Here is a 54,967-nt window from a genome sequence, read left to right as displayed (position 1 = left end):
TAGGTCTATGCCCCGTATTTTGGTATGACCATTAGCTGCAGCCGCAGTCGCTGGCCGGCCCCTTCAGCTCCACCCCGTTGCCGTCCGGGTCGTACAGGTACACCGACAAGCCATCGCCCTCGGCGCCGAAGTTGTTCTCCGGTTTGCCGCGCAGTTCCACCGCGTGCATCTGCAGGTGCGCCCGCAGCTGTTCAACATCGAACGGCTCCACCCGCAGGCACAGGTGCTCCAGGTTTCGCCCCTGCGCGCCCGCCGCCGGGCCGCCGGGCGTGCCCAGCTTTCCGTCCACGGCGACCAGGTCGATCATCGAGGTCCCGGCGTGCAGGTGCACCATGCCCAGCGACGGCCTTTCGCGGGCCACCGTGCAGCCGAGCACATCACGATAAAACGCCACGGCGCGCGGCAGGTCCTGCACGCGCAGGACGACATGGTCGATGTGCTGGATCTCGAAGGGTCGCATGCCGTCACTCCTCGGTCGGATGGCAGCGGGAAGCATGCCGCGTGCCCTGTGAGGGCCATCTGATTATCGGCGACGTCGTATGCCGGCCGGCGCGATAGCACACCGGTATCGAGCAGCGCTTGCATCGCGCCACGCACTGACGCGAATGATCCGCGTACACAAAACATTGACGCAGTTGTTTGAACGACGCGTCGGGCCTGCCCATGGTGCGTCGCCTGGATGGTCGGTGTGGATGATGTGCAAGCAATGAATTGGGTGGATCGCGGTCAGAAGTTGAATATCGAGCCGAACGAACAGCATGCTGGCAGCTGTATCGGGGTGTCGCGAATGTCGTCGGTGCAGCTCACCGGCGGCGCGTTTACGCTCTGGATACAGCTGCGGGGTAGCGCCTGGCTGCACGCACGCGAAGGGCGCTTCCGCCTTCACCGGGGTAACTGGATCGTGCTTGACCGTGACTCGCGGCCGAGCCTGCAGGCCGACCGTCATGGGGTCTGCATCGGCGTGGCCCTGTGTGGAGCGGACCTGGACGTCCTCAAGGAAGACGCCTGCCGGCTCTATCCCGGCCTGGGCCGGATGCGGCGTTGTGATCTACAGATCGCGCTGCGCCTGTGGCGGCAACTGGGCATGAACCTGCAGAACCCCGCCACCGCGCGCCCTGCGGCGCTACAGCCACTGCTGCGCCACATCGCGCACCTGCAACAGGCGCTCGGTGTGCAGGAAGCGCGCTGCCCGGGACGGTCACTGCATCGCAAACGCCATGTGCTCGGCCGTCTGTGTCGGGCCCATCTGCTGTTGCAAGGCAACGTCGACCGCGTGGTCCGGGTGTCCGAGCTGGCCGAGCTGTCCAATCTGTCTTACTGGTATTTCTCCAAGGCATTCCTCGGCCTGTTCGGTGAGAACCCCCAAGCCACCGGCGCGCGCCTGCGCCTGCAGCATGCGGGCGAACTGCTGGCCAACAGTGACCTGATCATCGGCGAAGTCGGTGCGGCATGTGGTTTCGAAAGCGGGTGCAGCTTCGCGCGCGCCTTCCGTGCGCATTTCGGCGTGAGCGCGTCGGTCTACCGCGCGCATGCACTGCGCACTAAAGCTAATTCGGCACATGCCCAACGCGTATCGCGTACAGGCTGAGTGACAACGAAACAGTAACGTTTGCGTCGCGTACTTCGCACAACCAATCAATTGGAGAGATTGATGCAGAACCAGACGTTGCCGGGCCGATTGCCGGTGAAGATGTTGTCCGTCGCCATCGGCCTGGCCCTGGCACCTGTTGCCGCCTTCGCCGACACGCCTACCACCCTGGACAAGATCGAAGTTACCGGGTCACGCATCCGCGCCGCCGACGCCGAAACCCGTCAACCCGTGCTGGTGGTTACCCGCGCCGACATCACCCGCCAGGGCTTCACCAGCATCGCCGACATCCTGCAGAACCTGAGTTCGGCAGGGTCACCGCCGGCCGCACGGTCCGATGCGCTGGCTTCCGGCGAAAGCGTGGGTGGCTATTACGTCGACATCCGCAACCTCGGGGCCTCACGCACCCTGGTGCTGCTCAATGGTCGGCGCCTGGGTGCCACCACCAGCGGCCGGCAGGACCTGGGGCAAGTGCCGATGAGCGCGGTCCAGCGCATTGAAGTGTTGAAGGATGGTGCATCGGCCATCTATGGCTCCGATGCCATTGCCGCGGTGGTCAACATCATCACCGACAACACCTTCGACGGTGCCGAGCTGAATGCCTCGCTGGGCCAGTTCAGCCAGGGAGATGGCCGCAACCAGCAGCTGTCGCTGCGGGTCGGCACGCAGGGCGATCGGGGCGGCATGACCGCCGCACTGGACTACAGCAAGGAAGACCCGGTCTGGGCCAAGGACCGTTGGTTCAGCCGGCATGGCGATGCCGGCCCGGACTACCCGGGCTCGGGCTGGAGTGGCGTGGGCCGGAACGGTTCGCATTGCAATCCCTGCGCCAACGGCGAAGACATCAAGGCGGCCGATGCGCGCTGGTGGACATTGAAAGACGGCGGCGATCCCGCCAACCCCACTGACTACCGCCCCACCGATGCACGCGACAGGGTCAATGCCAACGAGCAGATGATGCTGCAGACCGGTATCGAGCGCCGCTCGCTGTTTGCCACCGCCTGGTACGACCTCACCGACAACGTGCGCCTGGAGGGTGAAGCGCTGTACAACCAGCGCATCACCGACCAGCAGGTGGCCGGCTATCCGCTGTCCTATGACGTGCCGGCCAACAGCCCCTTCAATCCGCATGGGGTGGACACCGAGATCGTCCGCCGCCTGTGGGAAGTGCCCCGCACTACCCGCAGCGACCTGCAGACTTTCCGTGTCAGCGGTGCGCTGAAGGGGGCGTTCCAGTTCGGCGGGCGCGACTTCGATTGGGACATCGGCGGCCTGTACAACCGCAACAATCTGAGCAAGACCGGCCATGGCGATGCAAGCAAGCTGGCCCTGAACCGTGCACTGAGCCCGGACTGCGGCACCGCCAAGGACGCCAACTGCAGGCCGTGGAACCCGTTCCTGCCCAATGGCGTGGGCGGCCCGGGAGCGTTGTCCGACCCGGATCTGCAGACGTTCCTGTTCCCCTACTTCACCGACACCGGCACCACCAGCACCACGGTCTACAGCGCCAACCTGGCCGGTGCGCTGTTCGATGTCCCGGCCGGCGAAGTGGGTATCGCGGTGGGCTATGAGCACCGTCGGGAAGAGGGTCGTTTCGTCCCCGACGCCTTCAAGCAGTCCAACGAAAGCACCGGCCTGGCGGCCACCACCACCGAGGGCGGCTATGCACTGGATGAGTTCTATGCCGAACTGAGCGTGCCCATCCTGCGCGACCTGCCGTTTGCGCGCGAGCTCACCCTCAGCACGGCCGGTCGCCATTCCAGGTACAGCAACTTCGGCAACACCCTCAACAGCAAGTTCGGCCTGACCTGGCGCCCGCTGGATGAGCTGCTGGTGCGGGGCACGGTGGCTACCGGCTTCCGCGCACCGACCATTTCCAACCTGTACGGTGGCGCCGGTTCAAGCTTCGAGCGCTACACCGACCCGTGTGGTGTCGGCGCGACCAACAGCGTCAACGGCAACGCGGCCTGCAACGCCGCAGGCGTGCCGCTGGGTTACGTACAGCTGGGTCAGAACGGCGTGCCCTGCACCGGCTACCCGTGCCAGACACCGGACGAGTTCATCAACCAGTCCAACCTGGGCCTCAAGCCGGAGACGTCCACCAGTCGCACCGTTGGGGCCGTGTGGAGCCCGAGATGGGTGGACGGGCTGGACATTTCGCTCGACTGGTACCAATACTCGGTCAAGGACATGATCATCGCCGACAGCGTCGGCCGCATCCTGCGCGACTGTTATGTACTGGGCGATGCAGCTCGATGCGGGGGCATCGTGCGTGCACCCGACGGTCATATCAGCGGCCTGACCTACGGCGTGGCCAACCTCGGCAGGATGGAAACCCAGGGCTACGACCTGGGCATCCGCTACCGTTTGCCGGAACTGGCCATCGGCCAGATCAAGCTGGATTGGCAGACCAGCTATGTCAGTCAGTACGACGAGGAAGGCAACAACGCCAAGGGCGACAAGATCATGATTGGCCGCGTCGGCCAGGTCGGCGACTCCAGCGTGTTCCGTGTGCGCTCCACCCTCGGTGCGGATTGGGAGAAGGGCGACTGGGGCGTCCGCTATGGGCTGCGCTACTACTCCGCAATGAAGGAGTCCTGCGTGCCCAACCGCCCCTGCACGCACCCCGACCGTTTCGCCAACGGTGAGCCCGATGCCATCCGCCGGGTAGGCAGCAATACCTTCCACGACGTGCAGGTCCGTTGGCAGGCACCGTGGGATGCCACCGTGTCGGTGGGCGCCAACAATGTGTTCAATCACCAGGGTCCGATCATGTTCACCTCACCGGGTGGCGCCTTCCCCTACTACGCCGGCTTCGACTTCGGCCGTACGGTGTACATGAAGTACCAGCAACGATTCTGATCGCCCCGAAACGGGAAACGCGCGTGGCCGGCACCTGCCTGCCACGCGTCGTCCTGCCTGCGCCCAGGACGCGTCATCGACCTGCATCAGTCGTGCGGTTCGATCTTCTTGGCGATCCGGCTGAACACCGCCAGCACGATCAGACACAGAATGCTGACCCCGATGGCGATGACGTACTCGCCGATGCCCACCGCGATGCCGATCGATGCCGACATGATCAGTGAGCTGGCCGTGGTCAGGCCGCTGACCTGGTCATCGCGCGACCCGCGCAGGATGGTGCCAGCGGCAACAAAGCCAACGCAGGCCACCACCGCTTCAATCAGACGCACCGGATCGACCTGCAGCAGGTCGCGATAGCGCTCCTGCTGGAAGTGCTCGGCGATGCTGTCGCCCAGGCCCACGATCAAGGCGGCCGCGCCGGCAATGAGCATGTGCGTGCGCAGCCCGGCGGCATGCTTGCCCATCTCGCGTTCGATGCCGATCAGCCCGCCAAACACCATCGCCGCGGCGATCCGCAGCAGAATTGACAGATCTTGTTCCAGTCCCATCCGCATGTCCTCACCTGTTCGCCACAGCCTTGCGTGGCGGACGTGGGAACGCCGTGAAGAGGTGCGTGAGGCCCACGTGCACGGTCATGCGGCAGCGACACTCGCATGACCGCGCTGCGCCTCGGTCAGTGTGCGAGGTAGCCGCCATCAATGGCGTAGTAGGTGCCGGTTGCGAACGAGGCATCGTCGCTGGCCAGCCACGCCACCAGTGCGGCAACTTCGTCCGGCTGACCCAGGCGGCCCAGTGCGTGCTTGCTTTCCAGCGCTTTCTTGACCGTCGGGTCCATCTTCTGCAGCAGTGGGGTGGCGATGAAGCCGGGGCCGACCGCATTGACCCGGATCCTGTCGCCTGCATGTTCCCATGCCGCCGTCTGGGTGAGTCCAACCACACCATGCTTGGCCGCCACGTAAGCAGCCGAGTTGTCGAAACCGACCTGACCAAGGATGGAGGCCATGTTGATGATGCTGCCCCCCTTGCCGCTGCTGCGCATCGCCTGGATCTGCGCGCGTTGGCAGAGGAAAACGCTGGTCAGGTTGATATCGATCACCCGCTTCCAACCGTCCACCGGATAGTCGCCACTGGCGGCCGACGGCCCGCCGATACCGGCGTTGTTGACCGCAATGTCCAGCCCGCCCAGTTCCTGCACGGTGCGCTGCACGGCCGCTTCCACCGCGGCCTCGTCGGTGACGTCCAGCGCGATGCCGATCGCCTTCACACCTTTGCCGCGCAGCGCCTCGGCCGTCTTCTGCACCGCTTCTTCCTTCAGGTCCCACACTGCCACCGCCGCACCGGATGCGGCGAGCAGTTCGGCGGCGGCCAGGCCGATGCCGGACACGCCACCGGTCACGATCGCCACCTTGCCCTTGAGCTGATAATCAATCATCGCGTTGTACCTCTGCTTGGAATGTATCGCAGACAGCGCCTGCATCTGCCCTCACGGTACGCCTGCAACGCGTTACAGAACGTGCACATGGGCGACCGCAACAATGCTTCCCATCGGTGCAACGCACGCCCCCCTATGCTGGCGGTCGTACGTCCACATCTGGTCATTACGCGCTGCGTGATGCGGCCCCCTCCTTCCTAGGTATGCACATGACTTCTTCCAGTGACGGCCCCCTGTTCACCCCCACCCGGTTCGGTGCGATCGCGGTCGCCAACCGCATCGCGATGGCCCCGCTTACCCGCAACCGTGCCATCGAAGGGCGCGTGCCCAATCCCCTGGCGATCCAGTACTACGAACAGCGCGCCAGCGCGGGCCTGATCATTGCCGAGGCCACCCAGATCAGCCCGCTGGGCCAGGGCTATCTGGACACGCCCGGCATCTACAGCCAGGGCCAGATCGACGCCTGGAAGAAGGTCACCGACGCCGTGCATGCACGCGGCGGCAAGATCGTGCTGCAGTTGTGGCACGTGGGCCGCATCTCGCACACCAGCCTGCTGCCCGACGGCGAGGTCCCGGTAGCCCCGAGTGCGTTGCCGGCCAAGGCCAAGACCTTCACCAGCAAGGGCTTCGAGGATGTCTCGGCGCCGCGCGCACTGGAGCTGTCCGAAATCCCCGCGTTGATCCAGGACTACCGCCAGGCCGCCCGCAACGCGATCACCGCCGGCTTCGACGGCGTCGAAGTGCACGCCGCCAACGGCTACCTGATCGACCAGTTCCTGCGCGACGGCAGCAACCAGCGCACCGACGAATATGGTGGCAGCATCGAGAACCGCACCCGTCTGCTCGACGAGGTGGTCCGTGCGATCGCCTCGGAGATCGGTCCCGAGCGCACCGGCGTGCGCCTGTCCCCGGTGACCCCGGCCAACGACGCCCACGATTCGCAGCCGCAGCCGTTGTTCGAACGCGCCGTGGAGCGCCTGGATGCGATTGGCCCGCTGGCCTTCATCCACGTCATCGAAGGCGCCACCGGCGGCCCGCGCGACAATATCGCGTTCGACTACCAGGCACTGCGGGCGAAGTTCAAGGGCGCGTGGATCGCCAACAACGGCTACACCAAGGACACCGCCGAGGCCGCCATCGCGTCCGGCTACGCCGACGTGATCGCCTTCGGCCGTCCGTTCATCGCCAACCCCGACCTGGTTGAACGCCTGCGCCTGGGCGTTGCGCTGTCCGACCTGGACCCGGACACGCTGTACGGCGGCGGCTCGCGCGGTTACACCGATTACCCGAGCGTCTCCGGCGCATGACCCGGTAGAGCCGACCGTTGGTCGGCTGCCTTGGCAATGCCGATGGTTGGTCGGCTGCCTTTGCAATGCCGTCCATTGGTCGGCTGTCGTTGGTAATGCCGGCCACTGGCCGGCATTACCGCATCGCGGGCGCTACGTCGCCGCCCTGCAACACCGGCATCAACGCATCCGGCAACCGACAGGGCTGCTGCGGCGCGCTGTCCTGCCGCCATCCCATGCCCAGCATCACGCCTGCTCCCCGTGCGAGCACATCATCGCCGGGTGCCGGGCAGCTGACGTCACTGACCAGCACCTGCCCGTTGCGATCCAGCCACTGCTGGACGAAGTACGGGCCATCGGGCAGCTGCATCGTGCCCAGGTTGAGCCGGGCCACCGCGTGACCCTGCACGTCTCCTTCCCAGGTCGTTTCCAGCGCCACGCCGGTGAAGGCCAAGCGTCGCCGCATCAATACCGTGTAATCGGCATCCAGCAGGGTCAGCTCCTCATCGCCGTCCTCCAGGTAACGCCGCGCCAACGTGCGGTCTTCGCCCCACGGCAGGATCTCCAGGTACCGGGGCGGCAGCGGCTCGCTGCCATCGGCCAGCATCAGGCCCTGCCGCCCCTCGCGGCGGAACACCACGCGCCGTGCGTCCATGTGCTCAACCCCATCGACGCTGCGCCCGATCACCTTGCCCAGTGCGATGTTGTACAGCTGGTTCTGGCCCGTGGCCTGGTTCCACAGCAACAGCAGCGGTGGCACCACATGATCGTCGTCGATCGCCAGGCCTTCGGGCACCGTGTGTGCGGTGGCGCCCTCCCACCACAACCGGGGCGAGGACTCGCCCACAAACGTGCCCAGCAGGCCCGCGCCCACCGCGTCCAGCTGGTCGACGTTGGGCGGGGCGAACATCAGCTGGCCGTTGCAGTCGCGTACCGCGGCGGGGTGGTCGTCGGTGGCAGGGTGAACGCGCCACGGGGGTGCCTGCCGCTGCTCGGCATCGGGCTCGCCCAGCACGGCAGCCAGTGCGGCCGGCACCTCGGTGGGTGGCGAAGCATCGTCGTCATGCACCACCTGCCAACGACCATCGCAGTAGTCCATCCGAACCCGGTCGCGCGTAGTGGGCTGCGCGGCAAAGCGTCCGTCGGCCATCAGCCAGCCGGGCTCGGGGGTGTCTTTCTCGCGGCCGGTGGCATGGCGGCTGACCTGCTCGGGCCAGTCGCGCCGGCCTGCGCTGCCGCCGTACTGGCGATAGCGTGGGTACAGGCCTTGTTGGCGGTAGCGCGCCGCATCTGTCGCCCTGCCCTGCGCATCCACCCGCCGCCACAGCTCGCCCTGGCGCAACCACCAGCCGCCGCCGCTGACCGGCAGCAGTGCGTCAATGTCGTCGGCGAACAGCGTCTTGCCGGCTTCGTTCTGCACGCTGCACTGCGCGGGCAACTCGACACTACATGACACATACACGTGACGGCCGACGAAGGGCCCGGCCACCCACTGCGCCTTGCGTTCGTCCAGTTCCATCACCGGTTGCCCATGCAGGTCGTGGAAACGCAGCGCACCACTGTTGGCATGCCACAGCACGCGATCGGGCACCGCCAAGGGCAGCCACTCGCCATCGTTCAACGCCGGCAGGCGCACCTGCCCCAGTGCATCCACCACGCCCCAACCGCCCGTCGGCTCGCCGTCTGCGCGGATGAACGCCTTCCATAAGGGGTCGCCGGGTGCGGCCTGCGGCAGCACGAAGGGCGTGTGGTACTCGGTGTAACCGTGGTCTTCGCGCAGCAGTCGTCCTGCATCGTCGTACCACTGCTGGGGCGTGGCGTCGCCCTGTGCGCGCATCCAGCGATCGGCAGCCAGCCGAACAATGCGCTCGCCGTTGGGTGCCACCAGCAGGCGGCCATCGGCGGCTACCAGCGCATCGGCGCCGAAACGGTGGCCCAGCACGGTGAACGACTGCGCCTGCACCGGCGTGGCAAGCGCGGCCAGCGCCGTCAGCACGAACATCCTTTTCATCGGTCACATCAGGAAAAACGGAGTTGCACGCTAGCGCCTGTGCACGGGCGACGCAATGCGGGTAGAGCCGACCGTTGGTCGGCTGCACCCGGATCCGCGCGAAGGCAGCCGACCAACGGTCGGCTCTACCGGTGTGTGGACGATCTGGGTGTAGCCGACCAACGGTCGGCTCTACCCGGGCGTTAAGGTTATCCGTGCGTTCTTGGTCAATACACCGGCAGCGAGATAAAGCTCGCCTGTTGCGGTGCGTGCCACACCTGCTGCGTCGCCTTCTGGTAATCGCCCGGCTTGGCCAGATAGATGTTCGGCACGAAGGTCTGCGGGTTGCGGTCGTACAGCGGGAACAGGCTGGACTGCACCTGCACCATCACCCGGTGGCCCGGCTGGAACACGTGGTTGGCCGTGGGCAGGCCGAATGTGTAATCGAGCACCTGGTTGGCCGCGATCGCCTTGGGCGCACTGAAACTCTCGCGGTAGCGCCCGCGGAAGATCGCCATCGACACCGCCAGCTCATAGCCGCCCATCTCCGGCGTGGACGGGGTCTGGTCGGGGTACACGTCGATCAGCTTCACCACCCAGTCGGCATCGCTGCCGGTGGTGGCCGCGGCAAGGTTCACCTGCGGCGCGCCGCCGATGCGCAGCGGTTCGGTCAGCGGTTCGCTGACGAAGGTCAGCACGTCGGGCCGCCCGTCCACGAAACGCTGGTCCTTCACCAACCAGCTGGTCCACATGTCGCGGTCGGCGAAGCGCACCGGGCGCGGCACGAACGGCACCGGCTTGGCCGGGTCCGCCACGTAGGCCTCGTAGGTGGCTTCGCCCGGCTGCGGCGCCTCGAACGACAGCTTGCCGCCCGCACGCAGATACAGCGGCTTGCTCTGTGCCACCGTCCGCGGCCACTGCTGCAGCTTGTCCCAGTGGTTCTCGCCGGTGTTGTAGATCAGCACCGGCGGCGTATCGGCCTTGGCCGCGTCGTCCACCAGGTACTGGTCGAAGAACGGCTTGAGCACGTCGCGGCGGAACTGCAGTGCGGTATCGCCGTCGAACTTCAGCGCGCCCAGATTGCTGCCGTCGTAGTTCACCTGGCTGTGCCGCCACGGGCCCATCACCAGGTAGTTGAGCGTGTTGCTGCTGTCACGCGGCTCCATCGCCGCATAGCTGTGCACCGCGCCCCACATGTCCTCTTGGTCCCACAGTCCCTGCAGCCACATGGTGGGCACCTTCAGCGGGGTCTTGGCCATCTGCGCGTCCAGCGCCTGCTCCTGCCAGAAAGCGTCGTAGGCCGGATGCTCGATCAGCTTGTGCCACCACGGCAGCTGGTCCAGCCCGTTGGCGCGTGCGTAGTCGCCCGCCGAGCCGGCACGCAGGAAGGTGGTGTAGTCGTCGTAGCCGACGCTGGGAATCGACGGCCCCTTGCCGCGCTTGGCCAGCTGGCCGGTGAAGTAGCCGAAGTTGACCTGGCGGAAGGCGCCGTAGTTCAGCCAGTCATCGCCCATCCAGCCGTCGATCATCGGACTCTGCGGTGCGGCCACCTTCAGCGCCGGGTGCGGGTTGGTCAGCGCCATCACCACGGTGAAGCCTTCATACGAAGAGCCCAGCATGCCGACCTTGCCGTTGCTTTCGGGCACGTGCTTGACCAGCCAGTCGATGGTGTCCCAGGCGTCGGTGGCATGGTCCACCTTGGTGCTGTTGAGCGGCCCGCGCAGCGGCCGGGTCATCACGTAATCGCCTTCGGAACCGTACTTGCCGCGAATGTCCTGGAACACCCGGATGTAGCCACCGTCGACGAACACCTCGTCGCCCTGGGGCAGGATGTCGCGCATGTGCGGCGAGTCGATGCGCTTGGCGCGGTTGGCCGCGTCATACGGCGTGCGGGTCAGCAGGATCGGGGCGTGCTTCGCGCCCTTGGGCACCACGATCACCGTGTAGAGCTTTGTGCCGTCGCGCATCGGCACCATCACCACGCGCTTGTCGTAGTCATTGCTGGCCGTGGGCGTGACGAACCCCTTGGCCGGAATATCCGGGGTCATCGGCGAGGTCTGCGCCGACACACTGGCGGCAACCATGAGGCTCAACAGCACGACAGGCACGACACGGACACGCATGGGCTCTCTCCCGGCAGGGGTGGCAATCACCGCAGCCTAGCGCCGCCCGCGCCGCGCCGGTAGATGCCGATGGTCCCGACGGACCGCCCTCGCCCGCATTCAGCCATCAACCACCGTATCGTGCAAAGCCACGCGCGCCACCGCAGAATGGGCCCCGGGATCCACGGCGGCACTCGCCACCGGACCAGACAGCCGATGATGAAGAACCACTACACACTGCAGGCACTGGTGCGCGCCGAGCTGGCGTCACGCGAGGAAGAACAGCGCATCTATTTCCAGATGCGCGATGCCGTTGCCGCGGGCGCGCCATTCCAGCCCATCGCCGACATGGAGGCGATGGCGGGCGTCCTGCAGGACGACAACTGCTACGTGGCACACAACGTGGTGACCTGGAAGGGGCGCACCGCCGTGTTCGGCGGGCGCACCTTCCGGGCCACGGCGGCCGATGTGGTCGCCTTCCTGCGTGGCGCAATGCAGGCCGGCGATGTGCGACCGCTGCTCATCGCGCCCTGCTTCAGCGCGCGACCCGACCGCGTGGTGTTGGTCGACGAGGACCAGCTCGGCGTTTACCGCGTGCGCTGATTCAGGCGCTGGCTGTTTCATGCAGCGCCAGCCAGCGCCATTGCCCGTGGTCCTGGCAAAGCACGGCCAGCGATTCCCGCCAGCGCATCGCGCCCTCCTCCACGCCCTGGCCTTCGCGATAGCGCAGCATGGCCAGCGGCGACGGCAGGGTCGTGGCCTGCACCGACTCGATGGCGATCACCAGCCCGGGGCGCGCGCCGTGGCTGCCGGCAAACAACGCCTGCACGGCGTCCCGATCCAGGCGTTGGCCGGCTACCCCGACCATGCTGAAGTCATCGGTGAAACGCGCCATCAGCGTGTCCAGCGCGGATACCGGGATACGTGCATTGAACCAGTCTTCGATCAGCACATGCAGCGCGTGAATTTCATGCAGGGCGGAGGTGTCAGTCATGCGGAGGTCCTCAAGGTCAGGGTGGACGCCGGCAGGCGCCAGAGCAGAAGCAGCGGCAGCAGGCTCATGCCGGCCGCCAGCAGCAGGGTGAGCGCGAAAGCGCGGTCGGGCATCCGCGACGACAGCACCGCCAGCACGCAGGCCAGCAGCGCGGCGGCCAGGCAGAAACTGAGTTGGCGGTTGAGATTCCAGAGCGCGCTGGCCGGCAGCATGTCCTGGTCCTGCATGCCCTGGAACGCGAGCGTCTGCGCGCTGCTGCTGCACAGGCTTCCGCCAAGCCCCATCAGCGCGAATGCCAGCACTGGCATCCCCGGCTGGCCAGGCTGGATGCCGATCAACAGCACGATGCCCACGGCCTGACACAGCATGCCCGCGCTCAACAGCGGCCGCGCACCGATGCGCGGCAGCCAGTGCCGCGTAGTGGCGATCGCGCAGGCCGAGGCCATCGCCCAAGGCAGCATGAAGCCGCCGATGGCGGCTGCGGTGTAGCCCTGCCGATGCAGCAGCAGCGTCGCCACCAGCTGGGTGCCGATGAAGGTGCCCGGCACCAGCAGATACACCACCATGGCCAGGCGCAGTGCCGGGTGTCGCAGTAACGCCCAGTGCAGTACCGGCTGCGCGGTGCGTGCAGCGGTGCGCGCATAGACCACCAGCACACCGGCGGCGACCACCAGCAGCGCGATCCCCAGCGTGCGCTGGTGCGCCTCGGCGATCTGGCTCAGGGCCACCAGCAGCAGGCTCAGGCCCAGCGAGCCCAGCACCAGGCCGCGCCGGTCCAGGCGCGGCAGCGGCAGCGGCGCCTCGGTGCGGATCCACGCGGCAGCCAGCAGCAGCGTGAGCGCGGCCAATGGCACGCTGGCCAGCAACACCCAGCGCCATGACCCCAGCCCGACCAGCCAGCCGCCCAGGGTCGGCGACAGTGCCGGCACCAGCAGGGCCACGGCCATGATGCGCGCGGTGAGGCGGGCACGCTCGGCCGGCGGGCAATGCCGGTAGGCCATCGCCTGCCCGACCGGAATCAGCAATCCGCCGCCCAGTCCCTGCAGCAGCCGCCAGCCGATCAGCGCTTCAATGCTGGGCGCCGTGCCGGCCAGGATCGCGCCCAGCGCGAACACCGCCAGCGACAGGCACAGCAGCCGGCGCTCGCCCAGCCGCGCGGCCAGCCAGCTGCCCAGCGGGATCACCAGGGTCAGGCCCAGCATGTAGGCATTGCCGATCCACGCCAGCTGCGGCACCGAGGCGTGCAGGTCGGCCGCCACGGCCGGATAGGCCACCGTGCCGATGAACATGTTGACCAGGTCCAGCGAGAACCCGAGCAGGTACAGCAGCTCCACTTTGGCGCGATAGGTCATGCGGCACTCCAGTTGCGAGGCGGCAGCATGCGCGCTGGGCGACGCTGGATAAACCGAACATCCAATGCAAGACTGTCAACTCATTTTTGACAGAAGAGGCGTGCGCGATGGTCAGCCTGGACCGCTTCGAGACCTTCAAGGCCGTGGTCGATGCCGGCAGCCTCACCGCAGCCGCGCAGCGCCTGGGCCAGAGCAAGGCGGTGGTGAGCTTCAATCTGAAGCGGCTGGAGCAGGAACTGGGCGTGACCCTGCTGGTGCGCAATACCCGCAGCTTGGCGCTGACCGAGGCCGGCGAGCGCTTCCACCAGCACTGCGTGGCAATGCTGGCCACCGCCGAACGGGCCATCGAAGAGGCCCGCAGCGAGCAGCTGCAGCTGCGTGGCACGCTGCGCCTGACCACCACGCCCGAATATGCGGCCGCCAAGGTAGTGCCGCTGCTGGAAGGGTTCCGTGCCCTGCACCCGCAGCTGCGGCTGCACCTGTCGACAACGCCGGCGCATGCCGACCTGATTCCCGAGCGGTTCGACCTGGCCATCCGGTTGGGGCGCATGGCCGATTCCGAGCTGCGCGCCACCCTGCTCGATGAGCACGCGTTGTGCGCGGTGGCCGCGCCGTCGGTGGTGTCGGGCTTGCCCGATGATGCCGCGCGTGACGACCCGGACTGGGTGCGTACGCTGCCACGGCTGGGCTATCCGCGTCTGGCGGACCTGCCGTTGATCGCCCCCGATGGCAGCGACCAGATGTTTGCCAGCAACCCCGCCGATGCGGTGGTCACGGTGGACAACGCGTCCACGTTGCGCGCCTTCGCGCTGGCCGGGGCCGGCGCCACGGTGCTGCCACAGTGGCTGATTGCCGAGGACCTGGCGGCAGGTCGGCTGCTGCCGATCCTGCGCGGGCACCGCTTTCCGCGCCAGGGGGTGTATGCGGTGTTTCCCAACACCGCACATCCTTCGCGTCGGGTGCAGCTGCTGCTGGCGCACCTGCGCCAGCATCTGCCCGGTTGAGCTGCGGCAGGCACGACCAACGGTCGTGCCCTACCGGGTTGCGTGCGGGGGGTGGCCATCATGATGGCCAATCCCTGTCCGTGCCGGGTTTGGCCGTCATGGTGGCCAATCCCTGTCCGTACGGGGGTTGGCCGTGATGGTGGCACCCCCCTGCGGGTAGGTACCGACCGTTGGTCGGTACCCGCCGTCGCTTAACGCACTACTTCATCACCGAGCACGAACGCGATGGTTTCCACCGGCTCGTTGGCCGAGCGCGACAGCTGCAGTTCGTAGCGGCCCTCGGCGATCTTCCACTGCTTGTCGGCGGTGTCGAAGCTGGCCAGCGTCTTCGGTTCGGCCTCGATGCGGATCCGGCGCGATTCGCCCGGCTGCAGCGTGACCTTCTGGAAGCCGATCAGGCGGATCGGGGTGGCGCTGCCTTCGGGCATCTTCAGGTACAGCTGGGCCACGTCCGCGCCGGCCACCTTGCCGGTGTTGCGGATGTCCACGGTGGCCACCAGACGCTGGCCCATCGCGGTGGCGCTCAGGTTTTCATAGGTGAAGCTGGTGTAGGACAGGCCATGGCCGAACGCGAACTGCGGGGTCAGGCCCTTGGCGGCGAACCACTTGTAGCCGACGTTGGCGCCTTCGATGTCGTAATCGATGGTGTCATCCGGCTTGTGCTTCGGATTGAAGCCCAGCCCGTTCACTTCCGGGCGCGGCAGCTGGCTGGCATCCACCGGCCAGGTCACCGGCAGGCGGCCGGACGGATTGACCTTGCCGGTCAGCAGCGCGGCAATGCCTTCGCCGCCACGGATGCCCGGGTACCACGCCTGCAGCACCGCCGGCACCTGCTGCAGCCACGGCAGCTCGACCGGGCCGTTGGTTTCCAGCACCACCACGGTCTTCGGGTTGGCCTTGGCCACCCCGGCGATCAGCGCGTCCTGGTTGTCGGGCAGCTTCATGTGCGGCAGGTCGACCGATTCGGCCGACCACTGCGTGGCAAACACGATCGCCACGTCGGCCGCGGCGGCAGCGCGCGCGGCGGCGGCCACGTTGCGGCCATCCACGTACTCGATGGTGGCGTCCGGACGCTCGGCGCGCAGGGCCTCCAGCGGCGAGGACGGATGGAAGATCACCGGACCCGGCCAAGTGGTCGGCAGCACGCCCGGTACCGCGTTGGTGCCCTTGGCGGTCCAGCCGACCATCGACGAACCACCGCCACCGATCACGCCCTTGTCGGCGTGGCCACCGATGATCACGATGCGCTTGACCTCCGGGCCCAGCGGCAACACGTTGTTGGCATTGCGCAGCAGCACACTGCCTTCTTCCACGGTGCGCTGCGCGGCAGCGAAACCGGCGGCGTCATCGATCGGCTGGTGCTGCGGCGGCAGGTCGAAATTGCCGTTGGCGAACATCGCGCGCAGGATCCGCGACACCATGTCGTCCAGGCGCGCACGCGGCACCACGCCGCCATTGACGGCCAGACGCAGCGGTGCGTCGAAGTACACGGCCTTGTCGAACACTTCACCGGCCGACTGCTGGTCCAGACCGGCCAGCGCCGCCTTGGAGCCGCTGTGCACGCCGCCCCAGTCGGACATCACGAAACCGGGGAACTTCCATTCCTGCTTGAGCACCTGGTTCATCAGGTAATCGTGCTCGCAGCCGTAGATGCCGTTGATGCGGTTGTAGGAGCACATCACCGAACCGGGCTTGCCGATATCCAGGGCGATTTCGAACGCCAGCAGGTCCGACTCGCGCATGGCCTGCTCGCCAATCTCGGCGCTGTGGAAATTGCGCGAGGTTTCCATGTCGTTGAGCGCGAAGTGCTTCATCGTCGACACCACGTGCTGGCTCTGCACGCCGCGGATCGACTCGCCAACCAGGCGACCGGCCAGCAACGGGTCTTCACCGGCGTACTCGAAGTTGCGGCCGTTGCGCGGATCGCGCTGCAGGTTGACGCTGCCGGCCAGCAGGATGTTGAAGCGCTGCTGCCAGGCCTCGCGGCCCATGGTGGCGCCACCGGCGAAGGCGACTTCCGGGTTCCAGCTGGACGCGGTGGACGGACCGGACGGCATCGCCGTGGCATGGTCGCCCTTGCGGATGCCGCCCGGGTTGGTCACGCCCACGCCGGCATCGGCCGACTGCTGCGACGGAATGCCCAGCCGCGCCACGCCCGGCACGAAACCGGCCGAACCGACCGCGCCTTCCGGCAGCGGGCCGCCATCCTTGCCCAGCCCGAAGTAGCTGTGCAGCATCTGGAACTTCTCGTCGTCGGTCATCTTCGCCACGATCAGCCGGGCGCGTGCATCGGCGTTGAGCGAGGTGTCCATCCACGGCGTGTCGCCGCCGACCGGCGCGGCGTAGCCCAGGGTCAGCAGCTTGCCGGCGATGGCCGGGCTGTCGGCATCGATGCGCAGTTTGACCGGGGTGCTGGTGGCCGACTGGAACCCGTTGGAACGGGCCACGTCACCCTGCGCGTCGAAACCGGCCACGGCCGCATCGTTCGCACCCAGCAGCACGGCCGGCGCGCCCACGCGCGAGGCCTCGATGAGCTGCTTGAAGCGCGCGCCATCGGCCGCGGCGGTCTGCGTGTACAGCGCCACCACGTGGCGGCCGTCATTCAAACGCAGGTAGTTCATGCCCGGCGCTTCAATGCCCGACTCGGCTTCCACCGGCAGGCGCGAGATCACGATGCTGCCACGGCGCTCGGCCGAGGCCGGGTCGGCACTGACAAAGCGGTAGGTGTAACCCAGCTGGTCGGCCAGCGCTTCCAGCGGGTCCGGCACGTGGCTGGTGCCGCTGGTGTCTGCTTCACGGTGCACGTTGCCGATGGTCAGCGCGTCCACGTTCATGGCCTGCAGCTGGGCGGCAACGTCCTGTGCATTGAGCCAGTTCGGCGCCTGTTCCAGGCTGAGCACGGTGAAGGCGTCGGTACCGCCGGTAGCGGCAGTGGGCGCTGCCCAGGCCGAGGCGGCCAGCGAAAGCGTGATGGCGGCCGTCAGGGCCAGTGGCTTTGTAATCGTTTTCATAAGCGGGCGAAACACCTTTGCTTGCGCAAAAAATCCAGGGAGTCGTGCCGCAGAAGGGTGCAGCGCCAAGATGGCGGATACCGGCACCTTGCAGGCCGGTATCGGGTACTAGCAGGCAATGCAGCTACGACCAGGCCCCTCCGCCCGTCGATACAGCCGCCCTGCCCGGTGGGCGCCGCAGGCGGCACCCATCCGGTGAAGAGTCGTTCACCCCGTTCACCTCTGTCAACAGCGTGTTCAGATTCAGCGGCGCGGGCCAGTCACGCCGATCACGCCGTGGGCTTGACCACGCAGGTCGCCGCAGCGTCCAGCACCTGCCCGTCCCGGTTGCGCGGCAGCAGCGGCGCCAGCGGCTGTCCATCGGCCAGGGCCACCAGCTGCGAACGGGGTTCATCTTCGGCGAACAGGAACGCCTCGCCCCATTGGCGCAGCGCCACCACCAGCGGAAACAGGGCCTGGCCCTGGGCGGTCAGCACGTAGTCCTGGTAACGGCCGCCATCGGCCGCCGGCTGCTGCACCAGCACCCCGGAGGCCTGCAATGCCTGCAGGCGCTGGCTGAGCATGCTGCGCGACATGCCCAGGCTGCGTTGGAAATCACTGAACCGATGTACCCCATCGAAGGCGTCGCGCACGATCAGCAACGACCAGCGGTCGCCGATCAGGTCCAGCGCACGGGCTACCGGACAGGTGGCGTTGGGATCGTCGTGCATGGGGCACCTCCATAGGTGGTTTTATTTTAGAACCAGATCATCCAGAATCAACTGGTTCTATTTTGAGACCATCAGATGTCCATCGCCGCACCGCTGCCCCGTACCGCCACGCCCCTGCTGTTGTTGTTCGCCTGCGCCGCCGGGCTCAGCGTGGCCAACGTCTACTACGCCCAACCGCTGCTGGATGCGCTGGCCGCCGACCTGCACATCGGCACCGCCCGGATCGGCGCGGTCATTGCCGCTACTCAGCTGGGCTCGGTGATCGCGCTGCTGTGGCTGGTGCCGCTGGGCGACCGGTTGGAACGCAGGCGCCTGATGGCGGCGCAGAGCGTGGCGCTGGTCGTGGCCCTGTTGGGCGTTGCCCTGGCCGGCAACGCCACCGCGCTGCTGCTGGGCATGCTGGCGGTGGGCCTGCTCGGCACCGCGATGACCCAGGGGCTGATTGCCTATGCCGCCGCTGCGGCGGGCCCGCATGAGCGTGGCCGCGTGGTCGGTGCCGCGCAGGCCGGCGTGGTGATCGGCCTGCTGCTGGCCCGGGTGGTGGCCGGTGGCGTGGCCGACCTGGGGGGCTGGCGTGCGGTGTATGTGCTGTCGGCGGTGCTGATGGTGGTCAGCGGCGCGGTGCTGTGGCTGCGCCTGCCACGGCTGCCGGTGGCCGATACCGCGCCCCGGATCGGGTTGATCACTCTGCTGCGTCAGCAACCTGTGCTGCGCCAACGCGGCGTGCTCGGACTGCTGCTGTTCACCGCGTTCGGGCTGTTCTGGAGCAGCATGGCGCTGCCCTTGAGCGCGCCGCCGCATGCGCTCAGCCATACCGCCATCGGTGCGTTCGCACTGGTCGGCCTGCTCGGCGCGTTGGCCGCCGCGCGCAGCGGGCACTGGAGCGATCGCGGCCATGCCGACCGTGTTTCCTTTGCTGCGCTGCTGCTGTTGCTGTTGAGCTGGGCCCCGCTGGCTGCGCTGCCGCTGCACATGGGCTGGCTGGTACTGGGCGTGCTGTTGCTGGATCTGGCGGTACAGGCACTGCACGTGACCAACCAGAGCCTGATCCTGGCCGCCGCGCCCAACGCGCAGGCGCAGGTGATCGCCGCTTACATGCTGTTCTATGCGGCCGGCAGCGGGATCGGCGCGCTGCTGGGCAGCAGCCTGTATGCCGCGTATGGCTGGAACGGCGTCTGCAGTGCCGGCGCCCTGGTTTCATTGCTTGCGCTGGGCGCGTGGTGGACGGTTTCCGCTACCCTGCGCAGCAGGTGCAAGGGGTGAACGATGCGGAGCGTGCGATGAATGCGTCCACGGCAGTGAACGGGCAGTGGTCTGGCGCACTGCTGCTGGGCCCGCATTTCGCCGTGCTGCAGGGCCATGCCGGTGCCACCGGTGCGCATGCCCACTACGCCCACCAGGTGCTGCTGGCCGATGCCGGCCACTGGACCGTGCAGAACGACGACGGGCTGCAGTGCGGCACGCGCCTGTTGCTCCCCTCGTTCCAGTCGCATGCGGTGCGCGGCGTGCCGCTGCGCGGCTGCACGGTATGGATTGAACCCAGCCATGTCGACCTGCAGACGCTGCAGGCACAGCTGCCCTTGCTTCCGTGCGATCCGCAGGCGGTGCTGCCCTGCCTGTCGGCCCTGGTCGCGCGGGCGCCGCTGGACCGCCGGCTGCAGGCCGCACTGTCCGCACTGGACGCGCGGTTGCCCGAGCGCATTGCGGCCCCGGCCATCGCAGCGGCCGCGCACCTGTCCGAAAGCCAGCTGCACCGCCGCTTCCAGCAGGACCTGGCCGTGTCACTGCGTGGCCTGGTGCTGTGGCGCCGGTTGCGCCAGGCACTGGTCCAGGTGATCGAGGGACACAGCCTGACCACCAGCGCACATGCCGCCGGCTTCGCCGACCTGGCGCACTTCTCGCGCAGCCTGCGGCGCATGTTCGGCGTGCAGGCCGGGCACCTGGCCGGCCTGCACCTGCAGCATTATCGCGGCGACTGATCCAGCCCCGGGGGCGGCGGCGGTTCCGGCACGTGCGGCAGTGCGCGGAACGGCGCCAGCAGTTGCCCCAGGTAGTCCCGTGGATAGGCCGGCTGGCTGCCAATCCCCAGGTCGTCCACGCGCATCCGGTAGTCGGCATCGAAGGCCGTCCCCAGCAGATGGTCCCAGACGGTCAGGAACAACCCGAAGTTGACGTCGCCGGCCTTGCCATAACGCATGTGGTGGAACCGATGCAGCGGGGCCCATGCCATCACCTTGCCCAGCCAGCCCGGTCGCATGTCCACGTTGGAGTGCTGCAGCAGCAGCTGGATGGCAATGGCAAAGGCCAGCACCGCCGCCACCGGGTATGGCATGCCCAGCAACAGCAGCGGCAACACCCCGCCCAAGGCTTCGGCCGTCTGGTGCAGCGGGTGCTTCATCAATCCGTTGAACCCATACATGCGGGTCACGCTGTGGTGGACGGCATGCAACCGCCACAGCCAGGCCCAGCGATGGCTCGCGTAATGCACCAGGGTGATGCCCAGGTCCGCGGCGACGATCGCCAGCACCACCTGCGCCACCACACTCCAGTGCGTCGGCCACAGCTGCCACGGCACCCACGCGGCCACCAGCGGAATCGCACCGATCGCCAGCAGGTTCAATCCTTCATTCACCAGCGCGTGGACGGCATCGCGGCCCGCATCGCCCTGGCGTGCGTTGAAGGCCGGGTCATACGGCCAGCAGCGCTCGGCCAGCCACGACACGGCGATGGCCAGCACCAACCCCGGCAGCAGCCACAGGGGCGACCCCGCTGCATACCCCACCCACCACGTGGCCATCCCCACGCATCCAAGCAGCATTCCCGGCGCATACAACGCCAACCACCATCGCTTCATCGACCTGCTCCATACAAAGGAGCGGCCATGCTCGCGACAACCGCGCTGGCGGGCTTGAACAAACCGCGCATCCCGCCGCGACCGCCGGTGCGGCTTTCAACGCCATCCACATCGACCCCACCCCCACGGCCGCTGCAGCGGCGGCAGGCAACTGGCTGAAGCATTCATCACCCCGGCTGCGTTCAAACTGCCGGTGCGCGAACCGTTAGCATTTTTACTAATTGCCGGTAGGATTGTCGGTCTCAGCCCCTGACACCGCACCTGCCGATACTGCCCGCCATGCCCCGCCTTGCCGCCCCTGCCTGCCTGCGCCAGCCCCTTCGGGAGGTGCGCTGATGGGCGCGGTTCTGGCCCTGGACCAGTTGCTGGAAAGCCGGCAGGTCTGGCGCGGCAGGCCGCAGGCCACGCCGCCGGCCACGGCCCCGCACCCTACCGGCCACCCGGCGCTGGACGCCCGCCTGCCCGGCGGCGGCTGGCCGCCGGCGGCATTGTCGGAGGTGCTGCTGGCCGCGCCGGGGCACGGCGAGCTGGCGCTGGTCTGGCCCACCCTGGCGCGGCTGAGCCAGCAACAGCAGACCATCGTGCTGATAGCCCCGCCCTACCTGCCGCATGCGCCCGGCTGGGCCGGTGCCGGGCTGGCCTTGAACCAGGTGCAGGTGGTGCGGGCAGCCCCGCGCGATGCCCTGTGGGCCGCCGAACAGTGCCTGCGCTCTGCGGCCTGCGCCGCCGTGCTGTGCTGGCCGCAGCAGGCCGACGACCGGGCCCTGCGCCGGCTGCAGGTGGCCGCCGAAACCGGCCAGTGCCTGGGGTTTGCCTTCCGCGACCTGCGCCAGGCGCGCAACGCCTCGCCGGCACCGCTGCGGTTGCAGCTTGAGCACGGCCAGGTGCGTGTACTCAAGTGCCGCGGCGGCATGGCCCCGGCGCAGCCGTTGCCGCTGGCCCTGGCGCATTGAGCGGCCGCCGTGCACTGGGCCTGCCTGTTGCTGCCACAGCTGGCGCTGGATGCCGCCCTGCGCCAGCACCCCGATCCGTCGGTGCCGCTGGTGCTGCTCAGCGGCCCGGCGCAGCGCCGCGTGCTGCATGCGGTGAGCCCGGCGGCGCGCCAACGGGGGCTGCGCCGCGGCATGCTGCTGTCGGCCGCCCAGGTGCTTACCCGCGACATACTCACCGTCGAACATGACCCGCGCGCCGAACAGGCCACCCGGCAGCTGCTGGCCAGTTGGCTGTACGGCATCAGCTCGCAGGTCAGCCTGGCCTTCCCGCATGCGCTGGCGCTGGAAATCGGCGCCAGCCGCGCGCTGTTCGGTGACTGGCCCACGATTGAAAAACGCCTGTGCGACGGCCTCAAGGAGCTCGGCTTCCGCCATCGCCTGGTGGCCGCGCCCAATCCGCATGCGGCCTGGGTGCTGACCCGCGTGCATGCGCGGTTGGGGGTGGAGGCCCAGCAGCTGGACGCCACCCTGGCCCAGGTGCCGATCGAACACAGCGGGCTGCCGGCCGAGGCGGCCACGGTGCTGGCGCGCTCGGGCCTGCGCACGCTGGGCGCGGCCTTCCAGCTACCGCGCGACAGCCTGGCGCGACGCTTCGCGCCGGCCGTGCTGGCCCACCTGGATGCGCTGCGCGGGATCAGCACGCCGCCGCTGCGCTACTACCAGCCGCCGGACCGCTTCGACGCACGCATCGAGTTCGAGTACGAAATCGAGTCCACCCAGGCCCTGCTGTTCCCGCTGCGCCGGCTCACCGGTGACCTGGCGGCCTTCCTGTGTTCGCGCGATGGCGGCGTACAACGCTTCACGTTGTGGTTCGAACACGACCAGCACCCGGACACCGGCCTGGACATCGGCCTGCTCGCGCCCGAACGCGATGCAGCCATGCTGTTCGAACTGGCGCGCAACCGCGTCGACCACCTGCACCTGCCCGCCGGCAGCCGTGGCCTGCGCCTGCAGGCCGAGCACCTGCCGCCGTTCGTACCGGCCGCACGCGACCTGTTCGATCCCCGCCCGCAACAGGCGATGCCCTGGGAACAGGTGCGCGAGCGGCTGCGTGCCCGGCTGGGCGATGACGCCGTGCAGGGCCTGGGGCTGCGTGCCGAACACCGCCCCGAACGTGCCAGCGGCGATGCCCACGGTGCGCCCAAAGGCCCACCGCCCGTCCTGCCCGTGCGACCGGGCTGGTTGCTGCCACGCCCGCAGCCGCTGCTCGACCCGCACCTGCGCATCGTGTCCGGGCCGGAGCGGATCGAATCGGGCTGGTGGGATGAAGGCGATATCCGCCGCGACTACTACGTCATCGAAACCGGCCAGGGCCAGCGCGGCTGGGCCTATACCAGCGCCGATGGGCGCGGCGGGCCATGGATGCTGCACGGCTGGTTTTCATGAGCGCCGCCCTGCCCGACTACGCCGAACTGCATTGCCTGTCGGCCTTCAGCTTCCAGCGCGGCGCGTCGATCGCCGAGGAACTGTTCGCACGCGCCAAGGGCCAGGGCTACCGCGCACTGGCGATCACCGACGAATGCTCGCTGGCCGGCATCGTGCGGGCCTGGCAGGCAGCGAAAAAGCATGACCTGGCGTTGATCACCGGCGCGGAGTTCCAGCTGGAAGACGGCCCCAGGCTGGTGCTGCTGTGCACCGACCTGGCCGCTTATGCCGGCCTGTGCCAGCTGATCACCACCTGCCGCCGGCGCGCACCCAAGGGCGAGTACCGCTGCCTGCGCGAGGATCTGGATACGCTGCCTGACAGCCTGCTGTGCCTGTGGCTGGACCGCGCACCCAACGCCGATGACGCCGCCTGGCTGCAGGCGCGCTTCGCGCAGCGGCTGTGGCTGGCGGTGGAACTGCACCGGGAGGCCGATGACAGGCAGCGCCTGGCCGCGCTGCACCACTTCGGCCGCGAACACGCCATCCCCTTGGTGGCCAGCGGCGATGTGCACATGCACGTGCGCCGCCGCCGCGCCCTGCAGGACACCCTCACCGCGATCCGCCACCACTGCACCATCGCCGACGCCGGCTGGCGGCTGTTTGCCAACGGCGAGCGGCATATCCGCACCCGCCAGGCGCTGGCCGCGCTGTACCCGCCCGCGCTGCTGGCCGAAACCGTGCGCATCGCCGAACGCTGCCACTTCGACCTCAAACAACTGCAGTACACCTACCCGCGCGAACTGATCCCGGCCGGACACGACCCGGCCAGCTGGCTGCGCACGCTGGTGGAGGACGGCATGCAATGGCGGTGGAAAGAAGGCGCTACGGCAAAACAACGCACGCAGATCGAACACGAACTCGACCTGATCCACACGAAACAGTACGAGTCCTACTTCCTGACCGTGCACGACATCGTGCGCTTCGCGCGCAGCCAGCAGATCCTGTGCCAGGGGCGCGGCTCGGCCGCCAATTCGTCGGTGTGCTACGTGCTGGGCGTGACCGAGATCGACCCCAGCGAAATGGAACTGCTGTTCGAGCGTTTCATCTCCGCCGAACGCGACGAACCACCGGACATCGACATCGATTTCGAACACGAGCGCCGCGAGGAAGTACTGCAATACGTCTTCAACCGCTACGGCCGCGAACGCGCCGCGCTCACCGCCGTGGCGATCAGCTACCGCGGCCGCAGTGCGGTGCGCGACGTGGCCCGCGTGCTCGGCCTGCCACCGGACCAGGTCAACGAACTGGCCGCCTGCCTGGACCGCTGGAGCAGCCACGAACCGCTGCCCGAGGCGCTGCGCGAGCGCGGTTTCGACCCGGACACGCCGCTGATGCGGCGGGTAGTGGCGCTCACCAGCGAACTGGTCGACTTCCCGCGCCACCTGTCCCAGCACCCGGGCGGTTTCGTGATCTCCGAACACCCCCTGTCCACGATGGTGCCGGTGGAGAACGCGGCCATGGCCGACCGCACTGTCATTCAGTGGGACAAGGACGACCTGGACGCCACCGGGCTGATGAAGGTCGACTGCCTGGCGCTGGGCATGCTCACCGCCGTGCGCAAATGCCTGGCGATGCTGGAAGCGCATGGCGGACCGACGATGACCATGGCGAAGATTCCGCAGGGCGATGAGCCCACCTACGACATGATCTGCCGCGCCGACACCCTGGGCGTGTTCCAGATCGAGTCCCGCGCGCAGATGGCGATGCTGCCGCGCATGCAGCCCCGCTGCTTCTACGACCTGGTGATCGAAGTGGCGATCGTGCGCCCCGGTCCCATCCAGGGCGACATGGTGCATCCGTATCTCAACCGCCGCAGGAAGCTCAAGGAAGAAGGCATCGAGGAAATCGACTACCCGCCGGCGCTGGAGAAGGTCTTCAAGCGCACCCTGGGCGTGCCGCTGTTCCAGGAACAGGTGATGCAGCTGGCGGTGGCCGCGGCCGGCTTTACCGCAGGCGAGGCCGACGCGCTGCGCCGCTCGATGGCGGCCTGGAAACGGCATGGCGGGCTGGAGCCCCACCGCGACCGCCTGCTCACCGGCATGGCCGCCCGCGGCCACAGCCGCGAATACGGCGAACGCCTGTTCGAGCAGATCAAGGGCTTCGGCAGTTATGGCTTCCCGGAAAGCCACGCGGCCAGTTTCGCGCTGATCACCTATGTCAGCTGCTGGCTCAAGTGCCACCACCCGTCGGCGTTCGCCGCCAGCCTGATCAACAGCCAGCCGCTGGGGTTCTACACCCCCGACCAGATCCTGCAGGACGCGCGCCGCCATGGCGTGCCGGTACTGCCGGTGGATGTGCGCCACAGCGACTGGGACTGCACGCTGCTGCCGCCCACCGCGCCCGACCGTCCTTTCGGCATCCGCCTGGGCCTGCGCCTGATCGACGGCTTCAGCGAAGATGTCGCCACCGCGCTGGTACAGGCACGCGCGCGGCAGCCATTCGACAGCGTGGCCGACCTCAGCCAGCGCGCGCGGCTGGATCGCCGCCACCAGGGCCTGCTCGCCGATGCGGGGGCGTTGAAGGGGTTGAGCGGCCATCGCCATCGTGCGCGCTGGGAAGTGTCGGGCGTGGAAAAGCCGTTGCCGCTGTTCGACACCGCGCGGGCCACCGTGGAAGCCAGCGTGCCGTTGCCGCCGCCCAGTGCGTTGGAGGACATGCAGGCCGACTACAACAGCACCGGCACCACCCTGGGCCGGCACATGGTGGCCTTCATCCGCGCGCAGCTGCGCCAGCGCCGCTGCCAGCGCTCGGACGAACTGGCCGCCCTGCCGCATGGGCGCACCGTGCGGTTTGCCGGGCTGGTGCGCATGCGCCAACGCCCGCAGACCGCCAGCGGAGTCACCTTCCTGACCCTGGAAGACGAATGCGGCATGGTCAACGCGGTGGTCTGGCGCAAGACCGCCGACCGCCAGCACCGGGTGTTGGTGGAAGCACGGATGATGCAGATCGACGGCCGCCTGGAGCGCGTGGACGGCGTGCAGCACCTGATCGTGCGGCAGATGTACAACATCGATTCCCTGATCGAAGGCGTGCGCACGCACAGTCGGGATTTCCATTGATGCCGCGCGGCAACACGTGACCAGCTTCACGATCGCTGCAAATACAGACTTTCCCGACTGGTGTCGCAATCAACCATTGCGGTATGGTCGCGAGCTTCCAAGGATCTGGAGCCGCCATTGTCCCGCGCACTCACCGTCACCACGCTGGTTGTCTCCAGCCTCGCCCTTGTCGTCTCCGCCTGGACCGGCCTGCGCCTGCACCAGAGCCAATCGCACGACCGGGTGATCACCGCACGCGGGCTGGTCATCCAGGACAGCAATGGCCAGGCCCGGGTGATCCTGGGCGCACCGGTGCCGGACCCGCTCAGCAAGGGCATCTCGCAGGGGCCGCGCGCATCACCGCTGTCCGGGCTGATCCTGCTCGGCGCCGACGGTTCCGAACGGGGCGGCTACGGCACGGCCGATGTCGGTGATGAAGCCATGCTCACCCTGGACGATGCCAGTGGCACCACCGAAGTGTTCAAGGTCACCGCCAACCCGGATCGCGGCGCCACCCTGGTGATCAAGCACCAGAACAGCACCGGTGCGATGCTCACCTCTTGGCAGGGCAAACCGGAATTGATCTTCGTCGGCGACAACGGCCAGTCGCACTACGTGCGCCCGAGTACCCCCAGCGCGCCCTGATCCTCCAGCGCCTGGCGCAGGTCAAGTGCAACGCGCCGCGCATCGCCGGCCGTCAGCATGGCCGTGGTGATGCGCAGGCCGTGCACGCCGGGCTGCACGGCAAACACCTCGCCGCCGCGCAGTTGCCACCCGCGCTGCGCCATCGCCAGCACCAGCGGCTGGCTGTCGGCGGCCAGCGGCACCCACAGGTTCAGCCCATCCATCACCGCCGGGGTGTGGATGCCCTGCTCGCCCAGCGCCTGCTGCAACACCTGGCACCGCTGCGCGTAGTCGCGCCCGGCTTTGGCAACACGCGCCATCACCCGCGCCGAGCCCAGCGCCGCGGCCGCCGCATCCTGCAGCAGGTGGCTGACCCAGCCGGTGCCGGGGGCCATACGCAGGCGCAGGCGGGCGGCGGTGTCGGCATCGCAGCCCAGCACCGCCAGGCGCAGGTCCGGCCCGAGCGCCTTGGACAACGAGCGCACCAGCACCCAGCGCCGCGTGCGCGGGGCGATCACCGAGTGGTACGGCTGCTGCGACAACACTGCGAAATGATCGTCCACCAGCACCAGCACCTGCGGATGCCGGTCCAGCACCTGGCGCAGTTCGCGCGCGCGGCGCTGGCTGAGGCTGGCACCGGTCGGGTTGTGCGCACGCGGGGTCAGCAGCACCGCGCGTGCGCCGGCCTCCAGCGCTGCCGCCAGCGCCGCCGGCACCATGCCGTGTTCATCGATGGCCACCGCCAGCGTGGCGTGCCCGCCCGCGCGCAGGGTGTTGAGGCTGCCGAGAAAACACGGATTCTCCACCGCCACGCGGTCGCCGGGCACCAGCCAGCTGCCCAGCACCCGCTCGATCGCATCGACCGCGCCATGGCTGAGTTCCAGTGCGTACCCGGGCGGGCAATCCGGGTCCAGCTGCGCTCGTGCCAACCGCTCCAGCTGCGGGTCGATGGTGGGGGTGCCGTACAGTCGCGGCGCCCGTTCCGGCAGCAGCCCGCGCAGGTCCGGCAGCCACTGCGGGTCCGGGTTGCCGCTGGACAGGTCGTGCAGGGCCGAGCCCGCCGCACTGCCCTCCTGGGCGCCCACGGCCGGGGGCGCGGTCACCACCGTGCCACGCCGGCCCTGCGTCTGCGCCAGCCCGGCCGCATCCAGCCGCTTGTAGGCGGCCGCAACGGTATTGCGGTTGATCTGCAGCTGCAGGGCCAGGTCGCGGACCGGTGGCAGCAGCTGCCCCGGTTCCAAAGCGCCACTGAGGATCTGCTGGCGGATGCTGTCGAACACGGCGCTGGCGGTCTGGCCGGTGATTTTCATTTTGTCCTATGCCAATATGTGAATCGTCCCGGGACAGTGTTGCACGTGCCGGACCGCCCGTGCAGCCGCCCTCGCTTCAGGAGCTCCCCCATGCCCATCGCACGCCCCGACTGGCCACAGGCCACCACCGTCGACGCCATCGCCCACAACCTGGCGGTGGTGCGCCAGCGCATCGCGCGCGCCTGCGAACGTGCCGGCCGCGATCCGGCCAGCGTGCGCCTGCTGCCGGTCAGCAAGACCGTCGACCAGGCGCGGCTGCGCCTGGCCTGGGCGGCGGGCTGCCACGAACTGGGGGAAAACAAGGTGCAGGAGGCGCAGGCCAAGGCCGACGGCATGGCCGACCTGCCCATCCGCTGGTCGGTGATCGGCCACCTGCAGACCAACAAGGCCCGCGACGTGGCGCGCTTCGCCAGTGAGTTCCAGGCGCTGGACAGCCTCCGCGTGGCCGAAGCGCTGGACCGACGCTTGGCGCTGGAGCAGCGCACGCTGGACGTGTTCGTGCAGGTCAACACGTCCGGTGAGGCCAGCAAGTACGGCCTGGACCCGATCGCGGTTGCCGACTTCGTGCAGCAGTTGCCGGCGTTTCCCCAGCTGCGCGTGCGCGGACTGATGACGCTGGCGGTGTTCTCGCCCGATCCCGACCAGGTCCGCCCGTGCTTCGTGCGCCTGCGCGAACTGCGCGACCGCCTGCAGCCCGGCCTGCCGGCGGGGATCGTCCTGGACGACCTGTCGATGGGCATGTCCGGCGACTTCGACCTGGCCATCGAAGAAGGCGCCACCGTGGTGCGGGTCGGCCAGGCCATCTTCGGCGCGCGCGCCACCCCGGACAGTTTCTACTGGCCCACCACCGCCGCCGAGGGCACCCCATGAAGGCGGTGGCGATCCAGCACGTCGCGTTTGAAGACACGGGAATACTCGCCCCGTTGTTGGCCGCACGCGGTTGGCAGCTGCAGACACTGCAGGGCGGCATCGACCGCCTCGACGACGCCGAGACCGCCGACCTGCTGATCGTGCTGGGCGGGCCAATCAGCGCCAATGATGTGCAGGGCTACCCGCATCTGCGCGTCCTGCATGCCCTGCTGCGCTCACGCCTGGCCGCGCACCGCCCGACGCTGGGCATCTGCCTGGGCGCGCAGCTGGTGGCACGCGCACTCGGCGCCAGCGTGACGCCGATGGGCGCAAAGGAAATCGGCTTCGCGCCGTTGTCGCTGACCGATGCCGGCCTGGCCTCGCCGCTGCGGGCACTGGTGGGCATCCCGGTCCTGCACTGGCATGGCGAGAGCTTCACCCTGCCCGACGGTGCGCTGCGCCTGGCCGCCACGCCGGCCTGCGCGCAGCAGGCGTTCGCCATCGGCCACCACCTGCTGGCCCTGCAGTGCCATCCCGAGGTCGATGCTACCCGCATCGACACCTGGCTGATCGGCCATGCCGACGAACTGCAGCGCGCCGGTATTGATCCCCGCGCGCTGCGCGAACAGGCCCACCGCTACGCCGCGCCCTTGGCGGCCGCCGCACGCGACCTCTTCGCGGCCTGGCTGGATGCACTGCCGCCGCCAACGCCGGTTGCCGCCGCGCCCATTGTCACGGCGGTGCCCGTATGAACAGCTATCGCCTGATCGTGCACCAGCACGGCGTTCTGCTTGGCCGCTTCGACAGCGAAGGCCCGCAGGCCCGCCGCCACCTGCATACCCTGGCCGTGCAGCTGCCGGGCACCGACGGATTCCAGCTGCAATGGCAACAGGCCATCGGCGAACAGCGGCTGTTGAGCAGCGGCCCGGCGGGCCTGAAGGTGCTGGGCAGCGAGGTGGTCTATCAGGACATCGCCACGCCTGTGGACAGGGGCTGACCCACCAGCGATAGAATCGGCAACGACACACCACTGCTTCGGGGGGGAATGATGAAGAAGATTTTCCTTGCGGTCGGCATCACCATCGCCGTTTCTGCGTGCGCTACCACGCCCATCAACACCAGCACGGCACGCTCGACGCCACCGGAGCGGATCTTCGCACCCGAGCTCATGCAGCCAGGCCAGGACAAAGTGGTACTGATCGTCGCGCGTGACGCAGGCTTCATGGGAAGCGGCTGCATGACGGCGGTATACCTGGACGGCCGCAAGGTTTCCACCATCGACAACGCCGAGAAGGTCACCTTCCATGTGGCGCCGGGCAGGTACATTCTCGGCACCGGCCCCAATCCGCAAGGCAAGGCGCTGTGCCGGTTCGGCGCGGAAAGTGCACGGCGAGAGACCGAGATCATCGCCGAGCTCGGCAAGCCGTTGAAGTACCGCCTGGCGCTCAGCGCCAACGGTGAAATCTCGGTCGCGCCCACCGCGTTCTGAGCTACGTCATCCGCCGGTCATCCGGGCTGGCGCATGTGCTCTGCATGTTCCTGCGCCTGCGCATGCAGCCATTGGCGGAAGTCCAGAAAGCCCTGGTGGCGGACCGATCGCGGCGGATACACCAGCCAATGCGACCAGCGCGTCTTCAAACGGTGCGGCGACAAGGCAATCAACTGGCCCGAGTCGAGCAGCAGCCGCGCCCGCGTCACCCGCCCCAGCGCTACCCCGAAGCCGTCCAGGGCGGCGCGATGGTGTGACTCCGAATCGTTGAGCATGGCCACGTAGCGGCGCGGCGGGTCCTGGCCGATCTGTGCAAACCAGCGCTGCCATTCGCCATCGGGATCCCCCAACAGCGGCCATTCCGAGAGCGGGCGCGCATCCACGCCGCCCATGCGATCCACCAGCGCGGGGCTGGCCATCGGCATCAACCACTCATCGAACAACGGCTCGGCGTGCACACCCACCCACTGCCCGGCACCCACGCGCAGCGCGGCATCGCACTGCACGTTACGTTCGAAGTCCGTCAGGCGTTCGCTGGATTCCAGGTTGAACTCGATCTCCGGGTGCGCGGCCACGAACGAGCCCAGCCGCGGCACCAGCCAGTTGGAGGCCATCGAAGGCAGCGCGCTGACCGTGAGCACGCGGTCGTGGCGTGCACCGAACGGCTGGAAGACCTGCTGGATCGCATCCAGGTGCGGCCCGACCTGCTCAAGCAGGCGCTGGCCCTCCGGCGTCACCCCCACCCCGCGCGGTTGCCGCAACAGCAGCGGGTAGCCCAGCCGCTGCTCCAGCTGGCGCATCTGGTGGCTGAGCGCGCTGACCGTCAGGTTCAACGACTCCGCCGCCCGGGTGAGGTTGCCCAGGCGCGCGGCGGTCACGAAATTCTGCAGGGACTGCAGGGGCATGCGGGACATGTCGACTTGAATCCTGTTCAAGACCAGCTTGCGGAAATGTCGCTTTTTCGATCCGCATCCTGCACCTATGGTCAACGCTATTCAAGTGGAGCGTCGATCATGAACTTGTACAGCGGGCTGTTGTTCCTGCAGGGGCACATCACCCATGTCGACCTGGCGCGCCAGTTGGCGGGTGAGGAAACGGCGCCCGCGGCGCCTTCCCCATCGGGCAAGCGAGAGACGATATGCGGTGCCGCAGGGACCGGCGACGAGGTGCGCCCGAGTCCGACGTGGCCACCGAACCGGTGCGCCGATGCCTGAGTATGCGCGCGCGGATACCGCAGCCACGCATGGGGTGGCGCTACGGCGCAGCTTTGGGGGCTGGCAGCACGCGTGGCTGCTGGTCGTACCACTCGCGTGCGCCGGCCAGGTGCCACTTGCGTTCCTGGCCGTCCAGTTCGATGCCCGCGCCCAGAACGCCCCAGCGCAGGTACAGGTTGCCGCGGCGCCGCGCCTGGGCCAGGTCCAGCCGCGCGCGCAATGACAGTCGCTCGTTTTCGGCCTGCAGGTCATCCACCCACATTTCGCCACTGCGCCAGCGCAGCTGCCCGCTGGCCTGTACCTCACCGGAATCGAGCATGCCCAGCACCCAGCGCGGGTACGCGCTGCGCTCGGCGAACACCCCCAGCAGCGGCCCCGCATCGCGCAGGCGCAGATCGGCCTGGGCGGTAACTTCAAACGGTGCGGCTGCATCGATATGGCCCTGGCGCAGCGACACCGTGCCCCACCAGTTGTTCTGTCCAGCGCCGTCGCCGACCTGGATGTTGCGCAGCGCCACCGTGGTGCCGCCCAGGTCGAACTGCTTGGCATCGAAGTCGGCACGCTTTACCCGTGCCTGCAGCTGCGCATCGCCGCGCAGCGCGATACCGGCTACCTGTAGTTGTGCGCCGCGCCCGCGCAGGTCGGCCCGGCCGGTGCCCACGCGACCGGCCGAATCCATTTCGACGTCCCCACTGAGCAGGCCGGTACCGCCCAGCAGGCGCACATTGCCGGTGCCGCCGCCCAGGTAGCGGTTGTACGCGGTGAGGTCGGGCACGCGCGCGTCGTTGAAGCGCAGGCGCGCGCGCATGCCGTCACGCAACTGCTGCAGGCGGGCGTCGCCGCGCAGGGTCAGCGCCATGGCGTGGCCGTCGAACAGCAACGCCTTGGGGGAGCCGGTCGGTGCGGCGCGGAACGCCGGGATCTTGACGTCCAACTGCGCCTGCGCCGGTTCGCCGGCGACGATGCTGCCGTGCGCATTGGCCTGCCCGAGCAGCCGCACCCCGGCCACCTCGGCCACGGCCGCCACCTGCGGAATGTCCAGCGTACTGCCCGCGGCCAGCTGGCCGTCGGCAATCTTCAGGTCGCCCTCCAGCAGGCCGCCGCCATCGAGGTGGAACCACGGCTTGCGCACGAACAGATCGGCGATCCAGTTCAACGACTCGAACTTCCATGCCCCCTGCACCTGCCCGTTCAGCCGCGGCAGCAGTTCGGCCGGTGCGCGGAACGGGATGTTACGGCCGGTGAAGCGCAGGTCGGCATGCAGTTCGCTGCCGGTTTCCGGGTCGCGGGGCAACCGTGCCTGCACGCGCATGTCCTGCGCCACATCCAGCTGCAGCGCCAGCAGCCCGCGATCATCGGCGTTCACCCCGGCATGCACCGGCACCCGCCACACCACCCGGCTACCGGGTTGCAGCGCCCCCCGGTCCAGCACCACATCGCCGGTAAGACGGGCGTTCGACGGGGCGCTGCCGACGCTGACGTGCGGTCCACCCGTGTCGATTTCCACGGCGCGGCTGCGCGCATCCACCTCAAGCTGTGCCCAGGTGATGTCCAGCTTGCGCAGGCCAGGCGCCTGGTCACGGTAGTGGCGCGGGAAGTGGAACCGCGCCGCAATGTGGGCGTCATCGAGCACCCGCACCCCGCCCACGGTCACCTCGGCCTTCTCGAACCCGGCCGTGGAGTCGAACAATTCAGACGGCCCGCCCTTCAACTGCTTGAGGAACCCGACGGTGCCGTGCCCCTGCCCGGCAATGAACAACGTGCCGAAACGGCCGCTGCGGATGCTGTCGCTGTGGATCGCATCGAAGCGCAGCGTCCAGCCGCGGTCACTGCGCGGCGGTGGCGGAATGCCCTTGTCCACGCGCTCGACCTCGGCCTCCACGCCCGTGGCCTCGATCCGCGGTATGCGCACTTCACGGCGGAACAGCGCCGGCAGGTCGATCCAGGCGCCCGCGCGGTCGGCGCGGAAAATGTACACCGTGTGCCCGGCCTGGCCGCGCATGCGCAGGTTCCAGACCACGGCATGGCCGGGCAGCAGGGTCAGCGCCGGCCCGGTCTGCATGCTGAACTTCTCAGGTTTGCGGTTGGTGACCGCGTCGAACAGCGGCGTATTGAGGAACACGTTGCCGGCGATCAGGTACAGCGCATACAGCGCCAACAGCGAGAGCAACGCCACGCGCCATGGCCGGGGCCAGCGCCGGACGCGCTCGGGAATCAGGGGCATGTAGATACGCGCGCGGAAGCAGAATGACCCCCACACTATCGGCAGACGGCTGGCGCAGCCGCGTGAAGACGATGCGCGACGGCGACGGGCCGGCTGTTCCACGCGGGCTGCGGACGCCGTTGCGGCGGCGCACGGCTTGCCGCTACTGTGCAATCGCGCCGGCATCGATCGCTGCCGGAACGAAGACAGCAAGGAGCGTGCCGGCATGATGCAAGTCGTGGAGACCTTCGGCCTTGAACTGCTGGCCTGGATGGGGGGCGTGGCGGCGGGGTATCTGGTGTGGGCCTCCGCGCCGTTCTGGTGGCCCGCGATGCGGGCGTTCGGCGGTCGTCGCCGGCTTCCGCGTCCGCTGCTGTTCAGTGCCTGCGCCGGGTGCCTGGCTTATGCGGCGTACCTGGCGTTGCTGGTAGCCCTGCGCCTTCTGATCCTCGCGGTACCGCCCTTGTCCGCCGGGCTGGAACAGTTGGCGTCACACCCCGGGATCGCCGCGACGCTGCTTGCAGCCCTCGTGTACGGCCTGCCCTTGCTGGTGTTCACCGGATGGGCCGCACGCTTTCTCGGCGCACGCTGGGCGCGGCTGATGGCGCCATCACCCGATGCGCAGCCCGCACCATGATCTCTGCCGACACAACCACCCATGGTCTGGTGCTGCTCTGGATGTCAGTGCCGGTGTGGGCGCCGGCCCTGCGCGCCTGCCTGCCCTGGCGTCGCCTTCCCTGCGCCGGCAGGTTCACCCTGACCGTTGCGGCGCTGGTCTACGGCGCCTTCGCCGCCTGCGTGGCGCTGGTGGTGCTGCCGGCAGAGGTGCTGGCCACGTTCATCGGCCCGCAACTGCTCGAGATGGGCTCACCCGCCGGCCGCTGGGTGAGCGCGCTGCATGCCGATGTCGTGGTGCCGGTGTTTTTGGCCTTCATCCCGGCGCTGCCCGGCGTGACCTGGGTGGTCATGCTGTTGCTGGCCAGGCGCTGGCCGGTCATCTGCGACAGGCTGGGCCTGCGGGCCCCGGCCGTCCCTCAGCCATGCCAGGACAGCACAGCCGCCTAGCGGGCGCCTGTCCTTCAACGCGCCGACGCATCGGGCAGCTTGGCGATCACCTTGATTTCCACGTCGAACCCATACAACCAGGTCACCCCGATGCCGGTCAGGGTCGGATACGGCGCCTGGCCCCAATACTCGGGCACGATCGCCCAGACGCGGTCGAAGATCGCCTCGGGATCGACCAGGAACACGGTCACGTCGACCACATCGTCGAACGTGCAGCCGGCCGCGCCGAGCACGGCATTGAGGTTCTCGAACGCGCGTCGCACCTGGTCCTCGAGCACCGGTTCGGGCGAGCCGTCCTCGCGGCTGCCGACCTGTCCGGACACGAACAGGAAGCCATTGGCGCGTACCGCTGGCGAATAGCGGTTGCGTTCGTACAGGGCCTGCCGGCCCGGCGGGAATACCACGTCACGGGTTGCCATCGTTTTCTCCAAAGGCCATCAGGCCGATCCAGTGCACTGCCGCCACGGTAGGCCGACACGGCCCGCGGATAAACGCCCCACACCGGCCATCACTGTTTGTAGAATCCAAACAATTCCTCCCGGATGCCCCGCATGGACCGGTTCGACGCAATGCAGGCCTTCGCCCGGGTGGTGGAAACCGGCAGCTTCACCAAGGCCGCGCAGAGCCTGCACCTGAGCAGGACCACGGTTACCCAGCTGGTGCAACAGCTGGAGGCACGGCTGCGTGTGCGCCTGCTCAATCGCACGACGCGGCAGGTCAACCTCAGCGCCGACGGCGCGGCCTACTACGAGCGCGTGGTGCGCCTGCTGGCCGACATCGACGATGCCGAGACCAGCCTCTCCGGCGCCGCCGCCACGCCGCGCGGGCGCCTGCGCGTGGATGTGCCGGCGCCTTTGGCGCGCCTGATCCTGGTGCCGGCGTTGCCCAGCTTCCATGCGCGTTACCCGGAGATCCAGCTGCACCTGGGTGTCAGCGACCGCAATGTCGACCTGATCGACGAGCGCGTGGACGCGGTGATCCGCGGCGGCGAGATCACCACGCCGTCGCTGGTGGCCCGTCGCATCGGTGACCTGCAGGCCGGCCTGTACGCCGCGCCGGCCTACCTGGCGCAGGCCGGCACACCGGTGGACCCGCACGACCTGGAAAGCAGCCCCCACCACATCGTCGGCTACCTGCGCGCGCGCACCGGCACGGTGTTGCCCTATGCCCTGCGCCGCGACGACCAGCAGCGCCAGGTGCACGGACGGTATCTGCTGGCGGTCGATGATGGCAACGCCTACCTGGCTGCGGGCGTGGCCGGGTTGGGCGTGCTGTGGTTGCCGGATTACATGGCCGCCGCGCACGTGGCCAACGGCGCGCTGGTGCGCGTGCTGCCGGACTGGCAGGTGGCGCCCATGCCACTGTATGTTGCGTTTCCGCCGAACCGCCACGTCAGTGCCAAGCTGCGCGTGTTCATCGACTGGGTCGCGGCGCTGCTGGAACCGGTCGCCCCGGTCCAGACGCTGCGCCCGCGCTGACCGTGCTGTCACTGACCCACCCGACCGAGATCGCCATGCCCCGTCGCATCCGTGCCGCCCTGCTTGTCACGTTGGCCCTCGGTGCACCGGCGCTGGCGCAGACCCCGGCGCCCCCGCCAACGCAGGACCCGGCGCTGACCGCCTTGTTCGACTGCCACTTCGGCTACGCCCGGCAGCACTTCCGCAGCACCGCCAGCGCAACAGAAATCGCCACGGCGGCCGCCTCGTACTGCGAAACGGCGTTGCAGGCGGCCGGTCTGGGTACTTACCTGCGCGCGCTGGATGCCGGATTGCCGGCAGACAGCGCGGAGGCATCACGCATCGGCATGCTCGACGAACTGCGCGCCATGCTGCCCGGCTTCACCATCGACAAGGTCCTCCAGTTCCGCGCGGCCGTGGAATAGCAGGACGATTCCCTGACCGCGTATGGGCGCATGCTTGCCGCTCGTACGAGCACACTACGCCGGTTCTTCACCATTCAAGGTGCCGAAGGGCACATTATCAACGTCGGGGAAAGCCGAAACATAGGGCCCCCAGCCCATGTATTGGTGATACTTCGTCATCGCCTCGAAATGACTTTGTGCGTTGACCGTCCATACCCGTTTGGCGTTGACGCGCAGCAATGCACGTGCACTGTCTCCGTGGGGGCCGGACATGCAAAACGTCTGTTCTTGGTCTGGCTCAATCCACAATTCGTACCGCACCTGCAACCTCCATTGCCGGAACCACATCCTGCCCGTCTATCCGCCAGATCTCAGTTGCGTTGGACTTTCGTCCAAGCGTAACCAGCTCTCGCTGGCTCAGGGCCTCCATGAACGCAGCTACCAGGCGGCAAGCTGCTTCGAGTACTGCGCTTCCAGCCACAGTCATTACCAATGCCCTTTCCGTGTTATGCCCCTGTCGGGCCCTGCGCCTTCACCCACAACCCGAAGTCCTTCATCACCTCCACCACCGGCTGCAGCCGTCGGCCGTCGTCGGTGAGGGCGTACTCCACCTTCACCGGCACGGTGGGATACACGGTGCGGCTGATCAGCCCGGCCTCTTCCAACGCGCGCAGGTCCAGGGTGAGCATGCGCTGGGAAATCGCCGGCATGTCGCGGCGCAGGTCGTTGAAGCGCTTGGCACCGTCGAGCAGATAGGACGCGATCAGCAAGCGCCAGCGTCCGCCCAGCAGGCGCATCGCCTCTTCCACCGAGCAGCCCGATACGTTGTCTTTCATGGTGGGGTCTCGCGTGCGTCAACAGGTATACATTATGTACCTACACCACGAAATAGTGCCTTCTTCCGTTTTTATACCGCGCCCCTAGAATGCGCCGGGACGCCTCCCATCGAGGCCCCCGCCCTGCACCTGGATCCCGCGATGAAGCTCTACTACCTGCCTGCCGCCTGCTCGCTCGCCCCGCACATCGTGCTCAACGAACTCGGCCTAGATGCCACCCTGGTCAAGGTCGACCACCGTAACCATCGCACCGAACACGGCGAGGACTACCTGCAGGTCAACCCGCTGGGCTATGTGCCGGCGATGGCCCTGGACGACGGCAGCGTGCTGCGCGAAGGCGCTGCGATCCTGCAGTACCTGGCCGACCAGAAACCCGAACGCGGCCTGGCCCCCGCCACGGGCAGCCTTGATCGCTACCGGCTGCAGGAATGGCTCGGCTTCCTTGGTACCGAGATCCACAAGGGCTTCATTCCACTGCTGTACGCGGTGGCCGCCGGCAAGTACGTGGACACGGCACGCCCGAAACTCGAACAGCGCGTCGCCTGGATCGACCAGCAGCTGGCCGACCGCGACTACCTCATGGGGGATCATTTCAGCGTGGCCGATGCCTACCTGTTCGCCTTGATCGGCTGGGGACAGGCGGCGTGGCTCACCTCGTACTACAAGGCCGACATCCATTTCGACCGCTTGCAGCACCTGCAGCGGTGGTATGCCCGCGTGCGTGCGCGGCCAGCGGTGCAGCAGGCACTGGCCGCCGAAGGACTGCAGTAACTGCGTGCGTGGCCGCGTGCCGGGTCGAGGCGTGGCGCTACGGGCGCCACATCAGGATCAGCACCGTCATCAGCAGCATGGCGCCCGCGCCGATGCCCAACAGGCCAAGCTGGATATCGGCCATCCGCGAAATGCGCGCATCGCCCAGTTGCCGGTGGCGGCGCAGGAACAGGAAACGCGCATAGTCCGCATTGCCGTGATGGTGCCGGCCCAGACCGAAGGTGTGCGGCTGCCCGAGCGCGGTGAACACATCGGGGTGATCCCGGCGCAGCCACAGCAGCATCACCACATTGAACGGCAGGCTGGCGATGATCAGCAGGAATGCGATCAGCAGCAGCCGCCCCAGGATTTCTTCCATACCTGCTCCCCCGAGCGTAGTGCGCGCGGCCATCCCCGATGGCGCTGGCGTGATGATAGCCCAGGGGTACGCTTGCCGGAGGAATGTCAGCGCCCGGCCACCTCGGTCTGCGGACGCGACCGCGGCAACGGGTGGATGGCCAGCGTATCGCCACGGCAGACATCCACCGCGTGATACACCGCGCGGCGGCCGTTGCCGAAGGTCATGCGCAGGTCGAAGCGGCAGCCCTGGTCGCCCAGCCGCACCATGCTGCTGCCACCACCACCGGCCAGCACCTCGATCGGGCGCGCGACGAACGCATCGCTGCCGGCCGGCGCCACCTCCAGCGCCACCACGCTGTCATGCGCGCGGTTGAGCAGGCCCAGGTAACGTGCCTCGCCAGCGTGGGCGGCGGCGCAGAGTGAAACAGCCAGCAGCGGGCAGATCAGGACGGTGCGGATCAGGTTCATGGCGGCATCTCCGTGGCGGTGAAGGACACCCGCATCAGGCGCTTCCCACCGGCCGCCGCCAACCGATCCGGGACCAATCGTCGCCACGCGCGGGCCAATCGTAATGGGCCGCCATGGCGCTTCCCGCCCCCTGCCCCCACGCCTAAGATGAGCCTGCCGCACACGCGCGGCGCAGGACCGACGATGCTCATCCGCCTTGGCAGTACCCAGATCCGCCTCTCCCGCTACATCGCCCTGTGGACGATGGTGGCCCTGGTGTTCGCCCTGCAGAACGCCATCAACGTGGGCATGCCCCGCACCGACTGGCCCTTCTGGGACCTGGCCCGCTGGTCGCTGATCCAGTGGTACACCTGGGCGGCGCTGGCGCCGACGGTGTTCCGTCTCGCCGAACGTTTCCCGATGCGCGGCACCGGACGTTTCCACGGGCTGGGTGCGCAGGTGCTGGCCAGCCTGTGCGTCACCTTCGCCGCGATGATTCTGGGCGCACTGGTCTCCACCCTGTTCGAACCCAGCGGGTTTGCCGAGCAGCTGGGGTACTTCCTGGAGCAGCACTTCGCCATTGGCCTGCTGACCTACTGGACGCTGTTTGCGATCCAGCAGGCCCTGCATTTCCACGCTGAAAAAGCCCGGCGCGAACTGGAAGCCAGCCAGCTGGCCACCGAGCTGGCGCAGTCGCGCCTGCTGTCGCTGAAGGCCCAACTGCAGCCGCACTTCCTGTTCAACACGCTGCACGCGATCATCACCCTGCTGGACGAAGACACGCTGTCGGCCGAAGACATGCTGCTGCGCCTGAGCGAGCTGCTGCGTGCGTTCCTGGAAGACTATGACGGCCAGGAGATCAGCCTGCGCCAGGAACTGGACCTGATCGAGCTGTACCTGGGCATCCAGCGCATCCGCTTCAAGGACCGCCTGACCACCCGCACCTATATCGCCCCGGATACGCTGGACTGCGCCGTGCCCAGCTTGATCCTGCAGCCGCTGGTGGAGAACGCGTTGCGCCACGGCATCGGCCAGCGCGTGGGCAGTGACACCATCGAAATCGACGCGCGGCGCGACGGCGACGCATTGTGTATCGAGGTGCGCAACCGCAACAGCACGCTGTCGACCGAGCCGCCGGTGTCGGCCGGGCATGGCATCGGCATGTCCAACACCCGGCTGCGCCTGAAGGAGCTGTATGGCGATGCCGGCGAGGTGCGGCTGGACATGCTCTGGCCCGAAGGCGTGGCCTGCCGCATCCGGGTGCCATTCCGCGTCCTGGAGAGCGCCGACGACTCACCCGAGTTCACCCCCGGGGTGGCGCCGGCATGACCCTGACCGTGCTGGTGGTCGACGACGAACCGATCGCCCGGCATGCCATCGTGCGCCTGCTGCGCGACGATGCCGACATCGAGATCGTCGGCGAGTGCGGCGACGGCGTGTCCGCGGTGGCGGCCATCCGCAACCAGTCGCCGGACCTGGTGTTCCTGGACATCCAGATGCCCGCCATCAACGGCATGGACGTGGTGGCCACCATCGGCGCCGAACGCATGCCGGCCACGGTCTTCGTGACCGCCTACGAGCAGTACGCAGTGAAGGCGTTCGAGGCCAACGCGGTGGACTACCTGGTCAAACCGTTCAGCCGCGAGCGTTTCGCCGCCACGCTGCAGCGGGCCAAGGCCCGGCTGTCGGCCGCGGCTGGGGTGGGCGCGCAGGCGTCGGCGCAGATCCTGCAGGCGCTGCATTCACTGCGCCAGCGCGACGACTACCTGCAGCGGCTCCCGGTGCGCGTGGACGAGCACGTGGTGCTGGTGGCGGTGGATGACATTGTCTGGATCAAGGCGGCCGGCAACAACGTGGAAATCCACCTGGCCGACCGCGTGCACGCGCTGCGCGACACCATGGCCAGCCTCGCCGCGCGCCTGGATCCACGCCACTTCGCCCGCGTGCACCGCTCGGCCATCGTCAACGTGCGCCGGGTCAAGGCGATCCATCCGTGGTTCAACGGCCACCACGTGGTGACCCTGGATACCGGCCAGCAGCTGCGCATGAGCCGCTACCAGAACGAGGCGTTCCTCAAGCTGGTCTCCACACGCACCCCGTAGAGCCGGGCTCTGCCCGGCTGCGAGACACCCGAGCCCCGTAGAGCCGGGCTCTGCCCGGCTGCGAAGCACCCGCGCCCTTCCGGCCACGCACAGCACGCATCACGCAACCAGCCCACGCTCCTCGGCGCGCAGGGTCAGCACCTCCACCCCGTCGGCGGTCACCAGCACCGTGTGCTCGGCCTGCGCCGACAGCTTCCCGTCGCGCGTGGTCACGGTCCAGCCATCGTCGCTCATGTCAATGGCCGCGCGGCCCTGGTTGATCATCGGCTCGATGGTGAAGGTCATGCCCGGCTCCAGCACCAGCCCGTCACCGCGCCGGCCGTAATGCAGCACCTGCGGCTCTTCGTGCATTTCCTGGCCGATGCCGTGGCCGCAGAATTCCTTGACCACGCTGTAGCCGTGCGCCTTGGCGTGCTGCTGGATCGCAAAGCCGATGTCGCCCAGCGTGGCGCCGGGTCGCACCACGCCAATGCCTTTCCACATCGCCTCGCGGGTCACCCGTACCAGCCGTTTGGCGGCGTAGTCGACCTCGCCGATCAGGTAGGTCTTGCTGGAATCGGCGATGTAGCCGCCCTTCTCCAGGGTGATGTCCAGGTTGACGATGCTGCCGCTGCGCAGCACCGCATCAGCCGAGGGCACACCGTGGCAGACCACGCTGTCGATCGAGCTGTTGAGCACGTAGGCAAAGCCGTACTGGCCCTTGCTGGCCGGCCGCGCCTGCAGGTGATCGACGATGAAGCGCTCCACCCAGTCGTTGACCTGCAGCGTGCTCATGCCCTCCAGCGGCAGCTGGTCCAGCGCCTCGAACACCTGCGCCAGCAGACGGCCGGAGGCGCGCATCAAGGCCTGTTCTTCCAGCGTCTTGATCATGCCTCGGCCACCCGCAACGCGCCGGGCGCAACCCCGGCCGCACGCAGTTCGCGGCTGACGATTTCCTGGTAGCTCATGCCGGGGTTCATCTCGCACAGCATGCCGATCTTGATCCAGAAGCCGGCCTGGGCGTTGATCGAGCGGCCGGAGACGCCGCTGGCGCGGCGCAGGTTGTCGTGCAGTTCGTCGTCGATGTTGACGATGCCCATGGGCTGGCGTCCGAATGATTGATATACACAGCATATATGTTTCGTATATCCGCGCCAACCGCGTCATGGCCATCGACCGCGGCAGGCGTGAGAAGATCCGCGTGCTTGACCCACCATGCCAACAAGGAAGCAGCAGATGGGAAAGATCGCCATAGGCACCACGGGTGCGATTGCCGTGATCACCGGCGTGGCATTGCTGGGCTTCTCTCCTGCGGGCTGCAGCTGTATCAGCCCGGTCAACCTGCTGTCCTTCGCGGCCGGCTACAGTGCGCCCGGTACCCTGCTGAGTCCGCCGGTGCTGGAAGCCGGTCTGAACAAGACGCTGCACGGCATGCCGCTCGCGCCGCAGCGCAGCGCCCTTGGAGACGACCACTGCCGACAGACAACCCCCGAGCGGATGGTCTGCCGCATCCCGGTGCACACCTCGCTTTTGCTGACGCGTGGGCTGGATGTCACCTACCAGGCCAGCGGGGGGCGCATCACCCGCGTATCGGTCGAGCGCGCCGTCTGGCTGGGCGACTGATCAGCAATACGCGGTCGCCTCGATCTCGAACAGCATGCCGTCCAACGCCAACCGCGGCACGGGAATCAAGGTGCAGGTCGGTGCCCGGCCCAGCGGCCAGCGTTGGCCGATCTGCGCGGACAGCATGCCCAACCGGTCCTGGTCATGGTCCACCACCAGCACCGTCAGTTTGGCCACGTCGGCCAGGCCGGCACCGGCCGAGGCCAAGGCGAGAGCCAGGTTGTCCAGGGCCTGCGCCACCTGCACCTCGAAGCGCGGCGAGAGCGTGCCGTCGGCGGTTTCCCCGCCCTGCCCGGCCACGTGGATCACCCGCGCCGGCAAGCGAACCACCGCCACGTGCGAATAGCCGTTGGCACTGGGGTCATACAGACCGGCGGGATTGATGAAGCCGAACAGGCCGGCCGGTGCAACGGGGGTGTCACTGAACATGAGGCATGCATCCAGGGAGGGAGCACGCAGTGTCCGACCTCAACTGAAGTTGAGGTCAACGACAATCGTTGGAATGCTGCGGTCCACGCCGAGCCGGTAGTTCGATGCCGCCTAGGTCCAGGCCGGATCGGCGGTGAAATCGATGGTCAGCCAGAACTCGCTGCCGCGCGCGTCCAACCGTTCGGCGATCTCGTCACGCAATGCATCCACGTTGCCGATGGTGCCGATCACGGTGTCCGGGTGGGTGAGGATGTGGATCTCGACGAACCGCATGCGCCCCATCTTGGCCACATGGCTGGTGAAGTCCAGATAGCCGTGCTCGGCCACGAAGGCACTCATCACCGCCTGCACGCGTGCGTCCAACGTATCCGGTGCCACCTGCAGCACCTCGCGCATGGCCTTCCAGGCACTGCGCAGTGGGACCGGCAGCACCGCAACGCTGATGGCCGCCAGCACCAACGGGTCCAGGTAGGGAATCCAGTGCGCATGCGCACCACCGCGCAGCACCAGCGCGATGCCGAAGGCCAGCACCACCGCTAGGCTCATCAGGCCGCTCAACAGCCAGGCCCGCACGTCCAGCCACAACAACGCCGACTGCAGCCGCAGCGCACGGGTCCGCACGAACGCGGCCATCGCAAGGTTGCTCACGCACAGCACGGTTGCCCACACCAGCGCGGGGCCGGCCTTGACCTCATGGCCGCCGGTGGTCAGCCCGATGACCGAATTGGCCAGCGCGTAGATGCAGGCCAGCGACAGGATCGCCCCGCCCAGTGCCTCCACCATCGGCTCCAGATGCCAGTAGCCGTACTGGAAGCGCGGGCTTTCTTCCCGCGCCACCAGCCGCAGCACCGACAGCGCCACCAGGGTCAGGGCCACGTCGACCAGGCTGTACACGCCGTCGAACAGGATGGCCTGCGACCCCACCAGCAGGCCACCGGCAAAGCCGGTGGCACTGACGGCCAGGGTCACCGCGATCGAGAATGTCAGGACCCGCTGCTCGCGTGCTGTATCCATCGCTTGCCGAGGGCCTGACCGGACTCAGACCTTCAGCACCTCCACCTTGTAGGTTGGCGTCGCGCCGTCGCGGTCGATGATAAGCCCATGCACGTCCGACTCGAAGCCCGGGAAGCGGGCGTTCTGCTCGCGGGCAATGCGCAGCGACTGGATGATCGGCTCGTCGCTGGCCCCGAAGCGCTCGCCCGGCATGATGGTCGGAATGCCCGGCGGGTACGGCACCAGCATGGTGCCGGCGATGCGGCCGCTGATCGCCTCGATGTCGACCCGTTCGATCTGCCCGCGCACAAGGTGATCGTAGGCCTCGGCCGGGGTCATCACCGGCTCTGGCAGGTCCACGTACATCTCGCGCATCACCTTGGGCACGGCGAACTCACGGTTGAATTCATGCAGCGCCTGGCACAGGTCGCGCAGGCCCCAGCCGGCATAGGCCACCGGGTAGTCGGCGGCCAAGCCCGGCAGCGCCCGGCTCAGCGGCGCATTGGCGTCGTAGAGCTCCTTGAACGCCATCAACTCGGTGACCAGCGTGCTCCACTTGCCCTTGGTGATGCCCATCGAGAACAGGAACAGCACCGAGTACAGGTTGGTCTTCTCCACGGTGATGCCGCGCGTCCACAGGAACTTGCTCAGCACCGCGGCGGGAATGCCGCGCTGGCCGATTTCGCCGTCGATCGACAGCCCGGGGGTCAGCAAGGTCACCTTGATCGGGTCGATCAGCACGTAGTCTTCGACAAGCCCGTCGAAGCCATGCCAGTGCGCGTCGGGCTGCAGGTACCACTCGCTGCGCTTGGCCACCGTCGGCGCCGGTGCATCGCCCTTGGCCAGCGAGCGCTCCAACTTGTCCGGCTGCCAGACGCTGAACCACCAGTCGTCGCGGCCCAGGTCCTCGCGCACGTGCAGCATCGCGCGGCGGAACGCGATTGCCTCGTCGTGCATTTCCTGCACCAGCGATTCGCCGGCCGCGCCTTCCATCATCTTGGAGGCCACATCGCAGGCCGCGATCACCCCGTAATGCGGGCTGGTGGTGGTGTGCATCATGAACGCTTCGTTGAAGCGCTCGGCATCCAGCTCGCGCGAGGCCGCATTGCGCACGTGGATCATCGAGGCCTGCGAGAACGCGGCCAGCAGCTTGTGCGTGGAGTGGGTGGTGAAGATGATCGCGTCCTGCTCACGCGGCTTGCCCTTGGCCATGCCGTAGTGATTTTCGTAGAACGGATGGAACGCCGCATAGGCGTACCAGGCCTCGTCGAAGTGCAGGAAATCGACCGCGCTGCCGATCTCCTCGGCGATCTTTTCGGCGTTGTAGCACAGCCCGTCATAGGTGGAATTGGTGACCACCGCGATGCGCGGCTTGGAGCCGGCCTTGAACGCCTTGCTGGCCAGCGGATTGGCGGCGATGGCCTGGTGCAGCGACTCGGGCGTGAACTGATCCAGGCTGATCGGGCCGATGATCCCGTGTGCATTGCGGCTGGGGGTGAAGTACACCGGAATGCCGCCGGTCATGATCAGCGAATGCAGCAGCGACTTGTGGCAGTTGCGATCCACGAACACCACATCCCCGCGCCCCACCGTGCCGTGCCAGACGATCTTGTTGGCCGTGGAGGTGCCGTTGGTGACGAAGAAGGTGTGGTCCGCGCCGAAGTTGCGCGCCGCCTCGTCCTCGGCCGCCTTGATCGGGCCGGTATGGTCCAGCAGCGACCCCAGCTCCGGCACCGAAATCGACAGATCGCTGCGCAGGGTGTTCTCGCCGTAGAACTGGTGGAACGCGCGCCCCACCGGTGACTTGGTGAACGCCACCCCGCCAGCATGCCCGGGCGTATGCCAGGAGTAGTTGGACTCGGCCGTGTGGTGGATCAGCGCCTTGAAGAACGGCGGCAGCAGGTTGGCCATGTAGTCTTCGGCCGCCCGCATCACCTGGCGCGAGATGAAGCTCTTGGTGTCTTCGAACAGGAAGATGTAGCCATGCACGAACTTCAGCAGCTTGCTCGGCACCTTCTCGATCGTGCGCCGTTCGCCGTACAGGAAGACCGGCAGGTTGGCGCGGCGGGCCGTCTGCTCGCGCAGGAAGCCCAGCAGGCGCTGGAACTGCTCCGGATTCTCCTCGGTGCCATCGATGGAGATCAGCACCGCCGAGGCGGCAACATAGGTGCGCGCACCGGCTTGGGCGTCGGCCAGGGTCAGGCCGCACAGCACGCGCTGGTCGTTCTTGCGCAGCTCTTCGACCAGCGCGCGGATCAGGATGCCGCCGATGCGCGGGGACTCGTAATCGTCGTCGATGACGATGATGGGGTAATCAAGCGACTTGAAATACACAGGCATTCTCCTGGGGGAAGATCACGAAAGCGTCGTGCGGACGGCGGCGTCCAGCGCGGGCAGCTGGCCACGCTGGCGGCGGCGCTCCTCGCTGAAGAACGGGTAGAACACCGTAATGAACAGCACGAACAGGAAGGCGTACTGGACGATGCTGCCCGACGACCCGAAGATCGCCCACAGGCAGTACACCACCGTGACGCTGGTGAGCAGCCAGAACGCACCGGTATGCACCAGCGTGTGCGAGCGCTCGACCACGAAGTAGCAGGCCACGCACGAATAGATGTAGGGCAGCAGGGTCAGCACCACGGCGGCGGAGGTAATCACGTCGAACTGCGCCGACGCGGTTGCCGAGGTCGAGGTGACCAGCACCGCCAGGGTCATCAGCACCGCCACGATCAGCACGCCCTTGACCGGCACGTCATCCTTGTTGGTCTTGCTGAAGATGCTGGGGAACAGGCCGTCATCGGAGGCGGCCTTGGCGCTTTGCGCGGTCAGCAGGATCCAACCGCCCAGCGAACCGGCCGCGCCGACGAAGGCGCACAGGCTGACCAGCGCCCCACCCCACCCGCCCACCGCATTGGCCGCGGCCAGCGCGAACGGCGCATCGGACACCTGCAGGTCGCCATTGGGCACCATGCCCATGATCACCGAGGAGCTGGCGATGTAGGCCACCGCCGCCAGGAACACACCGGCCAGGGTGGCGCGGGCCACGTTCTTCTCCGGGTTCTCCACCACCCCGGCGGTCACCGAGGCCGATTCCACGCCGATGAACGCCCACAGGGTCAGTGCGGCAGCACTGGACACCGCGCCGAAGTTGGACTCGCCGGACACGTTGTAGGCGCCCTTGAAGATGGCCGGGTCGAAGAAGAACCAGCCGAAGATGGCAATGCCCAGGATCGGCACCAGCGCGAAGCTGGTGGTCACCGTCTGCAGCTTGCTCACGAACGAGGGGCCGATCACGTTGGCGAAGCTCAGGGCCCAGACCAGTGCCAGCACGGCCAGGCAGCGCGGCAGCGGCTCGGACAGGACCGGGAAGAAGTAGCTGAAGTAGCCCACCGCCGCGATCGGAATGGCCACGTTGCCGATCCAGTTGGCGAACCAGTAGATGGTGTTGGTCTGGAAGCCCATGTACGGGCCGAACCAGTCGCGTGCATAGGCGTAAGGGCCACCGGCCTTGGGCGCCAGCTTTCCCAGTTTGGCGAACACGAACGCCAGCAGCAGCGCGCCGGCGGTGGTGATCAGCCAGCCCCAGATGGACGCCGTGCCGATCTTGGCCAGGCTGGAGGGCAACAGGAACACCCCCGAACCCATCATGTTGCCGGCCACCAGGAAGGTGGCACCGACCACCCCGATTTTCTTTGCTTCTGCCATGACGGTTTCTCCTTTGCCAGGCATGGGCCCGGTCGCGCCGGGCGGTAGGGTCTACTTGATGAAGTTGTATTGCAGGCTGCCCTGCAGCCGCACCGTGTCGCTGCGCTGCCCGCGCTGTTGCTCCAGTTGCCCGTACAGCAGTTCCATGCCCATGGTCCAGGACGGCGCCGGGCTCCACAGCAGGTTGAACACGCCGTAGCGGCTGCGGCGGAAGGCGTCGTCGGCGAGCGCGGCGTTGCGCTCGCCACTGAGCTGGCCGTAGATCAGGTTGGAGCGCCACATCGGCGTCCAGTAGTGGGTGTAGCCAACGAAACCACCGTGCAGCCGCAGCAATGCCAGGCGCCCATCGTCGGCCACCACCGCATCCATGCCCGAGCCGGTGAGGTCGGCGGTATAGCGGGCAATGCCCTTGCCGCCCAGCGCGCCAAACAGCAGCAGGTCCTGCTCGCCCACCGCGGCCGAGCCGCTGAGCTGCAGGCCGCCGCCGATGCGGCGGTCATCACCGGCATCGCCGTCGTAGGCCAGGCTGCGCGCCACCATGCCAATCTGCAGGTGCCCCCAGTCGCGCTCCATGCGCGCGGTGAGGGACACATCCGGGGCCTGGTCCACCGCGCGGATGCCTTCGGCCGGCGCGCTCAACTGCGTGTCCGGGTCTTCGGCGGCCAGCGTCAGGGTGTTGCCCTTGCCGAGCGAAAAACTGTGGTGGATACCGGCCACCAACAGGTAACCGGCCGCGCCGGGGCCGGCGAAATCCAGCGTGTCGGGCAGGCTGTCGGCGTCCATGAAACTGGAATAGCCGTAACCGGCATAGGTATTGCCCAGCTGCCCGTAGGCGTGGCGCAGGCGGAACTGATAGCTGTCACTGCTGCCGAAGAAGTCGTTCTCCAGGTAGAAGCGCAGGTTGCCGTGGGTGGTGGGGCGGCGCGCTTCGAAGCTGAAACGGGTCTGCTTGGCATGCATGTTGAAGTTGGACACATCGCGGTGCGCGCTGCCCACCGGGATCGACGACGGGATGAACTGGTCCTCGTCACCGGCCGCGCGTGCATCGGCGATGGCATCCAGCTTGGCGTACCCGCCGATGCGGATCAGCGTGTCGGTGCCGGGAATGGCGAAGAACCCTTTCAGCTCGGGATCGGTCGGACCGGCGACACTGTCCGGGCGCGACGCTGCCGAGGACGGGTCGGAGACCGAATCACGCGGCGGCAGGATGGCCTGGCCCCCGCCTGGCACCTGCACCGCTGCGGGCGATGGCAAGGCGGCTGGGGTGGCCTGCGCAATCGCTGCAGGCGCGGGTGTGGCCGTGGGCGGGACGGACTCCAGCGCATCCAGGCGCTTTTCCAGCGCATCCAGCGTCTGCCGCAGGGTGCGGATCTCCTGCCGCAATGCATCGGCCGAATCCTGTGCACGTGCAGGCGCAGCCACCACAACCGCGGCACACGCAAACGTCAGTACAGCCAGGCGCATCACGTTCTCCATGAACCGCGAACAGCCTTGCCAACCGGCTCCGCTGCGCCTGCGCGCGCGGCCCTGTTCGGCAACCCGGTGCTGCAATGCAGGCGCATCACACGCGTGGCATGCGCCGGCGAACCGATCGCATGCACAGCATCGTGGGCACACCCGCACGGGATTCCCTCCTCATCCCGGGAGGCATGACGGAAACAGCCCGTCTGCCAGCGCCCTGAGTAGCAATGGCCGGGTGAGTACGTTGTGAAGTCTGCCGGTCGTTGTGATGACAACGGCGCATGCACACGCATGCCATGGCGAGGGGTAACGACGAAGGAAGTCATGCGCACAGGCTAATGTGCGTGTCGTTTCCGGCCTTGATTCAGATCAAGCGCACCGCATCGCCCGTGTGCAGGCCTCTGCCACGCACACCTTGCGTCCCTGCATCCTCCCTACATCGGCAGGCCTGCAGGCGCGCGCGCCGGCGTTGCACCGGCGCGCGTTGGATTCCATCACACAGCGGCTCAGCGCTTGCCCATCACCAGGTCCATGTCCTGGCCCTGCGGCATGCCGGAACGGCGCTGCAGCATGCCCTTGTCATCCTTGAACAGGATGCCCGGGGTGCCCTGGAAGCCCATTTCGATCATCAGCTCCTGGTTGGCATCGAGCTTGTTGGCCACCTCCGGGGTCAGCTTCGCCACCGGCTTGATCCCGCCCTTGTCGAAGTTGTGCTCGTTCTCGAGCAGTGCCGCGCTCGGGTTCGGTGCGGTCAGGATGGCAGCGGCCTTGGCCGGGCTGTCTTCGCGGATCACGCCCACCATGATGTGCCGCAGCTGCACCTTGCCGCTGTCCACCCACGGCCGCGCGGCGTCCCAGAAGCGGTGGCAGTACGGGCAGTTGGCATCACTGAAGGTGTAGACCACGCGCGGCGCATCGGCGCGGCCGTCGCGCACCCAGGCGCTGGCATCGAGCTTGTTCCACATCTTTTCCGACATCGGCTTGGCCGCCAGCTTCTCCAGCGGTGCCGCGCCGACATCTTCGCCGTTGGCATCGAACAGGCTGCCGACCACGACGTGCTTGCCATCGGGTGTCACATAGGCTGCGGCCGGCTGCTGACCGCCCACCACGCCGGCGAAGCCCCGCAGGCCGCCCGGCGCATCAAATTCACCCACCACCTCGAAGCCGTGCTTCTGGATGCCCTTGAGCACCGCCGGGTAGTCACCGGCCTTGGCGGCAGCCGCCGGCTTGGCCGCGTCGGGGGCCTTGGGCGACTGGGCCTGGCTGCAGCCCGCAAGACCCATCAACAGCGCAGCGGCAAGCAGCGAGCCCACTGCGGGCGGCGATTTCAACAGCATGGCAACTCCTGGTAGCAACAGAATGTAAGGCGCCGCGCGTTCAGCGCAGCGCATCGAGCCGGGCCTGCAGGCCGGCTGCACTGAGTTCCCCCATGTGCAGGCCCTGCAACCGGCCACGTGAATCGAAGAACAGGGTAGTCGGATATGCGTGGACCTGCAGCCGTTCGGCGGTGAGGCTGTCCGGGTCGAGCAGCACATGCTGCAGCACCAGCTTCTGGCTGGACAGGAACTGCTGCACTTCTTCCGCGCTTTCGCCTTGGTTGACGAACACGAAACGCACGTTGGGTTCGCGCTGCTGTGCCGCAGAGAAGATCGGCATCTCGCGCCGGCAAGGCGCACACCAGGTGGCCCACAGGTTCACCACCACCGGCTTGCCTTCGGTGTCGGCCAGTGCGACCGGCTGCCCCTGCAGCGATTGCAGGGTCACAGCCGGCAAGGCGATGCGCGACTGCTGCAGGTGGGCCATGCCCAGCGACAACCCCACCCAGCACAGAATGCCCGCCACTGCCCCGGCCCATACCGGCCTGCGCAGCGCCGGCCAGCGGCGCAGCCGCCATGCCGCCCAGCCCATGCCGACCAGCACCGCCACCACCGGCAGGAAACCGCCATCGCCCAGGCGCAGCAGCGCCCACGGGTCGTCCGCGTAGGCGCGCCAATGCAGCACCACGAACCCCAGCCGCCCGCCGAGCAGCCCCAGGAACACCATGTCCAGCAGCATCGCCGCCGGTTTGGGTTGCCCCTCCTGCGGCGGCGGCTGCCACCACCGCGCCACGCCGATGGCCAGCAGCCATCCCAGCAACACCCACACCACGCCCAGCGGTACCGGGCCAACACTGCTCATCATCCATCCATCTCCACCGCGGCTGCGTGCGACGCATCCGCGGTTGTGCTGCTACAACCCCGGCGGCATGGTCACAGCCCATCGCGCATCCGGCAAGCCGCAACCGCACATGCGCCAACGGCAGGCCGCGCGCGCATGTGGGCCGTTGCTTCCATTCGACAGGGCCGCCGGCGGTGCGGCTAAGCGGCCGAGCGCATCGGCTCTGCTGCCACGTCGACAACCGGATGGCGCGCGCGTTCGCGACGCTGTGCGGCCAGTTGCCGCCGATAGCGCGACGGCGTGAGCCCGACAATGCGCAGGAACAGACGGCGGAACGCACTCTGGTCCGAGTACCCCACCGCCCAGGACACTTCATCGATTTCACCGCCGGCCTGCAGCATCAGCTGCGCCTTGGCGATGCGCAGGCGCTGGCAATACTCGATCGGGCGCAGGCCGGTTGCCTTGAGGAAGCGCCGCTGCAACGTGCGCGGTTCCAGTCCGGCCGAGTCGCAGATGTCCTGCAGGCTTACCCCGCGTGCGGCAATGGTGTGCAGCCAGCGCTGCGCCTTGAGAATGCCGCGATCGCCGTGGGCGAAGTTGGGGCTGAACCGTTCCAGGTCATCCTGCACTGCGCGCGGGATCGTCAACTGCAACTGCTGGATGGTGGCGGTCATCACGGTTTGCCCGTACACGCGGGCCAGCAGGCGCAGGCTCAGGTACTTCCACGCGTCGGGCCCGGAGGCCGTGAGCAGGTCGCCGTCGTCCACCAGTGCACGCTCGCCCAGGTTCCAGCTGGGTACCACGGTGGCCAGCGACGGGCAGCGCGCCAGGTCGGGCAAGCTCACCGTGCGCCCGGCCAGCACGCCACTGCCGGCCAGCATCAAGCCGCCTTCGTCGCAGCCGGCCAGCACGCTGCCGCCTTCATGGCTGTCACGCAGCCAGGCAAGCAGTCGCTCGTCGGGCGGCGGCAGCGGCCAACTGGGTTCGTTGCCGGGCACGACGATCAGGGCCGGCAGCGCGTCGCCGAACAACTCCGCACCCGCCACCCGCTGCACGCCGCGCGGGGACAAGGTCCAACGCGTTACCAGCATCCGCGCGCCCTGGCGCTTGCCCGCCGCCGCGGTGCGGTTGCAGCGCTGGGCCAGTTCGGACAGCACCGGGGCTGCGGCTCGAAGGCTGCCCGGATATTCCAGTACGGCAACTTCCATCAGTGCCGACGATGCCGGACGCGGCACGGGGGACAACGGGGTGAACGGTGCATCCATGGCAAAGCTCCTCAAGCGACGTCTGGGACCAGCAAACCCAGGCGGCGCAAGGGCTTGCAGCGAACCCGTCCGAGCCTACGGAGGCAAAAGCGCGGTAGCTATGAAACTAGTTGTATCTTTCGGCCCGGTAACGACATCAGTCGACGCGCCTTCAGCAGCCCTTGACCCTCGACCAGACTCCAGGGTTTACCCTCGCCGCCGGGTCTTCATCGAGGTGGGCATGAACATCGGACAGCTCGCACGCCAGGCTGGCGTGCCGATCGACACCGTGCGCTATTACGAACGCCAGCAGTTGCTGCCCACCGCACGCCGCAGTGCGGGCGGCTATCGCGTGTTCGGCGATACCGACCTGACCCGGCTGCAGTTCATCCGCCGCGCCAAGGCACTCGGCTTCACCCTGGACGAGATCGCCGACCTGCTCAGCCTCAGCGACCAGCGCGGCGATGACATGGCACGGGTACGCCACACTGCCGTAGACAAGCTGACCGACATCGAACAGCGCATCGCCGAACTGCAACGCATGCATGGCGCACTGAAGGTGTTGGTGGATGCCTGCCCCGGCCACGGCGACGTGGTGCACTGCCCGATCCTGACCGCGCTGACGGGAGCGCGGCAGTAAGCACACCGTGTGTGCGGATGCCGGTTTGGCCGCGTCCACACCCCATGCGACGTGCAACGCGCCTGCGCCACCAACGCGCGATCATCAAATGACGTATTTCGTGCAGTTTTTGCTTGCCAATCGAAAACGGCGTCGTTATGATTTCGCTCCTCACGACGTGGGGCCATAGCTCAGCTGGGAGAGCGCCTGCATGGCATGCAGGAGGTCGGCGGTTCGATCCCGCCTGGCTCCACCACTTCAATCATTAGGCCGATTGAAAGTGCAGTGACAAAATTTGAAGTTTCGTGCGTCCCCATCGTCTAGAGGCCTAGGACATCACCCTTTCACGGTGGCGACCGGGGTTCGAATCCCCGTGGGGACGCCAATCAAGAAGCAGAAAGCCCTGACCTCGGTCGGGGCTTTTTGTTTTTGCCGCGTGGTGATGCCGCCATCGATCGCAGCCGAACAAATTCATCGCGATGTCACACAAAAGACTTGGCGAACGCTTCACACCCGCGTAGAATTCGGCCTCCAGCATCGTGGGGCCATAGCTCAGCTGGGAGAGCGCCTGCATGGCATGCAGGAGGTCGGCGGTTCGATCCCGCCTGGCTCCACCACTCCGGACCTTAGGCCGTTCGGAGGTGCTGAAAACATTGATGAGTTTATGCGTCCCCATCGTCTAGAGGCCTAGGACATCACCCTTTCACGGTGGCGACCGGGGTTCGAATCCCCGTGGGGACGCCACTCATCAACGACATCAGGCCCGGTTCGCCGGGTCTTTTTGTCACCGCCTCCTGAAGTTTTCGTCGTGGTCTTCCACAAACGTGAACAGGCAGGTACACTAGGCGGCTCGCGGTACAACGTGGGGCCATAGCTCAGCTGGGAGAGCGCCTGCATGGCATGCAGGAGGTCGGCGGTTCGATCCCGCCTGGCTCCACCACTTCTCCGGACACAGGCCGTCCGATAGAAGACAAATTCGGTTTAACGCGTCCCCATCGTCTAGAGGC

The 54,967-nt window shown here is 67.7% G+C and carries 52 protein-coding genes and 5 tRNA genes; 29 read left to right on the top strand and 28 right to left on the bottom strand.

Features of this window, described 5'->3' with window-relative positions:
* Window positions 1–31: 31 nt before the first annotated feature.
* The gene (locus AC1DCJ_RS15560) at window positions 32–460 is read right to left on the bottom strand and encodes a VOC family protein (RefSeq protein ID WP_137189666.1); all 429 of its coding nucleotides are present in this window, start codon (window positions 458–460) and stop codon (window positions 32–34) included.
* Between the two features lie 237 nt (window positions 461–697).
* On the opposite strand from AC1DCJ_RS15560, the gene AC1DCJ_RS15555 reads away from it, so the two are divergent.
* Window positions 698–1,588 (top strand): helix-turn-helix domain-containing protein, encoded by an 891-nt coding sequence (locus AC1DCJ_RS15555; protein WP_478071360.1) that lies wholly within the window; start codon window positions 698–700, stop codon window positions 1,586–1,588.
* A 63-nt stretch (window positions 1,589–1,651) separates the two neighbouring features.
* Window positions 1,652–4,450 carry a TonB-dependent receptor plug domain-containing protein gene (locus tag AC1DCJ_RS15550; RefSeq protein ID WP_314402149.1) on the top strand — a complete coding sequence of 933 codons (2,799 nt, stop codon included), beginning with the start codon at window positions 1,652–1,654 and terminating at the stop codon, window positions 4,448–4,450.
* Between the two features lie 86 nt (window positions 4,451–4,536).
* Here AC1DCJ_RS15550 and AC1DCJ_RS15545 read toward each other — a convergent pair whose 3' ends face one another.
* The gene (locus AC1DCJ_RS15545) at window positions 4,537–4,998 is read right to left on the bottom strand and encodes an MgtC/SapB family protein (RefSeq protein WP_137189668.1); all 462 of its coding nucleotides are present in this window, start codon (window positions 4,996–4,998) and stop codon (window positions 4,537–4,539) included.
* A gap of 125 nt (window positions 4,999–5,123) precedes the next feature.
* Entirely contained in the window at window positions 5,124–5,882 is a 759-nt protein-coding gene (locus AC1DCJ_RS15540; RefSeq protein ID WP_137189669.1) for an SDR family NAD(P)-dependent oxidoreductase, read from the bottom strand.
* Window positions 5,883–6,091: 209 nt separating this feature from the next.
* On the opposite strand from AC1DCJ_RS15540, the gene AC1DCJ_RS15535 reads away from it, so the two are divergent.
* Window positions 6,092–7,189, top strand: a complete 1,098-nt coding sequence (locus AC1DCJ_RS15535; protein WP_478071349.1) for an alkene reductase — start codon at window positions 6,092–6,094, stop codon at window positions 7,187–7,189.
* 115 nt (window positions 7,190–7,304) lie between these two features.
* Here AC1DCJ_RS15535 and AC1DCJ_RS15530 read toward each other — a convergent pair whose 3' ends face one another.
* Both AC1DCJ_RS15530 and AC1DCJ_RS15525 read right to left on the bottom strand, forming a co-directional pair.
* Entirely contained in the window at window positions 7,305–9,179 is a 1,875-nt protein-coding gene (locus tag AC1DCJ_RS15530) for a hypothetical protein (RefSeq protein ID WP_478071348.1), read from the bottom strand.
* 206 nt (window positions 9,180–9,385) lie between these two features.
* The gene (locus tag AC1DCJ_RS15525; RefSeq protein ID WP_478071347.1) at window positions 9,386–11,281 is read right to left on the bottom strand and encodes a CocE/NonD family hydrolase; all 1,896 of its coding nucleotides are present in this window, start codon (window positions 11,279–11,281) and stop codon (window positions 9,386–9,388) included.
* A gap of 198 nt (window positions 11,282–11,479) precedes the next feature.
* Here AC1DCJ_RS15525 and AC1DCJ_RS15520 point away from each other — a divergent pair, with 198 nt between their 5' ends.
* Window positions 11,480–11,863 carry a hypothetical protein gene (locus AC1DCJ_RS15520; RefSeq protein ID WP_314402159.1) on the top strand — a complete coding sequence of 128 codons (384 nt, stop codon included), beginning with the start codon at window positions 11,480–11,482 and terminating at the stop codon, window positions 11,861–11,863.
* A gap of 1 nt (window position 11,864) precedes the next feature.
* Here AC1DCJ_RS15520 and AC1DCJ_RS15515 read toward each other — a convergent pair whose 3' ends face one another.
* Both AC1DCJ_RS15515 and AC1DCJ_RS15510 read right to left on the bottom strand, forming a co-directional pair.
* Entirely contained in the window at window positions 11,865–12,254 is a 390-nt protein-coding gene (locus AC1DCJ_RS15515) for a DUF4440 domain-containing protein (protein ID WP_478071346.1), read from the bottom strand.
* A complete protein-coding gene (locus AC1DCJ_RS15510) occupies window positions 12,251–13,606 on the bottom strand; it encodes an MFS transporter (RefSeq protein WP_478071345.1) in 1,356 nt (451 codons plus the stop codon). Before AC1DCJ_RS15510 ends, AC1DCJ_RS15515 begins: the two co-directional genes overlap by 4 nt.
* 107 nt (window positions 13,607–13,713) lie before the next feature.
* Here AC1DCJ_RS15510 and AC1DCJ_RS15505 point away from each other — a divergent pair, with 107 nt between their 5' ends.
* Window positions 13,714–14,610: a LysR family transcriptional regulator gene (locus AC1DCJ_RS15505; RefSeq protein WP_478071344.1), complete on the top strand. Its 897-nt coding sequence runs from the start codon at window positions 13,714–13,716 to the stop codon at window positions 14,608–14,610.
* Between the two features lie 191 nt (window positions 14,611–14,801).
* Here the strand turns inward: AC1DCJ_RS15505 and AC1DCJ_RS15500 are convergent, their stop codons facing one another.
* A complete protein-coding gene (locus AC1DCJ_RS15500) occupies window positions 14,802–17,621 on the bottom strand; it encodes a beta-glucosidase (RefSeq protein WP_478071343.1) in 2,820 nt (939 codons plus the stop codon).
* 269 nt (window positions 17,622–17,890) lie between these two features.
* Window positions 17,891–18,331, bottom strand: a complete 441-nt coding sequence (locus AC1DCJ_RS15495) for a winged helix-turn-helix transcriptional regulator (RefSeq protein ID WP_313245535.1) — start codon at window positions 18,329–18,331, stop codon at window positions 17,891–17,893.
* 75 nt (window positions 18,332–18,406) lie between these two features.
* Between AC1DCJ_RS15495 and AC1DCJ_RS15490 the strand changes: the two genes are divergently transcribed.
* Together AC1DCJ_RS15490 and AC1DCJ_RS15485 are read left to right on the top strand one after the other, a co-directional pair.
* Entirely contained in the window at window positions 18,407–19,594 is a 1,188-nt protein-coding gene (locus AC1DCJ_RS15490) for an MFS transporter (protein WP_478071342.1), read from the top strand.
* Window positions 19,595–19,611: 17 nt separating this feature from the next.
* Window positions 19,612–20,310, top strand: coding sequence for a helix-turn-helix transcriptional regulator (locus AC1DCJ_RS15485; protein WP_478071341.1), 699 nt, complete (start codon window positions 19,612–19,614; stop codon window positions 20,308–20,310).
* Here AC1DCJ_RS15485 and AC1DCJ_RS15480 read toward each other — a convergent pair.
* Window positions 20,295–21,185 carry a sterol desaturase family protein gene (locus AC1DCJ_RS15480; RefSeq protein WP_313245531.1) on the bottom strand — a complete coding sequence of 297 codons (891 nt, stop codon included), beginning with the start codon at window positions 21,183–21,185 and terminating at the stop codon, window positions 20,295–20,297. The genes AC1DCJ_RS15485 and AC1DCJ_RS15480 overlap by 16 nt on opposite strands.
* Window positions 21,186–21,520: 335 nt before the next feature.
* On the opposite strand from AC1DCJ_RS15480, the gene imuA reads away from it, so the two are divergent.
* The 4 genes from imuA to AC1DCJ_RS15460 all read left to right on the top strand — a co-directional run bounded on the left by imuA (window position 21,521) and on the right by AC1DCJ_RS15460 (window position 27,285).
* Entirely contained in the window at window positions 21,521–22,138 is a 618-nt protein-coding gene (gene imuA / locus AC1DCJ_RS15475; RefSeq protein ID WP_137189681.1) for a translesion DNA synthesis-associated protein ImuA, read from the top strand.
* Between the two features lie 9 nt (window positions 22,139–22,147).
* Complete coding sequence (locus AC1DCJ_RS15470) at window positions 22,148–23,563, top strand: Y-family DNA polymerase (RefSeq protein WP_478071340.1); 1,416 nt, start codon at window positions 22,148–22,150, stop codon at window positions 23,561–23,563.
* Window positions 23,536–26,661: an error-prone DNA polymerase gene (locus AC1DCJ_RS15465; RefSeq protein ID WP_478071339.1), complete on the top strand. Its 3,126-nt coding sequence runs from the start codon at window positions 23,536–23,538 to the stop codon at window positions 26,659–26,661. Before AC1DCJ_RS15470 ends, AC1DCJ_RS15465 begins: the two co-directional genes overlap by 28 nt.
* A gap of 117 nt (window positions 26,662–26,778) precedes the next feature.
* On the top strand, window positions 26,779–27,285 hold the full coding sequence (locus AC1DCJ_RS15460) for a hypothetical protein (protein WP_137189684.1): 507 nt from the start codon (window positions 26,779–26,781) through the stop codon (window positions 27,283–27,285).
* On the opposite strand, the gene ptsJ is transcribed toward AC1DCJ_RS15460, so the two are convergent.
* The gene (gene ptsJ, locus AC1DCJ_RS15455; protein WP_478071338.1) at window positions 27,252–28,574 is read right to left on the bottom strand and encodes a MocR-like B6 salvage transcription factor PtsJ; all 1,323 of its coding nucleotides are present in this window, start codon (window positions 28,572–28,574) and stop codon (window positions 27,252–27,254) included. The genes AC1DCJ_RS15460 and ptsJ overlap by 34 nt on opposite strands.
* A gap of 90 nt (window positions 28,575–28,664) precedes the next feature.
* Between ptsJ and AC1DCJ_RS15450 the strand changes: the two genes are divergently transcribed.
* The 4 genes from AC1DCJ_RS15450 to AC1DCJ_RS15435 are packed head-to-tail and all read left to right on the top strand — an operon-like array spanning window position 28,665 to window position 30,912.
* Window positions 28,665–29,444: a YggS family pyridoxal phosphate-dependent enzyme gene (locus AC1DCJ_RS15450; protein ID WP_428711718.1), complete on the top strand. Its 780-nt coding sequence runs from the start codon at window positions 28,665–28,667 to the stop codon at window positions 29,442–29,444.
* Entirely contained in the window at window positions 29,441–30,175 is a 735-nt protein-coding gene (locus AC1DCJ_RS15445) for a glutamine amidotransferase (protein ID WP_478071337.1), read from the top strand. Before AC1DCJ_RS15450 ends, AC1DCJ_RS15445 begins: the two co-directional genes overlap by 4 nt.
* Entirely contained in the window at window positions 30,172–30,420 is a 249-nt protein-coding gene (locus tag AC1DCJ_RS15440) for a hypothetical protein (RefSeq protein ID WP_478071336.1), read from the top strand. Before AC1DCJ_RS15445 ends, AC1DCJ_RS15440 begins: the two co-directional genes overlap by 4 nt.
* A gap of 51 nt (window positions 30,421–30,471) precedes the next feature.
* Complete coding sequence (locus tag AC1DCJ_RS15435) at window positions 30,472–30,912, top strand: hypothetical protein (RefSeq protein WP_448133873.1); 441 nt, start codon at window positions 30,472–30,474, stop codon at window positions 30,910–30,912.
* A gap of 17 nt (window positions 30,913–30,929) precedes the next feature.
* Here the strand turns inward: AC1DCJ_RS15435 and AC1DCJ_RS15430 are convergent, their stop codons facing one another.
* Together AC1DCJ_RS15430 and AC1DCJ_RS15425 are read right to left on the bottom strand one after the other, a co-directional pair.
* Window positions 30,930–31,826, bottom strand: a complete 897-nt coding sequence (locus tag AC1DCJ_RS15430; protein WP_478071335.1) for a LysR substrate-binding domain-containing protein — start codon at window positions 31,824–31,826, stop codon at window positions 30,930–30,932.
* A 340-nt stretch (window positions 31,827–32,166) separates the two neighbouring features.
* Window positions 32,167–34,350, bottom strand: a complete 2,184-nt coding sequence (locus AC1DCJ_RS15425) for a hypothetical protein (protein WP_478071334.1) — start codon at window positions 34,348–34,350, stop codon at window positions 32,167–32,169.
* Between the two features lie 205 nt (window positions 34,351–34,555).
* Here AC1DCJ_RS15425 and AC1DCJ_RS15420 point away from each other — a divergent pair, with 205 nt between their 5' ends.
* Window positions 34,556–34,966, top strand: a complete 411-nt coding sequence (locus tag AC1DCJ_RS15420; protein ID WP_478071333.1) for a hypothetical protein — start codon at window positions 34,556–34,558, stop codon at window positions 34,964–34,966.
* Window positions 34,891–35,394, top strand: coding sequence for a hypothetical protein (locus tag AC1DCJ_RS15415; RefSeq protein WP_478071332.1), 504 nt, complete (start codon window positions 34,891–34,893; stop codon window positions 35,392–35,394). The genes AC1DCJ_RS15420 and AC1DCJ_RS15415 overlap by 76 nt, the downstream gene beginning before the upstream one ends.
* A gap of 14 nt (window positions 35,395–35,408) precedes the next feature.
* Here AC1DCJ_RS15415 and AC1DCJ_RS15410 read toward each other — a convergent pair whose 3' ends face one another.
* Complete coding sequence (locus tag AC1DCJ_RS15410) at window positions 35,409–35,813, bottom strand: RidA family protein (RefSeq protein WP_137189695.1); 405 nt, start codon at window positions 35,811–35,813, stop codon at window positions 35,409–35,411.
* Window positions 35,814–35,945: 132 nt separating this feature from the next.
* Between AC1DCJ_RS15410 and AC1DCJ_RS15405 the strand changes: the two genes are divergently transcribed.
* Entirely contained in the window at window positions 35,946–36,872 is a 927-nt protein-coding gene (locus AC1DCJ_RS15405; RefSeq protein ID WP_478071331.1) for a LysR family transcriptional regulator, read from the top strand.
* Between the two features lie 35 nt (window positions 36,873–36,907).
* Window positions 36,908–37,276 carry a hypothetical protein gene (locus AC1DCJ_RS15400; RefSeq protein WP_478071330.1) on the top strand — a complete coding sequence of 123 codons (369 nt, stop codon included), beginning with the start codon at window positions 36,908–36,910 and terminating at the stop codon, window positions 37,274–37,276.
* Window positions 37,277–37,330: 54 nt separating this feature from the next.
* Here the strand turns inward: AC1DCJ_RS15400 and AC1DCJ_RS15395 are convergent, their stop codons facing one another.
* The gene (locus AC1DCJ_RS15395) at window positions 37,331–37,528 is read right to left on the bottom strand and encodes a hypothetical protein (RefSeq protein WP_424145531.1); all 198 of its coding nucleotides are present in this window, start codon (window positions 37,526–37,528) and stop codon (window positions 37,331–37,333) included.
* Between the two features lie 233 nt (window positions 37,529–37,761).
* Complete coding sequence (locus AC1DCJ_RS15390; RefSeq protein WP_478071329.1) at window positions 37,762–38,091, bottom strand: winged helix-turn-helix transcriptional regulator; 330 nt, start codon at window positions 38,089–38,091, stop codon at window positions 37,762–37,764.
* Window positions 38,092–38,232: 141 nt separating this feature from the next.
* Between AC1DCJ_RS15390 and gstA the strand changes: the two genes are divergently transcribed.
* Window positions 38,233–38,862, top strand: a complete 630-nt coding sequence (gstA, locus tag AC1DCJ_RS15385) for a glutathione transferase GstA (RefSeq protein ID WP_478071328.1) — start codon at window positions 38,233–38,235, stop codon at window positions 38,860–38,862.
* A 37-nt stretch (window positions 38,863–38,899) separates the two neighbouring features.
* Here the strand turns inward: gstA and AC1DCJ_RS15380 are convergent, their stop codons facing one another.
* Entirely contained in the window at window positions 38,900–39,220 is a 321-nt protein-coding gene (locus tag AC1DCJ_RS15380; protein ID WP_428711707.1) for a hypothetical protein, read from the bottom strand.
* A gap of 86 nt (window positions 39,221–39,306) precedes the next feature.
* The gene (locus AC1DCJ_RS15375) at window positions 39,307–39,669 is read right to left on the bottom strand and encodes a hypothetical protein (RefSeq protein WP_478071327.1); all 363 of its coding nucleotides are present in this window, start codon (window positions 39,667–39,669) and stop codon (window positions 39,307–39,309) included.
* Between the two features lie 183 nt (window positions 39,670–39,852).
* Between AC1DCJ_RS15375 and AC1DCJ_RS15370 the strand changes: the two genes are divergently transcribed.
* Both AC1DCJ_RS15370 and AC1DCJ_RS15365 read left to right on the top strand, forming a co-directional pair.
* Window positions 39,853–40,977, top strand: coding sequence for a sensor histidine kinase (locus AC1DCJ_RS15370; RefSeq protein WP_478071326.1), 1,125 nt, complete (start codon window positions 39,853–39,855; stop codon window positions 40,975–40,977).
* Window positions 40,974–41,750: a LytR/AlgR family response regulator transcription factor gene (locus AC1DCJ_RS15365; RefSeq protein WP_478071325.1), complete on the top strand. Its 777-nt coding sequence runs from the start codon at window positions 40,974–40,976 to the stop codon at window positions 41,748–41,750. Before AC1DCJ_RS15370 ends, AC1DCJ_RS15365 begins: the two co-directional genes overlap by 4 nt.
* Before the next feature lie 99 nt (window positions 41,751–41,849).
* Here the strand turns inward: AC1DCJ_RS15365 and map are convergent, their stop codons facing one another.
* Window positions 41,850–42,620 carry a type I methionyl aminopeptidase gene (gene map / locus AC1DCJ_RS15360; protein ID WP_448136012.1) on the bottom strand — a complete coding sequence of 257 codons (771 nt, stop codon included), beginning with the start codon at window positions 42,618–42,620 and terminating at the stop codon, window positions 41,850–41,852.
* On the bottom strand, window positions 42,617–42,829 hold the full coding sequence (locus tag AC1DCJ_RS15355) for a ParD-like family protein (protein WP_038687903.1): 213 nt from the start codon (window positions 42,827–42,829) through the stop codon (window positions 42,617–42,619). The genes map and AC1DCJ_RS15355 overlap by 4 nt, the downstream gene beginning before the upstream one ends.
* Before the next feature lie 136 nt (window positions 42,830–42,965).
* On the opposite strand from AC1DCJ_RS15355, the gene AC1DCJ_RS15350 reads away from it, so the two are divergent.
* Window positions 42,966–43,352 carry a hypothetical protein gene (locus AC1DCJ_RS15350; RefSeq protein WP_478071324.1) on the top strand — a complete coding sequence of 129 codons (387 nt, stop codon included), beginning with the start codon at window positions 42,966–42,968 and terminating at the stop codon, window positions 43,350–43,352.
* Here the strand turns inward: AC1DCJ_RS15350 and AC1DCJ_RS15345 are convergent, their stop codons facing one another.
* From AC1DCJ_RS15345 to AC1DCJ_RS15310, 8 genes are all read right to left on the bottom strand, one after another.
* Window positions 43,353–43,781 (bottom strand): RidA family protein, encoded by a 429-nt coding sequence (locus AC1DCJ_RS15345; protein WP_428711703.1) that lies wholly within the window; start codon window positions 43,779–43,781, stop codon window positions 43,353–43,355.
* Between the two features lie 111 nt (window positions 43,782–43,892).
* Window positions 43,893–44,795, bottom strand: coding sequence for a cation diffusion facilitator family transporter (locus AC1DCJ_RS15340; protein WP_313245501.1), 903 nt, complete (start codon window positions 44,793–44,795; stop codon window positions 43,893–43,895).
* A gap of 24 nt (window positions 44,796–44,819) precedes the next feature.
* On the bottom strand, window positions 44,820–47,108 hold the full coding sequence (locus tag AC1DCJ_RS15335; RefSeq protein ID WP_478071323.1) for an Orn/Lys/Arg family decarboxylase: 2,289 nt from the start codon (window positions 47,106–47,108) through the stop codon (window positions 44,820–44,822).
* A gap of 21 nt (window positions 47,109–47,129) precedes the next feature.
* On the bottom strand, window positions 47,130–48,479 hold the full coding sequence (gene adiC, locus AC1DCJ_RS15330; protein ID WP_478071322.1) for an arginine/agmatine antiporter: 1,350 nt from the start codon (window positions 48,477–48,479) through the stop codon (window positions 47,130–47,132).
* Window positions 48,480–48,530: 51 nt separating this feature from the next.
* A complete protein-coding gene (locus AC1DCJ_RS15325) occupies window positions 48,531–50,096 on the bottom strand; it encodes a DcaP family trimeric outer membrane transporter (protein WP_478071359.1) in 1,566 nt (521 codons plus the stop codon).
* 350 nt (window positions 50,097–50,446) lie between these two features.
* The gene (gene dsbG / locus AC1DCJ_RS15320) at window positions 50,447–51,277 is read right to left on the bottom strand and encodes a thiol:disulfide interchange protein DsbG (RefSeq protein ID WP_478071321.1); all 831 of its coding nucleotides are present in this window, start codon (window positions 51,275–51,277) and stop codon (window positions 50,447–50,449) included.
* A 40-nt stretch (window positions 51,278–51,317) separates the two neighbouring features.
* The gene (locus tag AC1DCJ_RS15315; RefSeq protein ID WP_313245496.1) at window positions 51,318–52,118 is read right to left on the bottom strand and encodes a TlpA family protein disulfide reductase; all 801 of its coding nucleotides are present in this window, start codon (window positions 52,116–52,118) and stop codon (window positions 51,318–51,320) included.
* A 179-nt stretch (window positions 52,119–52,297) separates the two neighbouring features.
* Window positions 52,298–53,362 carry a GlxA family transcriptional regulator gene (locus AC1DCJ_RS15310; RefSeq protein WP_241658905.1) on the bottom strand — a complete coding sequence of 355 codons (1,065 nt, stop codon included), beginning with the start codon at window positions 53,360–53,362 and terminating at the stop codon, window positions 52,298–52,300.
* Between the two features lie 220 nt (window positions 53,363–53,582).
* Between AC1DCJ_RS15310 and AC1DCJ_RS15305 the strand changes: the two genes are divergently transcribed.
* The 6 genes from AC1DCJ_RS15305 (at window position 53,583) to AC1DCJ_RS15280 (ending at window position 54,900) form a co-directional block, all read left to right on the top strand.
* Window positions 53,583–53,981 (top strand): heavy metal-responsive transcriptional regulator, encoded by a 399-nt coding sequence (locus AC1DCJ_RS15305; RefSeq protein WP_137189714.1) that lies wholly within the window; start codon window positions 53,583–53,585, stop codon window positions 53,979–53,981.
* 159 nt (window positions 53,982–54,140) lie between these two features.
* Window positions 54,141–54,216, top strand: a tRNA-Ala gene (locus tag AC1DCJ_RS15300).
* A gap of 53 nt (window positions 54,217–54,269) precedes the next feature.
* Window positions 54,270–54,345, top strand: a tRNA-Glu gene (locus AC1DCJ_RS15295).
* A gap of 156 nt (window positions 54,346–54,501) precedes the next feature.
* Window positions 54,502–54,577: transfer RNA gene (locus tag AC1DCJ_RS15290), tRNA-Ala, on the top strand.
* A 51-nt stretch (window positions 54,578–54,628) separates the two neighbouring features.
* Window positions 54,629–54,704, top strand: a tRNA-Glu gene (locus AC1DCJ_RS15285).
* Window positions 54,705–54,824: 120 nt separating this feature from the next.
* Window positions 54,825–54,900: transfer RNA gene (locus tag AC1DCJ_RS15280), tRNA-Ala, on the top strand.
* Window positions 54,901–54,967: the final 67 nt, after the last annotated feature.

It is taken from the genome of Stenotrophomonas sp. 10N36 (assembly GCF_056395005.1).
This window is presented reverse-complemented; position numbering and strand designations above follow the sequence as displayed.

Excerpts from the sequence above, each read along its gene's own strand:
- dsbG (WP_478071321.1), bottom strand. The coding sequence starts at position 51,277 with ATGCTGTTGAAATCGCCGCCCGCAGTGGGCTCGCTGCTTGCCGCTGCG.
- AC1DCJ_RS15345 (WP_428711703.1), bottom strand. The coding sequence starts at position 43,781 with ATGTTCAGTGACACCCCCGTTGCACCGGCCGGCCTGTTCGGCTTCATC.
- AC1DCJ_RS15515 (WP_478071346.1), bottom strand. The coding sequence starts at position 12,254 with ATGACTGACACCTCCGCCCTGCATGAAATTCACGCGCTGCATGTGCTG.
- AC1DCJ_RS15520 (WP_314402159.1), top strand. The coding sequence starts at position 11,480 with ATGAAGAACCACTACACACTGCAGGCACTGGTGCGCGCCGAGCTGGCG.
- AC1DCJ_RS15560 (WP_137189666.1), bottom strand. The coding sequence starts at position 460 with ATGCGACCCTTCGAGATCCAGCACATCGACCATGTCGTCCTGCGCGTG.
- gstA (WP_478071328.1), top strand. The coding sequence starts at position 38,233 with ATGAAGCTCTACTACCTGCCTGCCGCCTGCTCGCTCGCCCCGCACATC.
- AC1DCJ_RS15530 (WP_478071348.1), bottom strand. The coding sequence starts at position 9,179 with ATGAAAAGGATGTTCGTGCTGACGGCGCTGGCCGCGCTTGCCACGCCG.
- AC1DCJ_RS15490 (WP_478071342.1), top strand. The coding sequence starts at position 18,407 with ATGTCCATCGCCGCACCGCTGCCCCGTACCGCCACGCCCCTGCTGTTG.
- adiC (WP_478071322.1), bottom strand. The coding sequence starts at position 48,479 with ATGGCAGAAGCAAAGAAAATCGGGGTGGTCGGTGCCACCTTCCTGGTG.
- AC1DCJ_RS15450 (WP_428711718.1), top strand. The coding sequence starts at position 28,665 with ATGCCCATCGCACGCCCCGACTGGCCACAGGCCACCACCGTCGACGCC.
- AC1DCJ_RS15480 (WP_313245531.1), bottom strand. The coding sequence starts at position 21,185 with ATGAAGCGATGGTGGTTGGCGTTGTATGCGCCGGGAATGCTGCTTGGA.
- AC1DCJ_RS15395 (WP_424145531.1), bottom strand. The coding sequence starts at position 37,528 with ATGTCCGGCCCCCACGGAGACAGTGCACGTGCATTGCTGCGCGTCAAC.
- AC1DCJ_RS15400 (WP_478071330.1), top strand. The coding sequence starts at position 36,908 with ATGCCCCGTCGCATCCGTGCCGCCCTGCTTGTCACGTTGGCCCTCGGT.
- AC1DCJ_RS15365 (WP_478071325.1), top strand. The coding sequence starts at position 40,974 with ATGACCCTGACCGTGCTGGTGGTCGACGACGAACCGATCGCCCGGCAT.
- ptsJ (WP_478071338.1), bottom strand. The coding sequence starts at position 28,574 with ATGAAAATCACCGGCCAGACCGCCAGCGCCGTGTTCGACAGCATCCGC.
- AC1DCJ_RS15465 (WP_478071339.1), top strand. The coding sequence starts at position 23,536 with ATGGATGCTGCACGGCTGGTTTTCATGAGCGCCGCCCTGCCCGACTAC.
- AC1DCJ_RS15420 (WP_478071333.1), top strand. The coding sequence starts at position 34,556 with ATGATGCAAGTCGTGGAGACCTTCGGCCTTGAACTGCTGGCCTGGATG.
- AC1DCJ_RS15310 (WP_241658905.1), bottom strand. The coding sequence starts at position 53,362 with ATGGATGCACCGTTCACCCCGTTGTCCCCCGTGCCGCGTCCGGCATCG.
- AC1DCJ_RS15440 (WP_478071336.1), top strand. The coding sequence starts at position 30,172 with ATGAACAGCTATCGCCTGATCGTGCACCAGCACGGCGTTCTGCTTGGC.
- AC1DCJ_RS15425 (WP_478071334.1), bottom strand. The coding sequence starts at position 34,350 with ATGCCCCTGATTCCCGAGCGCGTCCGGCGCTGGCCCCGGCCATGGCGC.
- AC1DCJ_RS15435 (WP_448133873.1), top strand. The coding sequence starts at position 30,472 with ATGAAGAAGATTTTCCTTGCGGTCGGCATCACCATCGCCGTTTCTGCG.
- AC1DCJ_RS15495 (WP_313245535.1), bottom strand. The coding sequence starts at position 18,331 with ATGCACGACGATCCCAACGCCACCTGTCCGGTAGCCCGTGCGCTGGAC.
- AC1DCJ_RS15340 (WP_313245501.1), bottom strand. The coding sequence starts at position 44,795 with ATGGATACAGCACGCGAGCAGCGGGTCCTGACATTCTCGATCGCGGTG.
- AC1DCJ_RS15545 (WP_137189668.1), bottom strand. The coding sequence starts at position 4,998 with ATGGGACTGGAACAAGATCTGTCAATTCTGCTGCGGATCGCCGCGGCG.
- AC1DCJ_RS15430 (WP_478071335.1), bottom strand. The coding sequence starts at position 31,826 with ATGTCCCGCATGCCCCTGCAGTCCCTGCAGAATTTCGTGACCGCCGCG.
- AC1DCJ_RS15505 (WP_478071344.1), top strand. The coding sequence starts at position 13,714 with ATGGTCAGCCTGGACCGCTTCGAGACCTTCAAGGCCGTGGTCGATGCC.
- imuA (WP_137189681.1), top strand. The coding sequence starts at position 21,521 with ATGGGCGCGGTTCTGGCCCTGGACCAGTTGCTGGAAAGCCGGCAGGTC.
- AC1DCJ_RS15485 (WP_478071341.1), top strand. The coding sequence starts at position 19,612 with ATGAATGCGTCCACGGCAGTGAACGGGCAGTGGTCTGGCGCACTGCTG.
- AC1DCJ_RS15315 (WP_313245496.1), bottom strand. The coding sequence starts at position 52,118 with ATGAGCAGTGTTGGCCCGGTACCGCTGGGCGTGGTGTGGGTGTTGCTG.
- AC1DCJ_RS15355 (WP_038687903.1), bottom strand. The coding sequence starts at position 42,829 with ATGGGCATCGTCAACATCGACGACGAACTGCACGACAACCTGCGCCGC.
- AC1DCJ_RS15405 (WP_478071331.1), top strand. The coding sequence starts at position 35,946 with ATGGACCGGTTCGACGCAATGCAGGCCTTCGCCCGGGTGGTGGAAACC.
- AC1DCJ_RS15540 (WP_137189669.1), bottom strand. The coding sequence starts at position 5,882 with ATGATTGATTATCAGCTCAAGGGCAAGGTGGCGATCGTGACCGGTGGC.
- AC1DCJ_RS15550 (WP_314402149.1), top strand. The coding sequence starts at position 1,652 with ATGCAGAACCAGACGTTGCCGGGCCGATTGCCGGTGAAGATGTTGTCC.
- AC1DCJ_RS15305 (WP_137189714.1), top strand. The coding sequence starts at position 53,583 with ATGAACATCGGACAGCTCGCACGCCAGGCTGGCGTGCCGATCGACACC.
- AC1DCJ_RS15410 (WP_137189695.1), bottom strand. The coding sequence starts at position 35,813 with ATGGCAACCCGTGACGTGGTATTCCCGCCGGGCCGGCAGGCCCTGTAC.
- AC1DCJ_RS15350 (WP_478071324.1), top strand. The coding sequence starts at position 42,966 with ATGGGAAAGATCGCCATAGGCACCACGGGTGCGATTGCCGTGATCACC.
- map (WP_448136012.1), bottom strand. The coding sequence starts at position 42,620 with ATGATCAAGACGCTGGAAGAACAGGCCTTGATGCGCGCCTCCGGCCGT.
- AC1DCJ_RS15500 (WP_478071343.1), bottom strand. The coding sequence starts at position 17,621 with ATGAAAACGATTACAAAGCCACTGGCCCTGACGGCCGCCATCACGCTT.
- AC1DCJ_RS15445 (WP_478071337.1), top strand. The coding sequence starts at position 29,441 with ATGAAGGCGGTGGCGATCCAGCACGTCGCGTTTGAAGACACGGGAATA.
- AC1DCJ_RS15380 (WP_428711707.1), bottom strand. The coding sequence starts at position 39,220 with ATGGAAGAAATCCTGGGGCGGCTGCTGCTGATCGCATTCCTGCTGATC.
- AC1DCJ_RS15510 (WP_478071345.1), bottom strand. The coding sequence starts at position 13,606 with ATGACCTATCGCGCCAAAGTGGAGCTGCTGTACCTGCTCGGGTTCTCG.
- AC1DCJ_RS15415 (WP_478071332.1), top strand. The coding sequence starts at position 34,891 with ATGGGCCGCACGCTTTCTCGGCGCACGCTGGGCGCGGCTGATGGCGCC.
- AC1DCJ_RS15390 (WP_478071329.1), bottom strand. The coding sequence starts at position 38,091 with ATGAAAGACAACGTATCGGGCTGCTCGGTGGAAGAGGCGATGCGCCTG.
- AC1DCJ_RS15370 (WP_478071326.1), top strand. The coding sequence starts at position 39,853 with ATGCTCATCCGCCTTGGCAGTACCCAGATCCGCCTCTCCCGCTACATC.
- AC1DCJ_RS15375 (WP_478071327.1), bottom strand. The coding sequence starts at position 39,669 with ATGAACCTGATCCGCACCGTCCTGATCTGCCCGCTGCTGGCTGTTTCA.
- AC1DCJ_RS15525 (WP_478071347.1), bottom strand. The coding sequence starts at position 11,281 with ATGCGTGTCCGTGTCGTGCCTGTCGTGCTGTTGAGCCTCATGGTTGCC.
- AC1DCJ_RS15535 (WP_478071349.1), top strand. The coding sequence starts at position 6,092 with ATGACTTCTTCCAGTGACGGCCCCCTGTTCACCCCCACCCGGTTCGGT.